Annotated in this window: 53 protein-coding genes and 1 tRNA gene (1 of these 54 running past the window's edge); 32 read left to right on the plus strand and 22 right to left on the minus strand. The window is 65.6% G+C overall.

Features of this window, described 5'->3' with window-relative positions:
• Positions 1–397: aminotransferase class III-fold pyridoxal phosphate-dependent enzyme (locus tag DMX06_RS14085; RefSeq protein WP_146232207.1), on the plus strand; the 397-nt coding region annotated here is incomplete at its 5' end.
• A 3-nt stretch (positions 398–400) separates the two neighbouring features.
• Here DMX06_RS14085 and DMX06_RS14090 read toward each other — a convergent pair.
• Positions 401–703 carry a hypothetical protein gene (locus tag DMX06_RS14090; RefSeq protein ID WP_110738050.1) on the minus strand — a complete coding sequence of 101 codons (303 nt, stop codon included), beginning with the start codon at positions 701–703 and terminating at the stop codon, positions 401–403.
• Between the two features lie 199 nt (positions 704–902).
• On the opposite strand from DMX06_RS14090, the gene DMX06_RS14095 reads away from it, so the two are divergent.
• Both DMX06_RS14095 and fusA read left to right on the plus strand, forming a co-directional pair.
• Complete coding sequence (locus tag DMX06_RS14095; protein WP_110738051.1) at positions 903–1,331, plus strand: hypothetical protein; 429 nt, start codon at positions 903–905, stop codon at positions 1,329–1,331.
• A 68-nt stretch (positions 1,332–1,399) separates the two neighbouring features.
• Positions 1,400–3,514, plus strand: a complete 2,115-nt coding sequence (gene fusA, locus DMX06_RS14100; RefSeq protein WP_110738052.1) for an elongation factor G — start codon at positions 1,400–1,402, stop codon at positions 3,512–3,514.
• A 112-nt stretch (positions 3,515–3,626) separates the two neighbouring features.
• On the opposite strand, the gene DMX06_RS14105 is transcribed toward fusA, so the two are convergent.
• Positions 3,627–3,703: transfer RNA gene (locus DMX06_RS14105), tRNA-Val, on the minus strand.
• Positions 3,704–3,905: 202 nt separating this feature from the next.
• Here DMX06_RS14105 and DMX06_RS14110 point away from each other — a divergent pair.
• A complete protein-coding gene (locus DMX06_RS14110; RefSeq protein WP_110738053.1) occupies positions 3,906–5,189 on the plus strand; it encodes an NAD(P)/FAD-dependent oxidoreductase in 1,284 nt (427 codons plus the stop codon).
• Between the two features lie 63 nt (positions 5,190–5,252).
• Here the strand turns inward: DMX06_RS14110 and preA are convergent, their stop codons facing one another.
• From preA to hydA, 3 genes are all read right to left on the minus strand, one after another.
• The gene (gene preA, locus DMX06_RS14115; RefSeq protein WP_110738054.1) at positions 5,253–6,527 is read right to left on the minus strand and encodes an NAD-dependent dihydropyrimidine dehydrogenase subunit PreA; all 1,275 of its coding nucleotides are present in this window, start codon (positions 6,525–6,527) and stop codon (positions 5,253–5,255) included.
• Positions 6,528–7,895, minus strand: coding sequence for an NAD(P)-dependent oxidoreductase (locus DMX06_RS14120; protein ID WP_110738055.1), 1,368 nt, complete (start codon positions 7,893–7,895; stop codon positions 6,528–6,530).
• Positions 7,896–8,103: 208 nt separating this feature from the next.
• Positions 8,104–9,543, minus strand: coding sequence for a dihydropyrimidinase (hydA, locus tag DMX06_RS14125; protein ID WP_110738056.1), 1,440 nt, complete (start codon positions 9,541–9,543; stop codon positions 8,104–8,106).
• Between the two features lie 269 nt (positions 9,544–9,812).
• On the opposite strand from hydA, the gene DMX06_RS26315 reads away from it, so the two are divergent.
• From DMX06_RS26315 to DMX06_RS14150, 6 genes are all read left to right on the plus strand, one after another.
• Positions 9,813–9,983 (plus strand): hypothetical protein, encoded by a 171-nt coding sequence (locus DMX06_RS26315; RefSeq protein WP_181427830.1) that lies wholly within the window; start codon positions 9,813–9,815, stop codon positions 9,981–9,983.
• 177 nt (positions 9,984–10,160) lie between these two features.
• Complete coding sequence (locus tag DMX06_RS14130; protein WP_110738057.1) at positions 10,161–11,651, plus strand: NCS1 family nucleobase:cation symporter-1; 1,491 nt, start codon at positions 10,161–10,163, stop codon at positions 11,649–11,651.
• A 186-nt stretch (positions 11,652–11,837) separates the two neighbouring features.
• Positions 11,838–13,124 carry a Zn-dependent hydrolase gene (locus DMX06_RS14135; RefSeq protein ID WP_110738058.1) on the plus strand — a complete coding sequence of 429 codons (1,287 nt, stop codon included), beginning with the start codon at positions 11,838–11,840 and terminating at the stop codon, positions 13,122–13,124.
• A 220-nt stretch (positions 13,125–13,344) separates the two neighbouring features.
• Complete coding sequence (locus DMX06_RS14140) at positions 13,345–13,839, plus strand: cysteine hydrolase family protein (protein WP_110738059.1); 495 nt, start codon at positions 13,345–13,347, stop codon at positions 13,837–13,839.
• Positions 13,836–14,525: a response regulator transcription factor gene (locus DMX06_RS14145; RefSeq protein ID WP_110738060.1), complete on the plus strand. Its 690-nt coding sequence runs from the start codon at positions 13,836–13,838 to the stop codon at positions 14,523–14,525. The genes DMX06_RS14140 and DMX06_RS14145 overlap by 4 nt, the downstream gene beginning before the upstream one ends.
• Positions 14,526–14,530: 5 nt before the next feature.
• A complete protein-coding gene (locus tag DMX06_RS14150) occupies positions 14,531–15,703 on the plus strand; it encodes an ATP-binding protein (protein WP_110738061.1) in 1,173 nt (390 codons plus the stop codon).
• A 169-nt stretch (positions 15,704–15,872) separates the two neighbouring features.
• On the opposite strand, the gene DMX06_RS26980 is transcribed toward DMX06_RS14150, so the two are convergent.
• From DMX06_RS26980 to DMX06_RS14165, 4 genes are all read right to left on the minus strand, one after another.
• Positions 15,873–16,010 (minus strand): PA0050 family protein, encoded by a 138-nt coding sequence (locus tag DMX06_RS26980; protein ID WP_258378858.1) that lies wholly within the window; start codon positions 16,008–16,010, stop codon positions 15,873–15,875.
• Between the two features lie 48 nt (positions 16,011–16,058).
• Positions 16,059–16,202, minus strand: coding sequence for a PA0050 family protein (locus DMX06_RS14155; protein ID WP_110738062.1), 144 nt, complete (start codon positions 16,200–16,202; stop codon positions 16,059–16,061).
• A 125-nt stretch (positions 16,203–16,327) separates the two neighbouring features.
• Complete coding sequence (locus tag DMX06_RS14160; protein WP_110738063.1) at positions 16,328–16,969, minus strand: DUF1109 domain-containing protein; 642 nt, start codon at positions 16,967–16,969, stop codon at positions 16,328–16,330.
• The gene (locus DMX06_RS14165; protein ID WP_110738064.1) at positions 16,956–17,543 is read right to left on the minus strand and encodes a sigma-70 family RNA polymerase sigma factor; all 588 of its coding nucleotides are present in this window, start codon (positions 17,541–17,543) and stop codon (positions 16,956–16,958) included. The genes DMX06_RS14160 and DMX06_RS14165 overlap by 14 nt, the downstream gene beginning before the upstream one ends.
• Positions 17,544–17,757: 214 nt before the next feature.
• Between DMX06_RS14165 and DMX06_RS14170 the strand changes: the two genes are divergently transcribed.
• The 4 genes from DMX06_RS14170 to DMX06_RS14185 are packed head-to-tail and all read left to right on the plus strand — an operon-like array spanning position 17,758 to position 20,113.
• Positions 17,758–18,033: a BufA1 family periplasmic bufferin-type metallophore gene (locus tag DMX06_RS14170; protein WP_050706384.1), complete on the plus strand. Its 276-nt coding sequence runs from the start codon at positions 17,758–17,760 to the stop codon at positions 18,031–18,033.
• 16 nt (positions 18,034–18,049) lie between these two features.
• Positions 18,050–18,883 (plus strand): MNIO family bufferin maturase, encoded by an 834-nt coding sequence (bufB, locus tag DMX06_RS14175; protein WP_110738065.1) that lies wholly within the window; start codon positions 18,050–18,052, stop codon positions 18,881–18,883.
• Positions 18,880–19,635 (plus strand): HvfC/BufC N-terminal domain-containing protein, encoded by a 756-nt coding sequence (locus DMX06_RS14180; RefSeq protein ID WP_110738066.1) that lies wholly within the window; start codon positions 18,880–18,882, stop codon positions 19,633–19,635. Before bufB ends, DMX06_RS14180 begins: the two co-directional genes overlap by 4 nt.
• Before the next feature lie 10 nt (positions 19,636–19,645).
• Positions 19,646–20,113 (plus strand): DoxX family protein, encoded by a 468-nt coding sequence (locus DMX06_RS14185; protein WP_110738067.1) that lies wholly within the window; start codon positions 19,646–19,648, stop codon positions 20,111–20,113.
• Between the two features lie 234 nt (positions 20,114–20,347).
• Here DMX06_RS14185 and DMX06_RS14190 read toward each other — a convergent pair whose 3' ends face one another.
• Positions 20,348–22,540 carry an OsmC domain/YcaO domain-containing protein gene (locus DMX06_RS14190; protein WP_110738068.1) on the minus strand — a complete coding sequence of 731 codons (2,193 nt, stop codon included), beginning with the start codon at positions 22,538–22,540 and terminating at the stop codon, positions 20,348–20,350.
• Positions 22,541–22,701: 161 nt separating this feature from the next.
• Between DMX06_RS14190 and DMX06_RS14195 the strand changes: the two genes are divergently transcribed.
• On the plus strand, positions 22,702–23,382 hold the full coding sequence (locus DMX06_RS14195; RefSeq protein WP_110738069.1) for a phytanoyl-CoA dioxygenase family protein: 681 nt from the start codon (positions 22,702–22,704) through the stop codon (positions 23,380–23,382).
• Between the two features lie 156 nt (positions 23,383–23,538).
• On the opposite strand, the gene DMX06_RS14200 is transcribed toward DMX06_RS14195, so the two are convergent.
• Entirely contained in the window at positions 23,539–23,826 is a 288-nt protein-coding gene (locus DMX06_RS14200) for a HigA family addiction module antitoxin (protein WP_110738070.1), read from the minus strand.
• Positions 23,827–24,512: 686 nt separating this feature from the next.
• Positions 24,513–24,710, minus strand: coding sequence for a DUF1737 domain-containing protein (locus tag DMX06_RS14210; protein WP_110738072.1), 198 nt, complete (start codon positions 24,708–24,710; stop codon positions 24,513–24,515).
• Positions 24,711–25,083: 373 nt separating this feature from the next.
• On the opposite strand from DMX06_RS14210, the gene DMX06_RS26135 reads away from it, so the two are divergent.
• Both DMX06_RS26135 and DMX06_RS14215 read left to right on the plus strand, forming a co-directional pair.
• Positions 25,084–25,464: a hypothetical protein gene (locus DMX06_RS26135; RefSeq protein ID WP_146232208.1), complete on the plus strand. Its 381-nt coding sequence runs from the start codon at positions 25,084–25,086 to the stop codon at positions 25,462–25,464.
• 2 nt (positions 25,465–25,466) lie between these two features.
• Positions 25,467–26,600: a hypothetical protein gene (locus DMX06_RS14215; protein ID WP_110738073.1), complete on the plus strand. Its 1,134-nt coding sequence runs from the start codon at positions 25,467–25,469 to the stop codon at positions 26,598–26,600.
• Positions 26,601–26,955: 355 nt separating this feature from the next.
• Here DMX06_RS14215 and DMX06_RS14220 read toward each other — a convergent pair whose 3' ends face one another.
• Together DMX06_RS14220 and DMX06_RS14225 are read right to left on the minus strand one after the other, a co-directional pair.
• The gene (locus tag DMX06_RS14220) at positions 26,956–27,210 is read right to left on the minus strand and encodes a hypothetical protein (protein ID WP_110738074.1); all 255 of its coding nucleotides are present in this window, start codon (positions 27,208–27,210) and stop codon (positions 26,956–26,958) included.
• 359 nt (positions 27,211–27,569) lie between these two features.
• Positions 27,570–29,369, minus strand: coding sequence for a glycoside hydrolase family 15 protein (locus DMX06_RS14225; RefSeq protein WP_110738075.1), 1,800 nt, complete (start codon positions 29,367–29,369; stop codon positions 27,570–27,572).
• 737 nt (positions 29,370–30,106) lie between these two features.
• Between DMX06_RS14225 and DMX06_RS14235 the strand changes: the two genes are divergently transcribed.
• The gene (locus DMX06_RS14235) at positions 30,107–31,156 is read left to right on the plus strand and encodes a 3-oxoacyl-[acyl-carrier-protein] synthase III C-terminal domain-containing protein (RefSeq protein WP_110738076.1); all 1,050 of its coding nucleotides are present in this window, start codon (positions 30,107–30,109) and stop codon (positions 31,154–31,156) included.
• A gap of 60 nt (positions 31,157–31,216) precedes the next feature.
• On the opposite strand, the gene zwf is transcribed toward DMX06_RS14235, so the two are convergent.
• Together zwf and gnd are read right to left on the minus strand one after the other, a co-directional pair.
• The gene (gene zwf / locus DMX06_RS14240) at positions 31,217–32,710 is read right to left on the minus strand and encodes a glucose-6-phosphate dehydrogenase (RefSeq protein ID WP_110738077.1); all 1,494 of its coding nucleotides are present in this window, start codon (positions 32,708–32,710) and stop codon (positions 31,217–31,219) included.
• Positions 32,711–33,730, minus strand: a complete 1,020-nt coding sequence (gene gnd, locus DMX06_RS14245; RefSeq protein WP_258378862.1) for a phosphogluconate dehydrogenase (NAD(+)-dependent, decarboxylating) — start codon at positions 33,728–33,730, stop codon at positions 32,711–32,713.
• A 160-nt stretch (positions 33,731–33,890) separates the two neighbouring features.
• Between gnd and DMX06_RS26320 the strand changes: the two genes are divergently transcribed.
• From DMX06_RS26320 to DMX06_RS14290, 9 genes are all read left to right on the plus strand, one after another.
• Positions 33,891–34,058 carry a DUF6026 family protein gene (locus tag DMX06_RS26320; protein ID WP_220037411.1) on the plus strand — a complete coding sequence of 56 codons (168 nt, stop codon included), beginning with the start codon at positions 33,891–33,893 and terminating at the stop codon, positions 34,056–34,058.
• Between the two features lie 493 nt (positions 34,059–34,551).
• Entirely contained in the window at positions 34,552–36,111 is a 1,560-nt protein-coding gene (gene glgA, locus DMX06_RS14250; RefSeq protein ID WP_110738079.1) for a glycogen synthase GlgA, read from the plus strand.
• Positions 36,112–36,125: 14 nt separating this feature from the next.
• Entirely contained in the window at positions 36,126–37,868 is a 1,743-nt protein-coding gene (gene treZ / locus DMX06_RS14255) for a malto-oligosyltrehalose trehalohydrolase (protein ID WP_110738080.1), read from the plus strand.
• A complete protein-coding gene (malQ, locus tag DMX06_RS14260) occupies positions 37,865–39,934 on the plus strand; it encodes a 4-alpha-glucanotransferase (RefSeq protein WP_110738081.1) in 2,070 nt (689 codons plus the stop codon). Before treZ ends, malQ begins: the two co-directional genes overlap by 4 nt.
• Entirely contained in the window at positions 39,931–42,705 is a 2,775-nt protein-coding gene (locus tag DMX06_RS14265; RefSeq protein WP_110738082.1) for a malto-oligosyltrehalose synthase, read from the plus strand. The genes malQ and DMX06_RS14265 overlap by 4 nt, the downstream gene beginning before the upstream one ends.
• 20 nt (positions 42,706–42,725) lie before the next feature.
• Positions 42,726–42,968, plus strand: a complete 243-nt coding sequence (locus DMX06_RS14270; RefSeq protein ID WP_110738083.1) for a DUF2934 domain-containing protein — start codon at positions 42,726–42,728, stop codon at positions 42,966–42,968.
• 129 nt (positions 42,969–43,097) lie between these two features.
• A complete protein-coding gene (glgX, locus tag DMX06_RS14280; RefSeq protein ID WP_110738084.1) occupies positions 43,098–45,251 on the plus strand; it encodes a glycogen debranching protein GlgX in 2,154 nt (717 codons plus the stop codon).
• A 169-nt stretch (positions 45,252–45,420) separates the two neighbouring features.
• The gene (locus DMX06_RS14285; RefSeq protein ID WP_110738085.1) at positions 45,421–46,215 is read left to right on the plus strand and encodes an endonuclease/exonuclease/phosphatase family protein; all 795 of its coding nucleotides are present in this window, start codon (positions 45,421–45,423) and stop codon (positions 46,213–46,215) included.
• 321 nt (positions 46,216–46,536) lie between these two features.
• Positions 46,537–47,613, plus strand: a complete 1,077-nt coding sequence (locus DMX06_RS14290) for an autotransporter outer membrane beta-barrel domain-containing protein (protein WP_110738086.1) — start codon at positions 46,537–46,539, stop codon at positions 47,611–47,613.
• A gap of 57 nt (positions 47,614–47,670) precedes the next feature.
• Here the strand turns inward: DMX06_RS14290 and speB are convergent, their stop codons facing one another.
• Both speB and DMX06_RS14300 read right to left on the minus strand, forming a co-directional pair.
• Positions 47,671–48,633, minus strand: coding sequence for an agmatinase (gene speB / locus DMX06_RS14295; protein ID WP_110738087.1), 963 nt, complete (start codon positions 48,631–48,633; stop codon positions 47,671–47,673).
• Positions 48,634–48,656: 23 nt separating this feature from the next.
• A complete protein-coding gene (locus DMX06_RS14300; protein WP_110738088.1) occupies positions 48,657–49,736 on the minus strand; it encodes an extracellular solute-binding protein in 1,080 nt (359 codons plus the stop codon).
• A 102-nt stretch (positions 49,737–49,838) separates the two neighbouring features.
• On the opposite strand from DMX06_RS14300, the gene DMX06_RS14305 reads away from it, so the two are divergent.
• Positions 49,839–50,744 carry a LysR family transcriptional regulator gene (locus DMX06_RS14305; protein ID WP_110738089.1) on the plus strand — a complete coding sequence of 302 codons (906 nt, stop codon included), beginning with the start codon at positions 49,839–49,841 and terminating at the stop codon, positions 50,742–50,744.
• A 70-nt stretch (positions 50,745–50,814) separates the two neighbouring features.
• On the plus strand, positions 50,815–51,285 hold the full coding sequence (locus tag DMX06_RS14310) for an LEA type 2 family protein (RefSeq protein WP_110738090.1): 471 nt from the start codon (positions 50,815–50,817) through the stop codon (positions 51,283–51,285).
• 24 nt (positions 51,286–51,309) lie between these two features.
• Here the strand turns inward: DMX06_RS14310 and DMX06_RS14315 are convergent, their stop codons facing one another.
• Positions 51,310–52,251, minus strand: coding sequence for a carbon-nitrogen hydrolase family protein (locus DMX06_RS14315; protein WP_110738091.1), 942 nt, complete (start codon positions 52,249–52,251; stop codon positions 51,310–51,312).
• Between the two features lie 66 nt (positions 52,252–52,317).
• Positions 52,318–52,581, minus strand: coding sequence for a hypothetical protein (locus DMX06_RS14320; RefSeq protein WP_110738092.1), 264 nt, complete (start codon positions 52,579–52,581; stop codon positions 52,318–52,320).
• A 132-nt stretch (positions 52,582–52,713) separates the two neighbouring features.
• On the opposite strand from DMX06_RS14320, the gene DMX06_RS14325 reads away from it, so the two are divergent.
• A complete protein-coding gene (locus tag DMX06_RS14325; RefSeq protein WP_031315252.1) occupies positions 52,714–53,034 on the plus strand; it encodes a DUF883 family protein in 321 nt (106 codons plus the stop codon).
• A 1-nt stretch (position 53,035) separates the two neighbouring features.
• Here the strand turns inward: DMX06_RS14325 and miaE are convergent, their stop codons facing one another.
• Entirely contained in the window at positions 53,036–53,653 is a 618-nt protein-coding gene (gene miaE, locus DMX06_RS14330; protein ID WP_110738093.1) for a tRNA-(ms[2]io[6]A)-hydroxylase, read from the minus strand.
• 156 nt (positions 53,654–53,809) lie between these two features.
• On the opposite strand from miaE, the gene DMX06_RS14335 reads away from it, so the two are divergent.
• Both DMX06_RS14335 and DMX06_RS14340 read left to right on the plus strand, forming a co-directional pair.
• Positions 53,810–54,673, plus strand: a complete 864-nt coding sequence (locus DMX06_RS14335; protein ID WP_110738094.1) for a universal stress protein — start codon at positions 53,810–53,812, stop codon at positions 54,671–54,673.
• Between the two features lie 137 nt (positions 54,674–54,810).
• A complete protein-coding gene (locus DMX06_RS14340; RefSeq protein ID WP_110738095.1) occupies positions 54,811–55,677 on the plus strand; it encodes a LysR family transcriptional regulator in 867 nt (288 codons plus the stop codon).
• Here the strand turns inward: DMX06_RS14340 and DMX06_RS14345 are convergent.
• Positions 55,651–56,471, minus strand: partial view of an HPP family protein gene (locus DMX06_RS14345; RefSeq protein WP_110738096.1) — the 3' portion only. 337 nt of this gene lie beyond the right edge of the window; the window shows 821 of its 1,158 coding nt (coding positions 338–1,158); the start codon falls outside the window, past its right edge — the gene reads right to left on this strand; its stop codon occupies positions 55,651–55,653. The two genes, DMX06_RS14340 and DMX06_RS14345, sit on opposite strands and share 27 nt — an antisense overlap.

Consider the following 56,471-nt stretch of genomic DNA (forward strand, 5'->3'; position numbering starts at 1 on the left):
GGGCGGGACCTATTCGGGCAATCCGATTGCCTGCGCGGCGGCGCTGGCGAGCCTGGCGCAGATGACCGACGCCAGTATCGCCACCTGGGGCGAACGGCAGGAACAGGCCATCGTGGCGCGCCATGCGCGCTGGAAAGCGTCGGGAATGTGCGCAGCACTCGGCCGCCTGACCGGCACCGGGGCCATGCGCGGGCTGGAATTCGTCAAACCGGACGGCAGCCCGGCACCGGCGCAACTGGCCAAGCTGCTGGAGGCGGCGCGCAGCAGAGGCTTGTTGCTGATGCCCAGCGGCAAGGCGCGGCACATCATCCGCCTGCTGGCACCGCTGACCATCGAGCCCGAGGTGCTCGAGGAAGGGCTGGATATCCTCGAGCAGTGCCTGATGGAGCTGGACTGAGGGTTACAGGCCCAGTTCTTCAGGAGTGGGCATGTCGCATTCGAAGGCGATCCAGCCGCCTTCGAGCTCGGCGTGGCCGTTGACGATCAGGCCGTAGTAGGTCAGGCCATTCTCCAGGGTGACGCAGATGTGCGTGGCGCCTTTTTCGGGGGCCGCGAGCGTGCCGACGAAATGCACCTTCTTCAGCACCTCGGTCACCGCCTCAAGGCCCACGCGCATGTTGGTGTTCTCCGAGGCCTCGGTATCGCCCCCACGGTCTTCGGCGCTGATGGTCACGGTGGCGGTGTACGGGTACTTGGTGCTCAAGCGGGGTTACCTCAACAGGTGTATTAGGCGTATGGGCGCGTAGAGTACGGCAGGCGTTCCCGGTTGTCTCTACCGGCCTCATCGCGGGGCAAGCCCGCTCCCACGCCAGCATCCTGCAGTGGGGCATCGAGCATGGCCTCCCCGGGCCCGATCTGTTAGGGTGCCCGCCGATGCACGCCATACCACGCGAGGATACCGAGTGAGCGCCGAACAACCCCTGATCGCCGACCTGTTCGAGGTCGACAAACGCCTGACCCTCAAGCCCGTCGTGGACTTCAACGCCTACCTGCGCAACGCTTTCGGCGACGGCCCCTGCCGCTGCCACCGCTGCGTCGAGGCCAATGGCGACGAGAACGGCTACGAGCACCGTCACAGCTTCGAGCTGGAAGGCCGCACCCTGCACCGGCGCTTCGCCAGCACCGCCGGCAGCGACGTGCTGATGGTGCTGAAGAAGGCCTGGCTGTCCTACACCAAGGCCGAACTGATCACCGTCGGTAGCCTGGACATGGCCACCCTCAAGTCCTTCACCGAAGCCGCCCTGCACGAACGCCTGCTGGCCCTGCTGCCGGCCAGCGGCCTGGCCCGCGAAAGCGAAGGCCAGTGGCAACTGCAGGTGCTCGCCGACTGACGGTCGCCCCGGCAGGATTCTCCCGCTCTGCTACCTTGGGAGAATCCTCACCCACAGGTGATCCGACCATGGCCCGCACGACCCCCATCGAGCTGTACCGCAACATCGGTATCGTTGCCCACGTGGATGCCGGCAAGACCACTACCACCGAGCGGATCCTGTTCTACACCGGGGTCAACCACAAGATGGGCGAGGTGCACGACGGCGCCGCGACCATGGACTGGATGGCCCAGGAGCAGGAGCGCGGCATCACCATCACCTCGGCGGCCACCACGGCCTTCTGGCAAGGCTCGACCAAGCAGTTCGAGCACAAGTACCGCTTCAATATCATCGACACCCCCGGCCACGTCGACTTCACCATCGAGGTGGAGCGCTCGTTGCGCGTGCTCGATGGCGCTGTGGTGGTGTTCAGCGGCGCCGACGGCGTCGAGCCGCAGTCCGAGACGGTGTGGCGCCAGGCCAACAAGTACCATGTGCCGCGCCTGGCCTACATCAACAAGATGGACCGCCAGGGCGCGGACTTCCTGAGGGTGGTGAAGCAGATCGACCAGCGTCTGGGCCACCATCCGGTGCCGATCCAGCTGGCCATTGGCAGCGAAGAGCACTTCATCGGCCAGATCGACCTGGTGAAGATGAAAGCCATCTACTGGAACGACGCCGACCAGGGCACCAGCTACCGCGAAGAAACGATCCCCGCCGAGCTACAGGCACTGGCCGACGAATGGCGTGCCCATATGATCGAGGCTGCGGCCGATGCCAGCGAAGAGCTGACCCTGAAGTTCCTCGAAGGCGAGGAGTTCACCATCGAAGAAATCAAGGCTGCCCTGCGCCAGCGCACCATTGCCAACGAGATCGTGCCGACCATCCTCGGCTCATCGTTCAAGAACAAGGGCGTGCCGCTGATGCTCGACGCGGTGATCGACTACCTGCCCGCCCCCAGCGAGATCCCGGCGATCAAGGGCACCGACCCGGACGACGAAGACAAGCACCTGGAACGCCACGCCGACGACAAGGAACCGTTCTCGGCGCTGGCGTTCAAGATCGCCACCGACCCGTTCGTCGGCACCCTGACCTTCGCCCGGGTGTATTCCGGCGTGCTCAGCTCCGGCAATGCCGTGCTCAACTCGGTCAAGGGCAAGAAGGAACGCATCGGCCGCATGGTGCAGATGCACGCCAACCAGCGCGCCGAGATCAAGGACGTGTGCGCCGGCGACATCGCCGCGCTGATCGGCATGAAGGACGTCACCACCGGCGACACCCTGTGCGACATGGACAAGCCGATCATCCTCGAGCGTATGGACTTCCCCGACCCGGTGATCTCGGTGGCGGTGGAACCCAAGACCAAGGGCGACCAGGAGAAGATGGGCATCGCCCTGGGCAAGCTGGCCCAGGAGGACCCGTCATTCCGAGTCAAGACCGACGAGGAGACCGGCCAGACCATCATCTCCGGCATGGGCGAGCTGCACCTGGATATCATCGTCGACCGCATGCGCCGCGAGTTCAACGTCGAGGCCAACATCGGCAAGCCGCAGGTGGCCTACCGCGAGAAGATCCGCAACACCTGCGAGATCGAAGGCCGCTTCGTCCGCCAGTCCGGCGGCCGTGGCCAGTACGGGCATTGCTGGATCCGCTTCGCCCCGGGCGATGAAGGCAAGGAAGGGCTGGAGTTCATCAACGAGATCGTCGGTGGCGTGGTCCCCCGCGAATACATCCCGGCCATCCAGAAAGGCATCGAGGAGCAGATGAAGAACGGCGTGCTCGCCGGTTATCCGCTGATCAACCTCAAGGCGGCGGTGTTCGACGGCTCGTACCACGACGTCGACTCCAACGAGATGGCCTACAAGATCGCCGCGTCCATGGCCACCAAGCAGCTGTCGCAGAAAGGTGGCGCGGTGCTGCTGGAGCCGGTGATGAAGGTCGAGGTGGTGACGCCCGAAGATTTTCTCGGGGACATCATGGGGGACCTGAATCGCCGCCGAGGGATGATTCAGGGCACTGAAGATGTTTCAGCAGGAAAGGCAATCCGTGCTGAGGTGCCTTTGGGTGAGATGTTCGGCTACGCCACCTCGATGCGCTCGATGACACAAGGCCGAGCCAGCTATTCGATGGAGTTTCTGAAATATGACGATGCCCCAGCGAGCATTGCCGATGCCATCGTGAAGAAGAATCCCAGGGAAACCTGAGCGGCTCTTGCGCGACATCGGGTCGCCTGCGGGAATTGCGCAGGGCCTGAAGCTTGGCGGTGGAGCCACACGCAAAAAGGGGCGATCCTTGCGGATCGCCCCTTTTCTGATTTGGTAGGCACAATTGGACTCGAACCAACGACCCCCACCATGTCAAGGTGGTGCTCTAACCAACTGAGCTATGTGCCTGTCGTGTGGGGCGCATTCTACGCGATCCGAATGGCCTGTCAACCGTTTTTTTCACGCTAAGCTGCTGAATCTTAAAATAATAATAGAAAGGCCGGGTTCCAGGGCGGCGTAAAGGATTTTCACCGGACGACTAGCGGGTGTTTATTATTATTGATAGCATCGGTACATTCGTTAAAAATATAAAACACGAGGTTTCTCGAGCATGGCCAACACCCCCTACCCCCAGTCCTACTACGCCGCCTCGGCCAACCCGGTGCCGCCACGTCCGGCGCTGCAGGGTGAGGTGGAAACCGATGTGTGCATCATCGGTGCCGGCTACACCGGCCTGTCCAGCGCCCTGTTCCTGCTGGAGAACGGCTTCAAGGTGAGCATCGTCGAGGCCGCCAAGGTCGGCTTCGGCGCTTCGGGCCGCAACGGCGGCCAGATCGTCAACAGCTACAGCCGCGACATCGACGTCATCGAACGCACCGTCGGCCCCAAGCAGGCACAACTGCTGGGCCAGATGGCCTTCGAAGGCGGGCGCATCATCCGTGAACGCGTGGCCAAGTACGACATCCAGTGCGACCTGAAGGACGGCGGTGTATTCGCCGCCCTTACCGCTAAGCAAATGGGCCACCTGGAATCGCAGAAACGTCTGTGGGAGCGCTTCGGCCACACCCAGCTGGAGCTGATGGACCAGAAGCGCATCCGTGAAGTGGTGGCTTGCGACAGCTATATCGGTGGCATGCTCGACATGAGCGGCGGCCACATCCACCCGCTGAACCTGGCCCTGGGCGAAGCCGCCGCGGTCGAGTCGCTGGGCGGGATCATCTATGAACAGACCCCGGCCGTACGCATCGAGCGCGGCGCCAACCCGGTCGTGCACACCCCGCAGGGCAAGGTCCGCGCCAAGTTCATCATCGTCGCCGGCAATGCCTACCTGGGCAACCTGGTGCCGGAACTGGCCGCCAAGTCGATGCCGTGCGGCACCCAGGTCATCACCACCGAGCCGCTGGGCGAGGAACTGGCGCGCACCCTGCTGCCGCAGGACTACTGCGTCGAGGACTGCAACTACCTGCTCGACTACTACCGCTTGACCAGCGACAAGCGCCTGATCTTCGGTGGCGGCGTGGTATACGGCGCGCGCGACCCGGCGAACATCGAGGCGATCATCCGTCCGAAGATGCTCAAGGCCTTCCCGCAGCTCAAAGACGTCAAGATCGACTATGCCTGGACCGGCAACTTCCTGCTGACCCTGTCGCGCCTGCCGCAGGTCGGCCGTATCGGCGACAACATCTACTATTCCCAGGGCTGCTCGGGCCACGGCGTGACCTACACCCACCTGGCGGGCAAGGTGCTGGCCGAGGCCCTGCGCGGCCAGGCCGAGCGTTTCGACGCCTTCGCCGGCCTGCCGCACTACCCGTTCCCGGGTGGCCAGATGCTGCGTGTGCCGTTCAGCGCCATCGGCGCCTGGTACTACAGCCTGCGCGACCGCCTGGGCTTCTGATCCAGCGCCATCCGGCAAGCCCGCTCCCCTGAGCGGGCTTTTTCGTTTCCCCACGGCATGCTCTCAACCCGCTTCACGGTAGGGATTGCGCGGGTCCTGGGTCCAGTTCATGTACGGCTTGCCGGTCCCCTGCGCCTGCATGTCGATGCAGCCCTCCACCGGGCAGGTGATCTGGCACAGGTTGCAGCCGACGCACTCGGCCTCGATCACGCTGTAGGCGTGGGTGCCGTCGGCCTTCAGGGTGCTGGCGATGGCCTGGTGCGAGGTGTCCTCGCAGGCGATGTGACAGCGCCCGCAGCCGATGCAGGCGTCCTGGTCGATATGGGCTACCGACTGGTAGTTGATGTCCAGGTACTTCCAGTCGGTGGTGTGCCCCACGGCCTGGCCGCGAAACGCCTCGAGGTTGCGGTGGCCGTGCTGGTCCATCCAGCGCGCCAGGCCGTCCTTCATGTCGTCGACGATGCGAAAGCCGTGCAGCATCGCCGCCGTGCACACCTGCACCGCGCCACTGCCCAGGGCGATGAACTCGGCGGCGTCGCGCCAGGTGCCGATGCCGCCGATGCCGCAGATCGGCAGGCCACGGGTCTCGGGATCACGGGCGATTTCCGCGACCATGTTCAGGGCGATCGGCTTGACCGCCGAACCGCAATAGCCGCCATGGGTGCTCTGATCACCGACGATGGGGTGGGCGACCATGCGGTCGAGGTCGACGCTGGTGATCGAGTTGATGGTGTTGATCAAAGACACCGCATCCGCCCCGCCCCGGTGCGCGGCCCGCGCCGACTGGCGGATGTCGGTGATGTTGGGGGTGAGCTTGACGATCACCGGCAGTGCGCAGTGGGTCTTGCACCAACGGGTGACCATCTCCACGTATTCCGGCACCTGGCCGACGGCGGCGCCCATGCCGCGCTCGGGCATGCCGTGGGGGCAGCCGAAGTTGAGCTCGATGCCGTCGGCGCCGGTGGCCTCCACCAGGGGCAGGATGAACTTCCAGGATTCTTCGATACACGGCACCATCAGCGACACGATCAGCGCGCGGTCGGGCCAGTCCTTCTTCACCTGGGTGATCTCACGCAGGTTGATCTCCAGCGAGCGGTCGGTGATCAGCTCGATGTTGTTGATGCCCTGCACCTGGCGGTTGGGGCCGAAGTGCGCCGAGTAGCGCGACGACACGTTGACCGCCGCCGGGTCCTCGCCCAGGGTCTTCCACACCACCCCGCCCCACCCGGCCTCGAAGGCGCGGACCACGTTGTAGGCCTTGTCGGTGGGTGGCGCGGAGGCCAGCCAGAACGGGTTGGGTGCCTTGATGCCGGCGAATTCGATGGACAGGTCGGCCATTTACGCAGCCTCCACGTTGAGCATGAGTTGGGCATGGATGGCTTCGGCGGCCAGCTTGCCATGTTGCACGGCCTGGACGGTGAGGTCCTGGCCCAGCGCGATGCAGTCGCCGCCGGCGTAGATGCCGGGAACTGAGGTCTGCAGGTGCGCATCCACTTGGATGCGCTCGCCGTCACGGGCCAATTGCGCCGCCAGCGGATCAGCCAGGCTTGTGTCGTCGAAGCGTTGGCCGATGGCCTTGAAGATCGCGTCGGCGGCCAGCTCGAAAGTCTCGCCGGTATCGCCCAGGCGTCCGTCGACCAGCTGGGTGCGCGCGAAACGCATGCCGCGTACACGCCCAACATCATCCAGCAGCACGGCATCGGGCCGTGCCCAGGTGTGCAGACGCACCTGGTTGTGCTTGGCGATCTCCTGCTCATGATCAGTGGCGCCCATGTCGGACAGGCCACGGCGGTACACCAGGTTGACGTCGCGGGCGCCCAGGCAACTCATCTGCACGGCCATGTCGATGGCAGTGTTGCCGGCGCCGAGCACCAGGCAGCGGTCGGCCAGCGGCAGCTGGGTGAGGTCGTCGGCCTGGCGCAGCTCGCGGATGTACTCGGTGGCGGCGAGCAGGCCTGGCGCGTCTTCGTCCGTCAGGCCCAGCTGGCGCACGGCAGCCAGGCCCAGGCCGAGGAACACCGCGTCGTACTGGGCCTGCAGCTCGCCCAGCGACAGGTTGGCTCCCAGGCGCTGGCCATGGCGGATCTCGATACCGCCGATACCCAGCAGGAATTCCACTTCGCGCTGGGCGTAGTCGTCCACCAGCTTGTAGCGGGCGATGCCGTATTCGTTGAGGCCACCGGCTTTCTCCCGCGCCTCGAAGATCACCACGTCATGGCCGTGCATGGCCAGGCGGTGTGCGCAGGACAGCCCGGCGGGGCCGGCGCCGACCACGGCGATACGCTTGCCGCTGGCCGGCGAGCGCTGGAACGGATGCTCGGTGAAGCCGGCGTGGTCCAGGGCGTAGCGCTGCAGCTGGCCGATCAGCACCGGCGCGCATTCCTGGGCGTTGTTGCGCACGCAGGCCTGCTGGCAGAGGATCTCGGTCGGGCACACTCGGGCGCAACTGCCGCCTAGGATGTTGGCCGAGAGAATGCGTTCGGCGGCGCCCTGCAGGTTCTCGTCGCTGATGCGATGGATGAACGAGGGGATGTCGATCTCGCTGGGGCACGCATTGACGCAGGGCGCGTCGTAGCAGTACAGGCAGCGCGCGCTCTCGACGGCGGCCTGACGGGCGGTGAGCGGGGGCGCGAGGTCGCTGAAGGCCTCGGCCAGCTGGTCGGCGCCGGCCCGGGGGCGCGGCAAGTGGTTCAGGGCATCGATCACGGTTGTAGCCTCTCTCATTTTTATTGGACACGGCGCCGGTCAGGTACCGGTCTGTTCTAGGGGATGGCAGTCAACAGGAGCATGTGTGTTGTTATCAGGGAGCGCTTTGCGCCCCTTTCGCGACACAAGGCCGCTCCCACAGCCAAAGCACCGATCCCTGTGGGAGCGGCCTTGCGTCGCGATGGGCTGCGAAGCGGCCCCAATGGCCTCAGCGCTGAACCGGTGTCGGCCGCTGGTGCTCGGCCCGGCGCTCCAGCACCTCGTACACCGACGGATACGCCGGCCGCTCCACATAACGCCCCGCGCCCGGCTCGGCACGCAGGTCGCCATCGGCCCAGAGCACCTTGCCCTGGCTGATGGTGTGGCTGGGGATGCCGCGTACGGTGCGGCCTTCGAAGATGTTGAAGTCAACCCGCTGATGATGGGTCTGGGCGCTGATCGTGCGCGTGCCCTGCGGGTCCCACAGCACCAGGTCGGCGTCGGCGCCGACGCGGATGGCGCCCTTGCGCGGGAACAGGTTGAAGATCTTCGCGGTGTTGGTGGAGGTCAGCGCGACGAACTCGTGGATCGACAGGCGCCCGCTGTTCACCCCGGCGTCCCACAGCACCGCCATGCGGTCCTCGATCCCGGCGGTACCGTTGGGAATGCGGCTGAAGTCGTCGCGGCCCATGGCCTTCTGTTCGGCGCAGAAGCAGCAGTGGTCGGTGGCGGTGGTGTGCAGGTTGCCCGACTGCAGGCCCCCCCACAGTGCGTCCTGGTGCTCGCGCGGGCGGAACGGCGGGCTCATCACGTAGCCGGCGGCGGTGGCCCAGTCCGGGTCGCGGTAGACGCTGTCGTCCAGCAGCAGGTGGCCCGGCAGCACCTCGCCATACACCGGCTGCCCCTTGGCCCGGGCATAGCTGATCTCGTCCAGCGCCTCGCGGCTGGAGACATGCACCAGGTACAGCGGCGTGCCGAGGGTCTCGGCGATGCGGATGGCGCGGCTGGCGGCCTCGCCCTCGACCTGCGACGGGCGCGACAGCGGATGCGCCTCGGGCCCGGTCAGGCCCTGGGCGAGCAGTTTCTTCTGCAGGTGATAGACCAGCTCGCCATTCTCGGCGTGTACCGTCGGCACCGCCCCCAGTTGCAGGCAGCGCTCGAAGCTGGCCACCAGGGTGTCGTCGGCGGCCATGATCGCGTTCTTGTAGGCCATGAAATGCTTGAAACTGTTCACCCCATGCTTGGCCACCAGCTCGCCCATTTCCTCGGCGACCTGTTCGCTCCACCAGGTGATGGCGACATGAAAACCGTAGTCGCTGGCGCTTTTCTGCGCCCAGCCACGCCAGGTGTGGAAGGCCTCGAGCAGCGACTGCTGCGGATTGGGGATGACGAAGTCGATGATCGAGGTGGTGCCCCCGGCCAGGCCCGCGGCTGTGCCGCTGAAGAAGTCCTCGCTGGCCACCGTGCCCATGAACGGCAACTGCATGTGGGTGTGCGGGTCGATGCCGCCGGGCATCAGGTACCGGCCAGTGCCGTCGAGGACTTCGCATTCGGTGGGGGTTTCGAGGTTGCTGCCGATGGCGCGGATCAGGCCATCGACACACAGGACATCTGCACGGTAGCTCTCTTCATGGGTAACCACGGTGGCGCCACGGATCAACAGGGACATGCCGTTTTCCTCGCAGGCTGACCGGTCTTCTGGCCGGTTCTTGGAATTGTTTCGGGCCGGGCGCTGGAGGCAGTTTTTCTCAATCCTGTCAGGCCTGACAAGAATCGAGGCTAGTATCTGATCGGATATTGATCAAGAAAAAATATATGCAAATATCTTATTTCGTATCTTATTGATTATTAATAATAATTTTATTAAATCACCATAATGTGACACCCCCTCACCATTTTGACGCACTTGACAGGAAGCCAAATTGGTCAAGATTTCCTATGCAAAATCAGCTGTTTGTTTCCTGGCTGGATGGCGCAGGCCGCACCGGTGGTTTTGCAGGTTGCACCCGTTTGAACCACGCGATTGATGGACCGGCCAGACAGACGGCGCACCAGGGTGCCCACCCCGCCCTCGTCGTCGCACTGAAAAATGCCTTTGCAAGACAGTAAGTTACCTCCGGTTGGCGGCGGCCGCCGGGAAGGCGCGGGCTTTCCCGGCACGTTTGTTGAAAACGCAGGCCACAACCGCCTGGCCGGGCCGCAGGTGCAGTACTGCTGGTGTGTGTACTCCGGCCATCGCGTCAGCCCGATGAGCGACAACTACAAGAAAAAGACCTGGAGAACCCCATGCAACAGAGCAGATCGCAAGTGGTCGAGCAGCATGGCCTGTTCGAGCTCGACGCCGGCAGCGACGTCCTCGACAGCCCCCGCTACAACCACGACATCGCCCCGACCAAGGTGCACCAGCGCACCTGGAACAAGTGGCACATCACCGCATTGTGGGTGGGCATGTCCATCTGCGTGCCCACCTACACCCTCGGCGGTGTGCTCACCGCCTACTTCGGCCTGAGCGTGGGCGAGGCGCTGCTGGCGATCCTGCTGGCCAACCTCATCGTGCTGATTCCGCTGACCCTCAACGCCTTCCCTGGCACCAAGTACGGCATCCCGTTCCCGGTGCTGCTGCGAGCCTCGTTCGGCATCTTCGGCTCCAATGTGCCGTGCCTGATCCGCGCCGTGGTGGCCTGCGGCTGGTTCGGTATCCAGACGATGTTCGGCGGGCTGGCCATCCACCTGTTCCTCGGCTCGCTGTTCCCCGAGTGGAAGGCACTGGGCGGCACCGGCGAGGTGATCGGCTTCATGCTGTTCTGGTCGCTGAACCTGTGGGTGGTGCTGCGCGGCGCCGAGTCGATCAAGTGGCTCGAGACGCTGTCGGCGCCCCTGCTGGTGGCGGTGGGTGTCGGCCTGCTGTTCTGGGCGCTGCCGCACATGTCGATGAGCGAGTTGCTGGCACAGCCGCCCAAGCGCCCCGAGGGCGCCAGCGTGGTCGGCTACTTCTGCGCCGGGCTTACCGCCATGGTCGGCTTCTGGGCCACGCTGTCGCTGAACATCCCCGATTTCAGCCGTTACGCCAAGAGCCAGAAGGACCAGATCCTCGGTCAGATCTTCGGCCTGCCGCTGACCATGTTCCTGTTCGCTTCGCTGGGCGTGATCATGACCGCGGCGTCCGCTTCACTGGTGGGCCAGACGGTGTCCGACCCGGTGAGCCTGATCGGCCATATCCAGAGCCCCGGCTGGGTGGCCCTGGCCATGGCGCTGATCATCATCGCCACGCTGTCGACCAACACCGCGGCCAACATCGTCTCGCCCACCAACGACTTCCAGAACATCGCCCCGCGCCTGATCGGACGCAGCCGCGCGGTGTGGCTGACCGGCTTCATCGGCCTGGCGCTGATGGGTCACGAGTTGCTCAAGAAGCTCGGCTGGATCGTCTCCGACCTGAGCCTTGAGAGCGTGTACTCCAACTGGCTGCTGGGCTACTCCAGCCTGCTCGGGCCGATCGCCGGGATCATGGTGGTGGACTACTTCCTGGTTCGCCACCAGCACCTGGACCTGGCCGGGCTGTACCGCGACGACGTCTACCCGGCCTGGAACTGGGCCGGGTTCGCCGCCTTCGGCGTGCCGGTGGCACTGACCGTGATGGCCATCGGCAACAGCAGCTTCAGCTGGTTCTACGACTATGGCTGGTTCACCGGCTCGCTGCTCGGCGGCGGGCTCTACTACGCCCTCGGCGGCCTGGCGGTGCGCGGGCCGGCGCGGTTGGCCAAGCCGTTGCCGTGATGCCCCCTGTGGGAGCGGCTTCAGCCGCGAAGCAAGCGACGCGGTGGATGGCACCGGCTTGGCCGGTGTTCGCGGCTAAAGCCGCTCCCACAGGCCCCTGCTAAATCGATAGGTGATGTGCAGTGCCATGAGAGCCGACTTGCCGGCGAACAGGGCCGAAGAATAAAACAACCTGAGGAGGCACCCATGACCACTCCCGCCAAGGAAGTCCTGCAGTCCACCGAACAGCATGTCAGCAGCGCCCGCCTGTGGCAGTCCCTGATGGACCTCGCCCGCCTCGGCGCCACGGCCAAGGGCGGCGTCTGCCGCCTGGCGCTGACCGACCTCGACCGTCAGGCCCGCGACCTGTTCGTGCAGTGGTGCGAGGCAGCCGGCTGCACGGTGAGCATCGACGCGGTCGGCAACATCTTCGCCCGCCGCCCAGGCCGCAATCCCAAGCTGCCGCCGGTGATGACCGGCAGCCATATCGACACCCAGCCCACCGGTGGCAAGTTCGACGGTTGCTTCGGTGTGATGGCCGGGCTGGAGGTGATCCGCACCCTCAACGACTTGGGCGTGGAGACCGAGGCACCGCTGGAGGTGGTGGTGTGGACCAACGAGGAAGGCTCGCGCTTCGCCCCGTGCATGATGGGCTCGGGGGTGTTCGCCAGCAAGTTCACCCTCGAACAGACCCTGGCCAAGCGCGACGCCCAGGGCGTGAGCGTCGGCGAGGCACTGAACGCCATCGGTTATGCCGGCAGCCGCGTCGTGACCGGCCACCCGGTGGGCGCCTACTTCGAGGCGCACATCGAACAGGGCCCGATCCTCGAGGACCAGCGCAAGACCATCGGCGTGGTGCTCGGCGCCCTCGGCCAGAAATGGTTCGACCTGACCCTGCGCGGCGTCGAGGCCCACGCCGGCCCCACCCCCATGCACCTGCGCAAGGACGCCCTGGTCGGCGCCGCCGCCGTGGTCGAGGCGGTCAACCGCACCGCCCTCGCCCACCAGCCCCATGCCTGCGGCACGGTCGGCTGCCTGCAAGCCTATCCTGGCTCGCGCAACGTGATCCCCGGCGAAGTGCGCATGACCCTGGACTTCCGTCATCTCGAAGGCCAGCAACTGGACGCGATGATCGCCGAAGTGCGCCAGGTGATCGAGGCCACCACCGCGAAACACGGGCTGAGCTACGAGCTGGTGCCCACCGCCGACTTCCCGGCCCTGTACTTCGACAAGGGCTGCGTCGAGGCGGTGCGCAACTCGGCGCGCAACCTGGGCCTGGCGCACATGGACATCGTCAGCGGCGCCGGGCACGACGCGATCTTCCTCGCCGAGCTGGGCCCGGCCGGGATGATCTTCGTGCCTTGCGAAGGCGGGATCAGCCACAACGAAATCGAGAACGCCGCCCCCGAGGATCTTGCGGCCGGCTGCGCGGTGTTGTTGAGGGCCATGCTGGCGGCCTCGGAGGCGATCGCCGACGGACGATTGGCGGCCTAGCAAGCGATAAAAGGACTGCGTGAGAGCGGGCTTGCGCCGCGATGCATGGCACCGGCGGCGCCGGTGTTCCGGGCGGTGCGGCGTTCCGACAAGCCCGCTCCCACGTTAAACATGCGCCCCCCTGTGAAGCATGGCTGAGGCGGGTACATGCCCCTTGGCGCAAATTTCCCGCGCGCGGCGGTATACTCGCCAACCTTCGAACCGCGCCCGGAAATCCGCCATGCAGCAAGTCCTGCTCATCGTCGATGTGCAATCCACCTTCAGCCCCTCCGAGAAACTGGTGGATGGCATCCGCGTGCTGTCGGCGCACATCCCCACCATCGCCTCGATCGAGCTGCACGACGAGCAGGCCACCCCGTTCCAGCGCCAGCTCGGCTGGCACCCGGCCGCTGAAGACGTGGCCCTGGTCGAGGCGGACAAGGTGTTCGTCAAGCATGGCTATGGCCAGACCGCCGAGACCCTCGACTACATCAAGCGCCTCGGCGTCGAGCGGGTGCTGGTCTGCGGGTTGCAGACCGAAACCTGCGTGCTGGCCGCAGGCTTCGCCCTGTTCGATGCGGGCCTGACACCGACCCTGGTCACCGACCTGACCATGGGTTCTTCGCTGGACCGCTCCGGGCAGCTGGGCATCGACCTGTGGAAACACCACTTCGGCCATGTCACCACCGCCGCCGAGGTGCTGGCCGGGCTGCGCGACCCACGAGACAACCCATGATCGCCAAGCGCGTATTGATCGTCGAGGACGACGCCGATGGGGCAAGCATCCTCGAAGCCTACCTGAAGCGCGACGGCTTCGAGGTGGACATCGCCGAGGACGGTGCCCGCGGGCTTGCCCTGTTCCGCCAGCGCACGCCGGCGATCGTGCTGCTGGACATGATGCTGCCAAAAATGTCCGGCCCGGAGCTGCTGACCGAGATCCGCCGCAGCGCCGATACCCCGGTGATCATGGTCACCGCCATCGGCGACGAGCCGGACAAGATCGGCGCCCTGCGCTACGGCGCCGACGACTACGTGGTCAAACCCTGCAACCCCAAGGAAGTGGTGGCTCGGGTACACGCGGTGCTGCGCCGCTACGGCGCGCCGGCCGACAGTCGCCAGCGCCTGGAGTGCCAGGGCGTCTGGGTCGATGCCGAGCGCTTCGTGGCCGGGGTGCGGGCCAGTGATGGCGAGGAGCAGGTGCTCGACCTGACCCGTTCGGAACTGCTCCTGCTCGCCGCGCTGCTGCGCACACCGACCAAGGCCTTCAACCGCGAGGAGCTGCTCGAGCTGTGCATGCCCGAAAGCGATGCCCTGGTGCGCATCATCGACACCCACGTGCACAACCTGCGGCGCAAGCTCGAGGCCCTGGGCGTCAGCGGCGTGCTGGTGACCGTGCGCTCCGTGGGCTATCGGTTCCGCTGACGGCCATGCGCAAACGTCCGCTGTGGCTGTGGGTCGGCCTGAGAATGACCCTGCTCGCCGTCGGCGCGGTGATCACCATCACCGTGTGCATGTACCTGTACTTCTGGATCAGCGACTTCCTGGTGCTGCAGTCGATGCGGCCCGAGGACCGCGCCGCGCTGCTGGCCGGCCTGGCCGACGTGCCGCGCAACGAATCCAGGCTGTGGCAACTGCTGCAGACCTACTACGACATCCACGACTTTCTTCCCGGCCCCGGCAACAGCATCGACTGGCTGGTGCTGTACGGCTTCGTCATTGTGGTCATCCCGTTCACCCTGATGGTCGGCCTGTACCTGTCCAGGCCGCTGTCCCGGCAGTTCCGCCAGATCGCCGAAGGGGCGCGGCGGGTGGCCGAGGGCGACCTCGGCGTACGGGTCAGCCAGCACCCGCGCCAGCCCAAGGAAATGCAGCGCCTGTGCACCGACTTCAACAAGCTGGTCGAACGCCTGGCGCTGTACGAAGGCGAAGTGGCCGAGTCGAGCTCCAACCTGGCCCATGAACTGCGCACCCCGCTCAATGCCGCCCTGGGCCGGGTACAGGGCATGCTCGATGAGGTGTTCCCGCTGTGCCCCGAGCAATTGCGCCTGGTGCAGAACCAGCTGTACAACCTCAATACCCTGGTCGGCGACCTGCACCTGCTGTCCCTGGCCCATGCCGGGCAGCTGCCCCTGCACGTCAGCCTGTTCTCCCCGGCCCGGCTGGTCGAGGAGCGCCTGGCCTGGTTCGCGCCGCAGTTCGAGGCCGCCGGGATGCAGTTGCACACAGTGCTGGCCGATGACGTGGTGATCGAGGCGGACCCGGCGCGGGTCGGCCAGCTGATCAACATCCTGATCGAGAATGCCCTCAAGTATGCCTCCGACGGCCGCGAGCTCAGCGTCTCCATGCGCCAGGGCAAAGGCTGCGTGGAACTGGAGTTCCTTGATCGGGGCCAGGCGGTCGAGCAAAAGGACCTGGGCAACATGTTCGTGCGCTTCTGGCGCGCCGAACAGTCGCGGGCGCGGGTCAGCGGCGGCGGCGGCCTGGGCCTGTCGATCGCCCAGGCGATCTGCGAGGCCCATGGCGGTCGCATTACCGCACAGCGCCGGGCCGAGGGTGGGCTGGCGCTGCGGGTGATAATGCCCCTGGTCACGACAGTCTGAAGGATCCACGCATTGCCCTGTAGGAGCGGCCTTGTGCCGCGAAAGGGGCGCGTAGCGGCCCCAGGATCTCTATTTCATGCAAAATCGCCGGGGCTGCTACGCAGCCCTTTCGCGACACAAGGCCGCTCCTACAAGGGGGTACAAACGCTGCCCCTGCCCTGACCGAGCTTCAGGGACACTGGCAGGTGGAAGGGCCGAACACCGGCCCGGCACACGGATCCTTACCCGGACCGAACACTGGGCACGACGCCTGGGCCGTGGCGACGAGCCCCCACGACAGCAGCACAGCCAACATGGCTTTCTTCATGGATAACCTCCTGGTCAATGATTGATTCTTCCTTGCGCCCTCAGGCGATCAGGGCTCGCACACGCAGGTCGTGGGGCCCAGCACTGGACCTGCACACGGATCCTCCCCTGGCCCCAGTACCGCGCAGTCGGCCTGTGCCGTCAGCGAGAACATCCACAGCAGCATCGCGGCTGCCAGCCATTTTCCATTCATGATGACCTCCCTGTCCGAAACATCGATTGCGCCCCTACGCTCGAACGTCGGGCAGGCAACAGAAAAGACCAGCCCCCGCAAATGCGCCAATAGACCAATGTCTAGTGCGGCAAAACCGCACCCGATCACCAACGCAGCAGGCGAGGCCCTGCCAACGCCCCGACGACGGTCGGCAGCAACATCCCCAACAGGTACCACACCCCCCAGAACGGCACCGTCATTTCCGGGCAGTGCAGGCAGTACACGAGGGTCGCGGTGGATCCGGCGAGCAACCCGCCGGCGCCACCGGCCTGGCGCAGCCTGGTCGGCGCCAGGCCGCGCAGGGCCCAGAACACCGCGGCGAACACCGGCGTCGACAGCAGGGCGATGTTCAACGCGCAGGTGCGCCAGGTACGGCCGAAGATCAGGTCGGCGCGGGCCTCCACCGGCGCGCCGGCCAGGCTGACGGCTGCCCCCAGCCACACCAGCAGCAGCGGCAGGCCGAGCAATCCCCACAGCGCGCCGCCGCGCACACCTGGCCTGGCCAGGCGCTGGGTCAGCCACAGGGCCAGCAGGCCCAGGCTGGTGGGCAAGGCCAGCTTGGCCCAGAACAACGGCGTGCGTGCCACCTCGGCCAGATCGCTGCGCACGCCGTAGATGGCCACGGTCATCAACAACGCGCCCAGCAGGCCCACCAGCAGCGCCAGCAGCAGGCGTCGCACCAGCGCATGACGATCCACCGGCTCTGCGGCGGTCGCCAAAAGGCTGATCAACTCATCGGTCTTCATGGTCGTCTTTACCTCGAATCAACCTTCCCAGGGCCTTGAGCCCCCGGTGTATGCCCACCTTCACCGCCGAACTGGACAACCCGGTGATACGCGCGGTTTCCTCCACCGACAGCCCTTCGAGCTTGACGTGGACGATGGGCAGGCGCTGGCGGTCGGGCAACTGCCCAAGCAGCTTGTTCAGGTCCCGGCTGGCCTGGGCCGGCTCTTCTTCGCCACAGGCGAACAGCTCGCTGTCATCCTCCAGCGGCTCGTGGCGCGCCTCGCGCCGGGCCTGACCGCGCCAGTGGTCGGCCAGCTTGTAGCGGGCAATCGCCTGCACCCAGGCGGTCAACGGTTGCTGCGCCTGGTAGGTGTGGCGGGCATTGTGCACCGCCAGCAGCACCTCCTGCAGCAAGTCTTCGACCTCGGCCGGTCGTTGCGCCAGGCGCCGCCGCAGAAAGCCGCGCAGGTGCACCGCCAGCGCCGCAAGAAATTCGCGATAGGCCCCGGCGTCACCGGCCAGCCCAAGCAACAGCAGGGCCTGCAACTGTGACTCGCGTGCGCTGAGCACATCCTGTGGGTTAGTTCGTTGCATCGGCCGCCGGGGTTACACCGTCTGTGGGTTTCTTTTTTATCCAACCATCGCCGCAACGCCCTGCGCAAGCACTGACGCCGCTTCCTTACCTTAGGTGGCCGGCGCAGGTGGCGAAAAATATTTTGCAGGCGCTGTAACCGCCTCGCCCACCGCCACGAACTACACCATGAGCCGCCGGTACATCGCCACGGCCCCACCTTCTGGAGACGACACCATGAAAACCCTCGCCCTCGCCACCGCCGCCCTTGCCCTCGCCTCGCTGGCAGGCGCAGCCCTGGCCGACGACACCACCAAGGCGGCCACCATGGAGAAATGCTACGGCGTGGCCATGGCCGGCAAGAACGACTGCAAGGCCGGCGCCGGCACCACCTGCGCCGGCAGCGCGAAAAAGGACTACGACGGCATGCACTGGAAAAACGTGCCGACGGGTACCTGCACCTCGATCAAGACCCCCAACGGCATGGGTTCGCTGACCCCGATCAAATCCTGAGCACAGGCCATCGACCATGAACGGAAATACGCCGATGGGCGCAGGGCTCGGCCTGAAGGCCGAGCACTATGACCAGGCCTGGGCCTGCCACGCCGAGGGGTTGTGGTTCGAAGTCCATCCGGAAAACTACATGGTCGGCGGCCCTCGCCTGGCCTGGCTGGCGCGGATGGCCGAGCGCCATCCGCTGTCGCTGCACGGCGTGGCACTGTCACTGGCGGCGGATGCTGAACCTGACGCCACGCACCTGCGGCGCCTGCGTACCCTGATCGACCAGGTACACCCGGCCCTGGTGTCGGAACACCTGGCCTGGTCGACCTGGCGCGGCCAGTATCATCCGGACCTGCTGCCCTTTCCACGCAGCGACGAGGCCCTGATCCGCATCGCCGACAACATCCAGCGCACCCAGGATGCCCTGGGGTGCCGCATCTCCATCGAGAACCCCAGCCACTACCTGTACCTGCAGGGCCATGACCGGGACGAGATCGACTTCCTCGCCGAACTGGTGCGACGCACCGGCTGCGGCTTGTTGCTGGACGTCAACAATGTGTATGTCAGTGCCCACAATCTCGGCTTCGACGCCGCCGACTACCTCGCCCGTTTCCCGGCCCAGGCCATCACCGAGATCCACTTGGCCGGACACCGTCACGACGACCAGGGCGCACTGCTGGTCGATTCCCACGATGCCGCCATCGCCGCGCCGGTGTGGTCGCTGTACCAGCAGTTGATCGCCCGCATCGGTCCGCGTCCGACCCTGATTGAACGCGACGGCAACATCCCCGCGTTTGCCGAACTGCTCGCCGAACGCGCCCTCGCCCAGGCCACCCTCGACCTGGCAGGAGCCTTGCCATGAACCTGCGCCTCGGACAGTTCCAGAATGCCTTCATCGACGCCGTCTATCAGCGCCCCGCGCCTGAGCTGACGGCACTGACAGCACAGCCCGCGTTCACGGTGTACCGCAACACGGTGCTGGCCGGTTGCGTCGAGGCCCTGCGCGCCAACTTTCCCAGCGTCGAAACCCTGGTCGGGCAGCAATGGATGCACGACGCCGCCGCGGAATATGCCCGGCAATCGCCGCCCTGTGATGTGCGACTGATCCGCTATGGCGCGGCGTTTCCGGCATTTCTCGAGGCGTTGCAGCCCGTCCATGGGCTTTGCTACCTGGCGGACGTCGCACGGCTGGACTTCGCCTGGTGCGAAGCGTTCGGCGCCGACGACGAGCCCTGGCTGACAGTGGCCGACCTGGCCGGCATGACCGCCTCGGACCTCGAACACAGCCACTTGAGCCCGCGCTCCAGCGCACGCTGGCACTGGTTCGACCAGCATCCTGCCTACAGCCTATGGCACCACAGCCGCGACGGCAGGGCCTGGCCCGAGGATCAGCCCTGGGTGGCCGAGGGCGCCCTGCTCGGCGGCGCCCGCGAAGGCGTCGTCCACCAGCCGTTGAGCCTGGGGGGATGCACCTTCCTCGATGCCTGTGCCGCCGGCTACACATTGGACAAGGCCTCACAGCTTGCCCTGCACGCCCAACCCGACCTGGACTTCAGTGACCTGCTTGGCGGGCTGCTGAATGCCCGGGCCTTGCGCCCGCTCGCCTTCACCTGAGGAAAACGCCATGGACATCAGCCACGCCAGCCCATCGCCCCACGGCCTGCGCTTTTACTGGAACCGACTCGCCGAACAGCTGCAGCGCCTGCTCGGCGACAGCATCCTGTGCCTGGTCGCCCGCCTGGGCATCGCCTCGATCTTCTTTCTGTCTGGTCGGACCAAGGTCGAAGGCCTGCTGAGCATCACCCCCGGCACCTACGAGCTGTTCCAGAGCGAGTACGCCTTGCCACTGGTGTCACCCTGGCTGGCGGCGCACCTGGCGACCTATGCCGAGCACCTGTTCCCGCTGTTGCTGGTGCTCGGCCTGTTCACCCGGCTGTCGGCCCTGGCCCTGCTGGGCATGACCCTGGTGATCGAGATCTTCGTCTACCCGGACGCCTGGCCCACCCACCTTTCCTGGGCCGGCCTGCTCCTGCTGCTGATCGCCCGGGGCGGCGGGGCACTGTCCCTGGACCGGATGCTGCGGTTGCGCTAAAGAAAAAGGGTTGCCAGGCTAATGCCTGTGGGATTGCGCTTCATCGCACTTATTGGGGCTGCCTTGCAGCCCTTCGCGGGTAAACCCGCTCCCACAGGATCGCGCAAACGCCGAACCGAGCGCTGTACTTGTGGGAGCGGGTTTACCCGCGAAGGATCGCGCAGCGACCCAATGGTCTTAACTAACTGGCATTAGTCGCCAGGCGACCCTTTTCACTCATTCGAGCGACTCGGCTCAGAGCCCTGCCGCGCGCGCCCGCGCCGCGTGCAGTTTCTTGTAGCTCTCCACCAGGCGCAGGTGGCGGTCCAGCCCTTCGAGCTGCAGGTTGGTCGGCGTCAGCCCATGGAAACGCACGCTGCCATCCACCGAGCCCAGCACCGCGTCCATCCGCTCATTGCCGAACATGCGCCGCAAGTTGTGCTCGTAGTCGGCCATCTCCAGCTCATCGTCCAGCACCACCTCCAGCACCACGTTCAGCGCCTGGTAGAACAACCCGCGCTCGACGGTGTTGTCGTTGAACTGCAGGAACATCTCGACCAGCTCCTTGGCGTCCTCGAAACGCTGCAGCACCAGGTGGATCAGCAGCTTCAGCTCGAGGATGGTCAGTTGGCCCCACACCGTGTTGTCGTCGAATTCGACGCCGATCAGCGTGGTGATGGTGGTGTAGTCATCCACCTCGGCGTTGTCCAGGCGCTTGAGCAGCAGCTTCAGCGAACGGTTGTCCAGCTTGTGCAGGTTGAGGATGTCGGCCCGGAAACCCAGGGCGCGGTTAGTGTTGTCCCAAATCAGGTCCTCGACCGGGTAGATCTCGGAATAGCCCGGCACCAGGATGCGGCAGGCAGTGGCCCCAAGGTCGTCGTACACGGCCATGTACACCTCCTTGCCCAGGTCCTCGAGGATGCCGAACAGGGTCTGCGCCTCCTGCTGGTTGGAGTCCTCGCCGTGGCCCGAGAAGTCCCACTCGACGAACTCGAAGTCGGCCTTGGCGCCGAAGAAACGCCACGACACCACGCCGCTGGAATCGATGAAGTGCTCGACGAAGTTGTTCGGCTCGGTCAGCGCGAGGCTGTCGAAGGTCGGCTGCGGCAGGTCGTTCAGGCCCTCGAAGCTGCGGCCCTGGAGCAGTTCGGTAAGGCTGCGCTCCAGCGCCACCTCGAAGCTCGGGTGGGCGCCGAACGAGGCGAACACGCCGCCGGTGCGCGGGTTCATCAGGGTCACGCACATCACCGGGAACTCGCCGCCCAGCGACGCGTCCTTGACCAGCACCGGGAAGCCCTGCTCCTCCAGCCCCTGGATGCCGGCGACGATGCCCGGGTACTTGGCCAACACCTCCTGCGGCACGTCCGGCAGGCACAGCTCGCCTTCGAGGATCTCGCGCTTGACCGCCCGCTCGAAGATCTCCGACAGGCACTGCACCTGCGCCTCGGCCAGGGTGTTGCCGGCGCTCATGCCGTTGCTCAGGTACAGGTTCTCGATCAGGTTGGACGGGAAGTACACCGTCTCGCCGTCCGACTGGCGCACGAACGGCAGCGAGCAGATGCCACGCTCCTTGTTGCCCGAGTTGGTGTCGTACAGGTGCGAGCCGCGCAACTCGCCGTCCGGGTTGAAGATCTCCAGGCAGTGCTCGTCGAGGATCTCGGCCGGCAGCGCGTCTTTCGGCCCTGGCTTGAACCACTGCTCGTTCGGGTAGTGCACGAACGCCGCGTTGGCGATGTCCTCGCCCCAGAACTGATCGTTGTAGAAGAAGTTGCAGTTCAGCCGCTCGATGAACTCGCCCAGCGCCGAGGCCAGCGCCGCTTCCTTGGTCGCGCCCTTGCCGTTGGTGAAGCACATCGGCGATTGCGCATCGCGCACGTGCAGCGACCAGACGTTGGGCACGATGTTGCGCCACGAGGCGATCTCGATCTTCATCCCCAGGCCTGCGAGGATCGCCGACATGTTGGCGATGGTCTGCTCCAGCGGCAGGTCCTTGCCTGGGATGTAGGTACTGGTATCCGACACCGGCATCAGCAGCGCCTGGGCGTCGGCGTCGAGATTGTCGACTTCCTCGATGATGAACTCGGGGCCGGTCTGCACCACCTTCTTCACGGTGCAGCGGTCGATGGAGCGCAGGATGCCCTGGCGGTCCTTCTCGGAGATGTCCTCGGGCAGCTCGACCTGGATCTTGAAGATCTGGTTGTAGCGGTTCTCGGGGTCGACGATGTTGTTCTGCGACAGGCGGATGTTCTCGGTCGGAATATCGCGGGTCTGGCAGTACAGCTTGACGAAGTACGCCGCGCACAGCGCCGACGATGCCAGGAAGTAGTCGAACGGCCCCGGGGCCGAGCCGTCGCCCTTGTAGCGGATCGGCTGGTCGGCGATCACCGTGAAGTCGTCGAACTTGGCTTCGAGACGAAGGTTGTCGAGAAAATTGACCTTGATTTCCATGCGCAGGGGTACCAAAAGCGGGCGGGAACGGATAAATGACGGGCATTATCCGGGATTTTTGCCGGGAAGTGTTGCCCTGCGACGAGCAGGGGATTCCAGCCCCTCGCAAAAGCCAACTGTGCTTAGTACGCTTGGTCATCGACAGGGAGAGCGAGACGACAATGCCCCACCACGCGACACTTCAGCAGGCCGGTTATGTCCTGCTTCGCCAGGTCGTCCCCCATGGATGGCTGGAGGAATTGCGCCACGTGTTCGAGGTCGGGGTGAAACCCCCGCAGCAGTGGCCAGTGCCACGCGCCAGCGACTGGCGCCACTCGCAACTGGACTGCGCCAAGCGGGTCCAGGAGGTCTGCCGCCTGCCGCGGTTGCTGGCAGCGGTAGGCGTGCTGATCGGTGAACGGTTCTTTCTCTACCAGGTGGAGGGCCGTGCTCCCGTGGCGGGTGGCGGCCACCAGGCGCTGCATCGCGACCTGTCGATGCAACGGCCGGGCGACCTGGCGGGTGTCATGGTCTACCTGGACGACTACGGCCCGCAGAACGGCGCCACCCGGATTGTCCCTGGCAGCCACCGGCCCGAACCGGGCGAGACGCCCTTCGACTACAGCGACGAATCCCGGAGCCTTGGCCTGTCGGGGTGCGCGGGGGATGCCCTGGTATTCGATGTAGACCTGATGCATGCCGCCAGCCTGAATACCAGCGGCGCACCGCGCCGCGCCCTGCTCATCGGCTATGCCGCCGAACCGCTCCAGGCAGCACTTCAGCAAACCGAGCACCTGCGCAATGTACATATGAACACGCAGGAATGCTTCGAGCCCTCGGACTACGTGTTCACGGCACCATGACCGGGAGCCCGCCATTTACCCGGCTGAAGCCTCCAGGCACGCGGCGTCGATATCGAAGCCATCCCAGGCGATGCTGTTCAGCACTTTTGAAGTAGCCATGAGTCTTGTAGTCGCTCAAGTCGACCCAACATCACCGGGCGCAATACTGTGGCGGCTTCAGGCTGCCTGGTGAAGCCGCTTGATCACTGGTTGCTGGCGCTGGCGGGCCTGCCAGATGTCGTAGTCAACCTGAATCGTCAGCCACAGCCGCGCCGTGCTGATGCCGGCCATTTCCAGGCGCACCGCCAGATCCGGAGAAACCGCCGCCCGGCCATGAAGAACCCGGGACAGCGCCTCCCGGGAAAAGCCCAGGTGCTCGGCGAGTGCCTTCACCGTCAGGCCCAGGGTGGGCAGGACATCTTCACGCAGGGTTTCACCGGGGTGAGGCGGGTTGTGCATAGCCATGTTCCAGCCCTCGCAATTCAGAGCGGGAGAGTGTTACCCGGTACATCAGGTGCGCACCAGCAGCTAACTGTGACGCAATGCTTCACACATGGTGCGGCATCATCCGCAGGAGCTATCCTTTCGAGGTCTTTGGGTGGTAGGACTAATGACCGGGTGAGGGCCACCAGGTGCCCGCCGCAAGCCTGCAGCGCCTCTGAGATCGAGCGCCGCCCGCGCGGCGCATCGCGGCGCAAGGCCGCTCCCACATCTGTTTCGGGCCAGTCAATCCTGTGCCATTACCTGGTCCGCCTTGTTGGCCCGACGCAGTTTCAGCATGGGCGCCACTGCCGTCCCACCGGTCTCAAGACATGCACCAAGGCTGGCAACCATGGCCTGACAGGTTCGGCACGTTGCAACAAATGTAGGAGCGGGCTTGTCCCGCGATGCGCCGCGCGGGCGGCGCTCAATCTCATAGGCGCTGCAAGGCTTGCGGCGTCCACCTTGCGGCCCTCACTCGGTCAATAGCCATCGCGCCCAAAGACCTTAAAGGGCCTGCCCCTCACTTGCCGATAGTCATCAAACATCGGCGCAGGTGCCCGACCGACCCTCACGATGTAGGGGCTGTAGGCCTCTGCAACCAGGACGGCAACTTCATCGGCGTCGTCGAGTATGGCCCGGCGCAGGCAGATTGCGGCATCCATCCTGCCTCAGTCCCTGGCTACCGACCACAGCACTGCCTGGGCAGCCACTACATATCCCTTGCTGCTATCGAAGGTCACGCTGGGTGAACCATAAAGCTGATAGCCCAACGCCAAGCTCTCGGAAATACGCTGGCAAAAACTGGCGTCGTCCTTACCGGTGATCAGGCGATAGACCGGCAGGCCATTGGGTGGGGTCGAGGGCATCTGAGTATTCCTTTCATGGCAGGCGTCTATCGCGTGCGGGGCCGGGCATCATGCCATAGCTGCCACTTCATTCGCCTAGGTGAGTCCTGCGCAATCCACTGTTGGGTATCGGAACCATGCAGCGTCATTGCGGGATAACGATAGCGTCAGCAGCGACACGGAAATGCCCTACAACGAAGACAGAGATTCAGACACTTAGATCAGCCCCAGTCTCGTCCATTTGCATCTACAGTCATGTGCGATGCAGCAGGCATGTGAACACATTTCGGCAAAATCGTTGTTCGTTGACAGTACATTGCCGACCGCCGAGTCATACCACATGGACGCACCACGACCATGGACCTAGAATGCCAGACACGATAAGGACGTACTGATGACCTTCCCCGACGGGCTGCCTGATAACTGCCCACTGCCAGCCGCCGTGAGCTGCTCCGGTATGATCTATATGGTTTCACTCAACAACCCTGTACACGAACTGGATTGCCTCTCACAGGCGGAGCGTGGCCGGGCCGTTGATGCAGCCGGTGAAAACTCCTGCATTCGCCATGGTTTATCCGTGTTCCCCGATTTTGCCAGTTGCAGCCACCAACGCTCGCTGTTCCCTCGGCTTGGACGATATATCGTTGTCGCCAGACTCGACCCAAGCCATGGAAAAATTCTGCAGACTCCTGCAAAGCGCAATCCTCTCCATATGACCTGGTGGCCTTGCAAGGACGTCGAGCGCTACCGTCTGTTTTCGATGGCGGAGGTTTGAGCATGCTGTGGCCCATTGCCTCGAACACGATCAGCCCCCATCTCTTTGAGGGGCAGCACATCGCGGAAGTCCTCTACGACTTCGACGGTCCCAAGATATTCACCACCTTGGGCAGCGATACCCTCCAGCGTTTCTGGTATGAAAGCGAGGAAGACCGGGAAGCGAAGTTGATTCGCTATCTGGTTGCCCCTACCAGCCCCTCGCTGATCCAACAGTTGAAAGCTGGGCACAAGTCTGTCCATGACCTGCTCAAACAGAGCTGGCTCTGGGTAGTCGATATGCATTACGACATGTCTCCCTCCATGGCCTGGAGCCTGGAAAGCCTGGATGACGTACCCACGCAGTTCAAGCCAGAACCCCATGCCACCCTTTGCCCAGAGCATATGCCGCTACTGTCCTATCGCCTCATCGGACCAGGCCTGAGGGAAGGCGCAGTACCCGCCAGCGTGATTGCACGAGCGGTCAACAGCCCGGCAAGCGCGCTCAAGAAAATCCTTGAAGTCGTCACGCAAAGCGTCTCGCAAGGCAGGCCGGAAGAGAGTTTCAGGAAATCATACGATCTTCCGGCCACGCGCTTTGCCTACAACAGTTTCGAAGTTTCGTTCAGCATCCCCAAACCCGATCAACTGGAACTGCAGACCTCCCCCATGGACGCCTATGCCCAGAGTGCATGCGTACTCGAGTCGGGGTTGAGCTGGCTTGTCGAGCGCACAGGCAACGAGCCTGAGATCTCCATACTGGAAGCACTGAGGGACCTGACTCCACCGACTCACGGCCAGGTGGAGTCTGCCGAGATTCGCGGGCAGTTAATCAAGAACAATCAAGTCATCCGCCTGAACCGCCACCACCGAAAATTCATCAGTGAAACGCTGGCCCGGTACCTTTCCCAAAAGCACCAACTCGTGCAGACCAGCGGTCAAATCCGAGAACTGGACAAGGACAACCTGACCTTCATCCTCCGTGGCCGCCCCAACGGCGAGGCCGAACTCAAATGTGCTTTCAACGACAGCATCTACGATGACGTCGTCGAGCACTTCGCCAGCGAAGTGAACATCAGCGTCACCGGCAGGCTCCGGCAAACCAAGGCAGTGCTGGAGATCAGCGATATTGAAGCCATACCGGATGATGCTGTTTAGCACTATTGCAGTATCTATGCGTCCCAAAGTCGCTTAAGTCACCAGAGCATCACCTAGGCGAGGATCTACGCCTCGCCCATGCCTTCCAGACAAGTGCCACCCATGTCACGCCGCTGCCGTACGACAGTCCGTATCCATCCAACCTCGTTGCAATACCACTGTAAAAGATCTCCCAGCCCATCGAGCTGAACTACCGCCTAGGGAGCACAGTGGCAGGCATCACCAACGCGGGAGCGGCGGTGCGCCGATGCGACTTGCCCCGCGATAGCACCAACGCGGTTACCCACGTAGCCAACGTCAATCATCGCCAGACATGCCCACTTCAACCACTGCATCCCACGCAGGATGCGCAAACTCAATGGCGTGTCTGCACCTGTGCTGGCGCCTGCACCTGCACCAACGCAGAGTCCAGCAGCGCGCGTACGGTTTCCATCTCGTGCACCGCTGTCAGCGCGAGCGTTGCACCAAGCGAATGCGGATGTGAGGCCAGCACCGACTGATGCGCCACGATCAGGGCGCAGCGCACATATTCCGCTGCCTGGATCAGGGTGTCTTCAAGATGATGAGGGGAAGGATTGGATGGCGGTGGGTCAGGGACGATCTTCAACATTTCGACTTCTCCTGCGGCAAGGATACGCCGCCGTCCTTCCTTTGCAGTGGAGGGGTGGCGGCTACGTACAGGCTGCAAAAACCGGGGCAGAAGAAGGTAACCCGGCAGGTCCGAAGACCTCCCGCACGCAGCCACCATGAAACAAGCCTCCAGGTGCCTTGATGCACCTGAGGCCTGGCAACGGCGTCCTTCTTCTTTGGCTCGGGTTTGCAGACCCGGTCGCTGAATTGGCAACGACCGTGGGAGCCTAGGTTGCAGGGAGAGCCGTAGCAATGGCTGAAAGGCGGCAAAAGGATGATTCGGAAATGGACTACACGCAATGAGGAAAAACTGATAGCCCAGCGTCAGAAGTCGCAGGCTTAGTCGCCGCACTTCGCCCGATCCCGCACCGGACACTTCGCCCGGTGCAGGTTCAACGCCGTATTGATGATCCCGATATGGCTGAACGCCTGCGGGAAATTCCCCAGCATGCGCTTCCCCGCCGGGTCGTACTGTTCGGCCAGCAGCCCCACGTCATTGCACAAGCCCGTCAGTCGCTCATACAGCACCTGCGCCTCGTCCTGCCGCCCCAGCAGCACATACACATCCGCCAGCCAGAACGAACACACCAGGAACGTCCCCTCCCCCGGCGTCAGACCGTCGCTGCAATTGTCGCTGTCGTAGCGCAGCAGCAGGCCGTTGCGCAGCAGGCGCCTTTCGATCTGTTCCAGGGTGCGCAGAAAACGTGGATCGTCGGCTGGCAGAAAGCCGGTCAGGGCGATCTGCAGCAGGCTCGCGTCCAGCTCCGCCGAGCCGTAGGCCTGGACGAAGTGCCGACCGCTGGCGTCCAGCCCGCGCCGGCAGACCTCGTCACGGATCTCGTCCGCCACCTGGCGGTAATGCCGGCTTCGCTCACGCCCTTCCTCGGTGGTGTCGGCCAGGCCCGCCGCCCGGTCGAAGGCGACCCAGGCCATGACCTTGGAGTGCACGAAGTGCTGGCGACCGCCCCGTACCTCCCACAGGCCCTCGTCCGGCTCGCGCCAGATGCCTTCCAGGTACGGCAGGATCGCACGGGCGATGGCCGCGCCGCGCGGGTGGCGCGGTAGGCCGCCCTTGATGGCCTGGGTCATGGCGTCGGCCAGTTCGCCGTAGATGTCCAGCTGCAACTGGCCGGCGGCGGCATTGCCGACCCGCACCGGCTGCGAGCCCTCGTAACCCGGTAGCCAGGGCAAGGTGAATTCGGGCAGGTCACGTTCCCCCGCCAGGCCGTACATGATCTGCATCTGCTCGGGATTGCCGGCCACCGAGCGCAGCAGCCATTCACGCCAGGCCTGGGCCTCGTCGAAGTAGCCCAGGTTCATCAGCGCCAGCAGGGTCATGGTGGCATCGCGCAGCCAGCAGTAGCGGTAGTCCCAGTTGCGCTCGCCGCCGACACGCTCGGGCAGCGACGTGGTGACGGCGGCGACCATGCCGCCGGTAGGCGCGTAGGTCATGGCCTTGAGGGTCAGCAGCGAACGACGCACCCGGTCGGTGTAGGGACCGACGTCGGGGCAGCGGGCAGCGAAGGCCCGCCACTGCTCGAGGGTCTGCTCGAGGTCGTGGTCGATATCGCAATCAGGCTCCACGGGCAGGTGCGAGGCCTGGTGGCAGAGGCTGAACACCTGGCGCTGCCCCGCGCACACGCGAAAACGGGCGACGCTGTGGTGGTCGCGGCCATGGGTTTCGGTGCTGCTGTGCAAGATCAGCCGATCAGGGCCGGCGACGGCGCTCAGGGTCAGCGGATCGATCTTTTCCACCCAGGGCACGCTGCGACCGTAGTCGAAGCGCAGCACCAGGTCCATCTCGAAGGCCGTCTCGCCGGCCAGGCCCTCGACGATGCGCAGCACGGCGTTGCGCTCGCCCAGGGGCATGCAGTCGAGCACCCGGGCGCGGCCACTGGCGGTGGTCCAGGTGGTTTCCAGTACCAGGGTGTCGTCGAGGTAGCGGCGAGTGCTGTGCTCGACGGGGTCGCTGGGGGCGATGCGCCAGCGGCCGTTTTCCTCGTTGCCCAGCAAGGCGGCGAACACCGCGGGGGCGTCGAAGCGCGGCAGGCACAGCCAGTCGAGGGCACCGTCGCGGTTGACCAGGGCGGCGCTGCGGCAGTTGCCGATGAGGGCGTAGTCTTCGATCGGGGCAGGCATCGGGGATCCTCTGGCGGGTTGGCCTGGGTTTGGATGCTTCGCTGCGGCTGGTCGTTCCACTGAACGTTGGGGTAAAGCCCTGCGCTGCGAAAAATCCTACATGAAATCAAGACCTTTCCTGCTGATAGGTCTCCGCCCGCTTCACCCTAGAATAAGAACGCCGACGCCTAATGCCAGTCAGTTAGCGCTTCATCGCACTTGTTGGGGCTGCTTTGCAGCCCTTCGCGGGTAAACCCGCTCCCACAGGATCGCGCAAACGCTGAATCGAGCGCTGGACTTGTGGGAGCGGCTTTAGCCGCGAACACCGGCATAGCCGGTGCCAGGCACCGCAGCGCCTGCTTCGCGGGCAAGCCTGCTCCCACAGAGATAACAGTTCCCTACGCGATCTCCTATGGAACAACACGTAACTCAGCACTTGAGTTGTGCCGCTGGCGACACGCAGGAACATTGATCCACGGCATTGGTTCGCGAATACCCTGTGCTAGAAATATGCCAGTCAGTAGGCGTCACCGGGGCTGCTACGCAGCCCATCGCCGGCAAGCCGGCTCCCACGGATACAGCGCAGGCTCAGGGAATGCACGCGCCCTGTGGGAGCCGGCTTGCCGGCGAAAGGCCGCAGAGCGGCCCCCTTTCGCTTGACTGGCAGGCATCAGGCCAATGGCTGCTTACAAGGATGAGCACGCCTCCACTCATGCGCACATACCGCGCAGGATCAATCCCCTCAACAAGGACGTTATATGAAGATCGTCGGACTTTCCGCAATACTGCCGTCACGCCAAGTCACCAACCAGGACGTCATCAACCTGGTCGAACAATACTCCAGGGACACCTTCCAGGAGGACTTGCCGAAAACCTTGAAGACCATCGGCAAGTTGCTGGATAAAAGCGGCAGTGACACCCGCCATTGGCTGGCGGCTGACGAGACGCCAATGGCACTGATGGAAGCGGCATTCGACGCGGCGCTGGCCCAGGCCAATATCAGCAAGGCCGACCTGGACCTGCTGATCTACCCCAACGTCACCCGCGGCTTCATCGAGCCGGCCAACAGCACCTTCATCGCCAAGGCCCTGGGCTTGAACTGCCGCAATTACGACGTGGTCGATGCCTGCAACGGCTGGGTGACGGCCATGGACGTCATCAACAGCAAGATGCAAGCGGGCGAGATCCGCTACGCCGCCATCGTCAACATGGAGTTCGGCATGTCGGAAGGCGGGCCGGTGATGCCCAAGAACTTCTCGTTGCAGTCACCGGCCGAGCTGGCCTACAAGTTCCCGAGCTTTACCATTGGCGAGGCCGCCGTCGTCACCATCCTGAGTAACGAGGCACCGGGGAACTTCAAGTTCTCCTATATCAACCGACCTGACCTGAGTGATTTGTCGACGATCTCCTTGCCGGACTGGAAACTGTTCTGCAACGAGGAAGATATCGCCAAGATCGAACCGACCGGTGGCCAGTACCAGTTCAACTCCTATGCCGCCGCCCTGCACGAAGACGGTCGCAACGAAGCGATAAAAGTCTTCAACCTGCAGAAACTCACCGCGGACGACGTGCACAAAGTGTTCATCCATACCGGCTCGCCGAAGATGTGGGAACACATTGGCCAGATGATCGGCGTCGATCACAAGTTGCATCACGTCGGGCACAAGACCGGCAACATCATTACCGCGTCGATCCCCTTCGGTATCTTTGATGCCATGAGCCGGGGTGAGGCCGAGCCAGGCCAGTTCTGCATGGGCTGGGCGGGCAGTGGCGGGATGGTGTTCTCGGCGCTGTCGTTTACCTTGTAGGGCTGCTCTGAAAACCTGCCGCCGTGCTGCAACGGCGGCAGGTCGTTGTCCCCGCTGGCGTCACCCCAGCGTATGCCACTCGCGCTTGTCCCGCGCCAGTAGCTCGTCGCCGGCCTCGGGGCCATCCTCCCCGGCCGCATACCCATGCACCTCGCCGCCCTCGGCCGCCCAGGCATCGAGGAACGGTTGCACCGCACGCCAGCCGTTCTCGATGTTATCGGCACGCTGGAACAGGGTCTGGTCACCGGTGAGGCAGTCGTAGATCAGCGTCTCGTAACCGGTCGCCGGGGTCATCTTGAAGAAGTCCTTGTAGGCGAAGCCCATCTCGACATTCTCCATCACCAGCTCCGGCCCCGGGCGCTTGGCCTGCAGGTCGAACCACATGCCCTCGTTGGGCTGGATCTGGATCTTCAGGTAGTTGGGCTTGGGCCGCTCCAGCTCGCTTTCGCGAAACTGCGCGTAGGGCGCCGGCTTGAAGCAGATAGCGATCTCGGTGTCGCGCACGCTCATGCGCTTGCCAGTGCGCAGGTAGAAAGGCACGCCGGCCCAGCGCCAGTTGTCGATCATCACCTTGAGGGCGACGTAGGTCTCGGTCTGGCTGTGCGGGGCGACGTTGGCCTCCTCGCGGTAGCCGGGAAGCTGCTTGCGGCCCTGCTTGCCGGCGCTGTACTGGCCACGCACGGAATTGCGCAGGGCCATCTTCTGCGACCAGGGGCGGATGGCGCCGATCACCTTGGCCTTTTCACCGCGCACGGCGTCGGCGCCGAAGGCCGCCGGTGGCTCCATGGCGACCATGGCCAGCAACTGGAAAAGGTGGTTGGGCACCATGTCGCGCAGGGCGCCGGTGTTGTCGTAGAACGCCCCGCGCGTCTCGACGCCGACGGTTTCGGCGGCGGTGATCTGCACGTGGTCGATGTAATGATTGTTCCAGAACGATTCGAACAGGCCGTTGGAGAAACGGCTGACCAGGATGTTCTGGACGGTTTCCTTGCCCAGGTAATGGTCGATGCGAAAGATTTGCCGCTCGTTCATCACCTTGAGCAGGCGGGCGTTGAGCGCCTCGGCGCTGGCCAGGTCAGTGCCGAAGGGCTTTTCCACCACCACCCGGCGAAAGCCCCCGCCCGACTCGTCGAGCAGGCCGGCATCGCCCAGGCGCTGGGCCACCTCGGGGAAAAAGCGTGGCGAGGTAGCCAGGTAGAAGATGGCGTTGCCGTGGCGCGTCTTGTCGATGCGCCGGGCCAGGGCCTGGTAGGTCTGCGGATCGAGAAAATCGCCGGTCTGGTAGTCCAGGCGCTTGGCCAGGCGTGCCCACAATTTCTCGTCCAGGCACTTGCCGGATTCGCGCTCGGCCATGAAGGCATGCAGGCGCTCGGCGAACTCGGCAGCCGTGGCGGCGTTATGGTCGACCCCGACGATGCGCAGGTTGCGATCGAGCAGGCCGTCACGGCTGAGGTTGTACAGCGCCGGCATCAGCAGGCGCTTGACCAGGTCGCCGTTGGCGCCGAACAGGAACAGGGTGCACGGCGGCGCAGCGGGGATGGTCGATTTGCTCATTCAGTCCTTCTTCTTCTCGACGTGGCCGCCAAAGCCCAGGCGCATGGCGGAAAGGATCTTGTCACCGTAGGTGCCCTGCTGCTGGCGCGAACGGAAGCGGGCGAACAGCGCGCTGGACAGCACCGGCACCGGCACCGCCTGCTCGACGGCGGCGTCGATGGTCCAGCGGCCTTCGCCACTGTCGGACACCGAGCCGCTGAATTCGCTCAGTTGCGGGTCGGCGACCAGCGCGTCGGCGGTCAGGTCCAGCAGCCAGGAGGTGACCACGCTGCCGCGGCGCCACACTTCGGCGATCTCGGCGACGTTGAGGTCGAAGCGCTGGTCTTCCGGCAATTCCGGGCCGCCCTTGCTGCGCAGCAGGTCGAAGCCTTCGGCGTAGGCCTGCATCAGGCCGTACTCGATGCCGTTGTGCACCATCTTCACGTAGTGGCCAGCACCGGGCGGGCCGGCGTGGATGTAGCCGTGCTCGGCACGCTCGTGCTCGCCGCTGCGGCCCTGTGTACGCGGAATATCGCCGACGCCAGGTGCGAGGGCCTTGAACAGCGGCTCCAGGCGCTCGAACACCGCCTTCTCGCCGCCGATCATCATGCAGTAACCACGGTCCAGGCCCCACACGCCGCCGGAGGTGCCGACGTCGAGGTAGTGCAGGCCACGCTTGCCCAGTTCGGCGGCGCGGCGCACGTCATCCTTGTAGAACGTGTTGCCGCCATCGATGATGGCGTCACCCGGCTCGAGCAGGTCGGCCAGTTGCGCGATGGCCTGCTCGGTGATTTCGCCCGCCGGCAGCATGACCCACACCGCCCGCGGCGCCTTGAGTTTCTGCACCAGCGCACCCAGGTCGTGGGCGCCCACGGCACCTTCGCCTTCCAGGGTGGTGATGGCTTCGCGGTTGCGATCGTGGACCACAGTGCTGTGACCTGCGCGCATCAGGCGCCTTGCGATATTGCCGCCCATGCGGCCAAGCCCGATGATTCCCAGTTGCATGTGACGACGCTCCCGTTGGTTTTGCTTTACAACAATTGACGATTTCAGATTAGTCCAGCGTTCTGGCGTAGGGTTCACCGACGAACGGGGCGACAACGATAAACAAAAAAGTTCCCAAGGGCCTGCGAAGAATTCAGAATGCGCGCCGCGCGAAGCGACTACGCTTCAAATTGTCACCAGCCATGCGAGGTGTGCCATGGGTACCCTGATGCCAGCCACTCCCACCCAGACCCTCTATGTCACCGTGCGCCGCGACGAGCTGCGCCAGTTGAAGGACGAACGTGACCAGCTGCGCCAGCAGGTCGCCCAGCTCAACCTGCTGCTGGAGCAGGCCCGCGTGCAAGGCAAGGCCGCCGGTCTTTGATTCACCCTTCCAGTGTGGGAGCGTTTTGTCTCCCACCCTCTCGCTGACACCCTTTCCTGTTGCCGTATCGCGCCCGTCGCGGGTCGAACCCGTTGCGTTGCGCTGCGACCCTCATATTTTGCAACAACTCGCCAACGTTTGCGCGGGCAAACGCCCTCGAGAAAAATGACCAATGGGTCACTTTTCTCGCATTTCGTCTCCTACACTCCAGTTTCGGCCCGCGTTTTGCTCATAAAAAAGTGACGTAAAAAAGTCGAACTTTGCAGAACACGGGCAGGTCAGGACTTAAGTGGGCCGACGCAAAAGGACTTCCTCTCGTCAGGCCCGCCCACCCCAACCAGTCCATACGTCTTTCGGCCGGAATGCCGAACGTGCCGTGCCTGCGCGCACGAATCTGGGGCAAGGACCGCACTACGAAGATGCAACAACGATCAGAGAGCACACCCACGAGCCAACGTTAAGCACACACCAGAACAAAGGGACGGAGAGAAGTATGATCAGTGCCGCTGTCGAACCTCACGTAGAGTCATTCAATTCGGATAACCGCGAGCCGTTGCCATCGGCGCTCGCCCCGACAGTCAAGGCACCGGGCGCCCAGCGCCAGCACAATCCGAACAAGCGCAAAATCCTGTTCGTCACCTCGGAGATCGCCGACCTGGTCAAGACCGGCGGCCTGGGAGACGTCTCCTCCGCCCTGCCCCGCGCCCTGGCGCACCTGCACGACGTGCGGGTACTGATCCCCGGTTACCGCCAGGTGATGGAAAGCGACAACCCCATCCATATCGTCGGCGAACTGGGCGGCCACGCGGCCCTGCCACCGTGCAAGATCGGGCGCATGGACCTGGCCGACGGCCTGGTGATCTACGTGCTGATCTGCCCCGAGCTGTACCAGCGCGACGGCACGCCCTACGGCGCCAACAATGGCCGCGACTGGCCCGACAACCATATCCGCTTCGCCCGCCTGGGCCTGGCTGCGGCGGAAATTGCCGCTGGCGAAGGCATGGCCCACTGGCGCCCTGACCTGGTGCACGCCCACGACTGGCCGGCCGGGCTGGCCCCGGCCTACATGCACTGGCGCGGCCTGAGCACGCCGACCCTGTTCACCATCCACAACCTGGCCTACCAGGGCGTGTACAGCCGTGGCTGCAGCCCGGAGCTGGCGATTCCCGACCACGCCATGCAGCAGGAAGGCATGGAGTTCTACGGCAAGCTGTCGTTCCTCAAGGCCGGGCTGGCCTACTCCAGCCACATCACCACGGTCAGCGCCACCTACGCCCGGGAGATCACCACCCCCGAGTTCGGCTGCGGCCTGGACGGTTTCCTTGCCAGCAAGGCCCAGCACGGCCTGCTCGGCGGCATCCCCAATGGCATCGACGAAAGCTGGGACGCGGCCACCGACCCGCACCTGCAGCACAACTTCAGCCTCAACGACTGGGCCGGCAAGGCACGCAACACCCAGCAGGTGCGCGAGCTGTTCGAGCTGGAACCGTCGGACGGACCGCTGTTCGCCGTGGTGTCGCGGCTGGTCTACCAGAAAGGCCTGGACCTGACCCTGGGGGTGGCCGACTACATCGTCCAGCAGGGCGGCCAGATCGCCATCATCGGCCGCGGCGAGCCCGAGGAGGAACAGGCCATGCGCGAACTGGCCCTGCGTCACCCTGGACGCATCGGCGTGCGCATCGGCTTCAACGAAACCGACGCCCGGCGCATGTTCGCAGGCAGCGACTTCCTGCTGATGCCGTCGCGCTACGAGCCCTGCGGGCTGAGCCAGATGTACGCCCAGCGCTTCGGCTCGCTGCCGGTGGCGCGCAACACCGGCGGGCTGGCCGATACCATCGAAAACGGCGTCACCGGCTTTCTGTTCGACGACTCGACTGTCAATAGCTACCGCGAGGCGCTTGCCCGCGCCTTCTACGTATACGGCAAGAAGGACCTGCTCAACGCCATGCGCTGCCTGTCGATGACCCAGCCATTCAACTGGTGCCAGGCGGTGGAGCCCTATGCCCGGCTGTACGAAGACCTGGTCAGGCAGGCGCAGCACGCCCACTACTGAGCGGAGAGCCGGCGATGCACAAGCATGGCGCACAGTTGCTGGACGCCACGTCGGCGCGCTTCGCTCTCTGGGCGCCGGGTGCGCGCAGCGTGAGCGTGGCGATCGAGCGGCAGCCGCCGGTGGCGCTGCTGCGCGACGACGATGGCTGGTACACCGGCGTCGCCCCCTGTCAGGCGGGCGAGCGCTACCACTATTGCATCGACGATGAGCTGCAGGTGCCCGACCCGGCGTCGCGCTACCAGCCCGAAGGCGTGCACGGCCCCAGCGCGCTGGTGGATGTCGGCGCTTACCCGTGGCGGCACCCGTGGCAAGGCCGGCCCTGGCACGAGGCGGTGATCCAGGAGCTGCACGTGGGCCTGCTCGGTGGCTACGACGGCGTGGCCGAGGTATTGCCGCGCCTGGCCGAGCTGGGCATCAGCGCCATCGAACTGATGCCCCTGGGGCAGTTCCCCGGCGCGCGCAACTGGGGCTACGACGGCGTGCTGCCGTTCGCCCCTCAGCACAGCTACGGCACGCCGCAGGCGCTGTGCGGTCTGGTCGACCAGGCCCACGGCCACGGCCTGATGGTGCTGGTGGACGTGGTCTACAACCACTTCGGCCCCGACGGCAATTACCTGCACCGCTACGCCAGCCCGTTTTTCCGCGAGGACCGGCAGACGCCCTGGGGCGCGGCCATCGATTTTCGCCGCGCCGAGGTGCGCGAGTATTTCATCCAGAACGCGCTGATGTGGCTGTGCGACTACCGCTGTGACGGCCTGCGCCTGGATGCCGTGCATGCCATCGACCAACCGGATTTTCTCGTCGAGCTGGCACGCCGGGTTCGCGCCGCCGTCGAGCCCGGGCGGCAGGTGTGGCTGGTGCTGGAAAACGAGCACAACCAGGCCGCGCTGCTGCAACAGGGCTTCGACGCGCAGTGGAACGACGACGGCCACAACGCCCTGCATGTGCTGCTGACCGGCGAGACCGAAGGCTACTACGCCGACTACAAGGACCGGCCGATCGACCAGCTGGCCCGCTGCCTGGCCGAAGGCTTCGTGTTCCAGGGCCAGCCCGACCGCCACGGTTCGCCCCGGGGCGAGCCCAGCGGCCACTTGCCACCGAGCGCCTTCGTGCTGTTTTTGCAGAACCACGACCAGGTCGGCAACCGCGCCCTGGGCGAACGCCTTACCCGCCTTTGCCCGCCGCCGGCCCTGCGCGCCGCCACCGCGTTGTTGCTGCTGGCGCCGATGATCCCGCTGCTGTTCATGGGCGACGACGACGGCAGCCGCGAGCCGTTCCTGTTCTTCACCGACTTCCACGACGAGCTGGCCGATGCCGTGCGTGAGGGGCGGCGTGGCGAGTTCGCCCACTTCGACGCCTTCGCCGACCCGCAAAAGCGCGAGCAGATTCCCGACCCCAATGCCGAGGCGACCTTCGCCTGCTCCAGGCCCCGGCAACAGGGCGTGCTGGCCGGCTGGCACGGCCTGTACCAGCATTTGCTCGACCTGCGCCGGCGCCATGTCATCGCGCACCTGCCCGGCACCCGCGCCCTGGGCGCCGAGGTGTGCGGCGACCAGGCGCTGACCGCCCGCTGGCGCCTGGGTAACGGCTGCGAGCTGCGCATCGACCTCAACCTCGCCGCCCAGCCCCGGCCGGTCGCGCTGCCCGCCCTGCAACGGCGCCTGTACGACAGCAGCGACAACGCCCACCCCGACTCGACCCTCGCCGCGTACAGCTGCGTGGTCAGCCTGCTGCCCCCCGACCAGGAGACGCCATGAGCGAACAACCCCTCCACCGCCTGGCCGCCCGGGTGGGCCTGGCCCGCGACTGGATCGATGCCAACAACCGCCCGCAGCAGGTCAGCGACGAGGTATTGCGCCGTGTGCTCGCCGGTCTCGGCCACCCGGCCGGCGACGCCGCCGCCGTCGCCGCCAGCCTGCGCGCCGTCGAGCAGGCCGGGGACAGCGAGCACCTGCCGCCGCTGCTGACCGCCGATGCCGGCGAGCCCCTCGACCTGCAACGCTACTTCAGTGCCAACAGCCAGGCGCATTGCACGCTTGAAGACGGCAGCCGATGCAGCCTGGCCCTGGACGCCCAGGCGCGCCTGCCGGGCGAGCTGCCGGTGGGTTACCACCGCCTCGACATCGATGGCCGCAACTTCACCGTGGCCGTGGCGCCGCCGCGCTGCCATGCCCTGGAGGACCGTGTCGAGCACCAACCGCCGCGCTGCTGGGGTATCGCGGCGCAGCTGTACAGCCTGCGCCGCCCCGGCGATGGCGGCTACGGCGATTGCCTGGCCCTGGAGCAACTGGCGCGCAACGCTGCCGAGCGCGGCGCCGATGCCCTGGCGATCAGCCCGATCCACACCCTGTCGGCGTTCGACCAGCGCCACTTCAGCCCCTACTCGCCGTCCAGCCGGCTGCTGCGCAACGTGCTCTACGCCAGCCCCGGCGTGGTGTTCGGCGAGCGCGAGGTGCGCATGGCCATCGACGCCTGCGGCCTGCAGGAAACCCTCGAAACGCTGGAGCAGCAGGCCCTGGTGGACTGGCCACGGGCCGCCGACGCCCGCCTGCGCCTGCTCGAGACGCTCTACCGGCAGTTCAGCCAGGGCGAGCATCCGCAGCGCCTGGACTTCGACAGCTTCCGCGCCAATGCAGGCGAGCAGCTCGAACACCATTGTCGCTTCGAGGCGCTGCAGGCCGAGGCGGTCAGCACCGGCCTTGGCGCCGACTGGCGCCGTTGGCCCAAGGCCTGGCACGACCCCTATCACCCCGAGGTCGAGGCCTTCGCCAACACCTACCCGGCGCGGGTCGAGTTCCACGCCTTCTGCCAGTGGCTGGCCGAACGCAGCCTGCAACGGGCCCAGGATGCGGCACGCGGCAACGGCATGGCAGTGGGCCTGATCGCCGACCTGGCGGTAGGGGCCGATGGCGCCGGCAGCCAGGCCTGGAGCCGCCAGGACGAGTTGCTGGCCGAGCTCAAGGTCGGCGCACCGCCGGACATCCTCAACCGCTCCGGCCAGGACTGGGGCATCTGCGCCTTCTCCCCTGAAGGCCTCAAGCGCAACGGCTACCGCGCCTTCATCGAGATGCTGCGGGCCAACCTGGCCCATGCCGGCGGCCTGCGCATCGACCATGTGATGGGCCTGCGCCGGCTGTGGCTGATCCCCCGTGGCGCCAAGCCGAGCGAAGGCGCCTACCTGGACTATCCGCTGGACGACCTGCTGCGCTTGCTGGCGCTGGAATCGACGCGGCACCAGGCGATCATCCTAGGCGAAGACCTGGGCACCGTGCCCGAAGGACTGCGCGAGCGCCTGGCCGACAAGGCCGTGCTGGGCATGCGCGTGCTGCCCTTCGAGCAGACCTCGCCCGGGCTGTTCAAGCCGATCCTCGACTGGCCGGACAACGCCCTGGCCACCACCGGCACCCATGACCTGGCGCCCCTGGCCGGCTGGCTGGCGAGCCGCGACATCGACTGGAGCCATCGCCTGCAACTGATCGACGCCGCCACCGAGCTGCACTGGCGCCACACCCGGGCCCTGGAGCGCGACGGCCTGCGCCGCACACTGGAGCAGAACTACGGACCACTGCGCAGCGACGACGCGCTGATCGACGCGGCGATCCGCTTCATCGGCCATACCCGCGCGCCGCTGGTGCTGGTGCCGCTGGAGGACCTGCTGGGCTGCGACGAGCAACCCAACCTGCCCGGTACCACCGAAGGCCACCCCAACTGGCGCCGGCGCTTCAAGGCGCCGGTAGGCGACCTGCTCGACGACGAAGACGCCGCCCGCCGCCTGGAACTGCTGGCCCAGGCCCGCGAACAGGCCTGGGAGCGTGACCGATGAAACCGTTGACCGCGACCCTGCGCCTGCAACTGCACAGCGACTTCACCCTGGATGACGCGGTGCCGCTGGTGCCCTACTTCGCCCGACTGGGTATCAGCCACCTGTACGCTTCGCCGATCCTCACCGCCCGCGCCGGCTCCCGGCATGGCTACGATGTGGTCGACCCGACCCGGGTCAACCCCGAGCTTGGCGGCGAGGCGGCGCTCGAACGCCTGGTGGCCGCCCTGCGCCAGCACGGCATGGGGCTGATCCTCGATACCGTGTCCAACCACATGGCCGTCGGCGGCGCCGACAATCCCTGGTGGCAGAGCCTGCTGGCCTGGGGCCGGCGCAGCCCCTATGCAGAATTCTTCGATATCCAGTGGCACTCCAGCGACCCCTTGCTGGCCGGGCAGCTGTTGCTGCCGTTCCTTGGCAGCGACTACGGCGCGGCCCTGCAGAACGGCGAGATCCCGTTGACCTTCGACACCCAGCACGGGCGTTTCGAGGTCGCCCACCACGAACATCGCTTCCCGATCTGCCCGCTGGACTACGGGCGCATCCTCGGTCAGGCCGAGGATCCGCACCTGCAGGCACTGGCCGCGCACTTCAGTGCCCTCGGCGAGACCGACGACCCGCTGGCCGAGGCCCTGCCCCTGCACCACGAGCTGGCGCGCCTGGCCGCCACCGGCGCGGACCTGCAATCAGCCCTCGGCGCCTTCGACAGCCGCGTCGAGGCCGGCTTCAAGCGCCTGCACCTGCTGCTGGAACGTCAGACCTACCGCCTGGCCAGCTGGCGTACCGCCGCCGACGACATCAATTGGCGACGCTTCTTCGACATCAACGAACTCGGCGGCCTGCGCGTGGAGCGCGCCGTGGTGTTCGAGGCCACTCATGCCAAGCTGTTCGAGCTGATCGAGCGCGGCCTGGTGGACGGCCTGCGCATCGACCATATCGACGGCCTGGCCGAGCCACGCCGCTACTGCCGCAACCTGCGCCGCCGGGTCGACCGGTTGCTGGCGCGACGGCCACTGGATGCCGCGCTGGCACACTTTCCGATCTATGTGGAGAAGATCCTCGGCACCGACGAACACCTGCATCGCGACTGGCTCACCGACGGCACCACCGGCTACGAGTTCATGAACCAGGTGTCGCTGCTGCAGCACGACCCCGCCGGCGAGGAGCCGCTGGGCGAGCTGTGGAGCGGCGTCAGCGAGCGTCCCGAATTCGCCGAAGAGGTGCGCAGCGCCCGCCACCTGGTGCTCAACGCCAGCCTGGCCGGCGACTGCGAGTCGGTGGCCCAGGCCCTGCTGCAGGTGGCCCGCGACGACCTGATGACCCGCGATCTCACCCTCGGCGCCATTCGCCGGGCGCTGCAGGCGCTGGTCGAGCACTACCCGGTGTATCGCACCTATATCAACGCCTGTGGCCGCCCCGCCGAGGACGAGGCGTTTTTCCAGCAGGCGCTGGCCGGGGCACGACAGTCGCTGGGCGAAGCCGACTGGCCGCTGCTCGAGCAGCTCGAGCGCTGGCTCGGCGGCCAGCCGTGGCGCCGCTTGCCGCCGGGACGGCCACGCAAGCACCTGCGCCATGCCTGCGTGCGCTTCCAGCAACTGACCGCGCCCAGCGCCGCCAAGGCCGTGGAAGATACCGCGTTCTATCGCAGCGCCGTCCTGCTGTCACGCAACGACGTGGGCTTCGACGCCGAGCGTTTCAGCGCCGAGGCCGCCTGGTTCCACAACGAGGCCCAGCGCCGCCTGCGCGATTTTCCCGACAACCTGCTGGCCACCGCCACCCACGATCACAAGCGCGGCGAAGACTGCCGGGCACGGTTGGCCGTGCTCAGCGAACACGGCCCCTGGCTGGCCAGCCGTGTCGAGCACTGGCGCGAGTTGGCCGCGCCGCTGCGCGAGGCACTGGACGATGGCGAGGCCCCCAGCCCCGGCGACGAACTGCTGCTGTTGCAGACCCTGCTCGGCAGCTGGCCGCTGACCCTGAACCTGCAGGATCCGGCGGCCCTGCACGCCTATGCCGAACGCATCCGCCAATGGCAGCGCAAGGCCCTGCGCGAAGCCAAGCTGCGCAGCAGCTGGGCTGCGCCGAACGAACGCTACGAGCAAGCCTGCGCAGCCTATGTCGACGGCCTGCTGCTGGACGACGAAAACCAGCAGCTGCGCCAGTCCCTGCACGAGGCGGCGCGCCGCCTGGCCTGCCCCGGCGCCCTGAACGGCCTGGTACAGTGCCTGCTGCGTATGACCACGCCCGGCGTGCCAGACCTGTACCAGGGCAACGAGTATTGGGACTTGTCGCTGGTCGACCCGGACAACCGCCGCCCGGTGGACTACCCTGCAAGACGGACCAGCCTGGACGACGCGACGCCGCTGGCCGAGCTACTCGCCCACTGGCGCGACGGCCGCCTCAAGCAGGCCCTGGTCGCCCGGGTGCTGGACGCCCGCCAGGCCCACCCCGAACTGTTCCAGCGTGGCGCCTACCTGCCGCTTGCCGTGCGCGGGCGCCATGCCGACAAGGTACTGGCCTTCGCCCGCCTGGGCGAGGACGCACGCGCCATCATCGTCGTACCGCGGCTGGCCAGCACGCTGCTGGGCCCGGCCACCACCCCGTTGATCCCGGCACAAAACTGGGACGACACCCGGCTTGTCCTGCCGTTTGCCTTGTCGCCTGCCAACTGCTCGGGACTTTTCGGCGGCGGTGCTGTCACCCCTTCAAGGGAGCTGATGTTGAGCGCCGTGCTGATGGAGTTTCCGGTCAACCTGTTGATTGAACATGCCTAACTGCATTCAGGAGCGTCGAGATGAGTGTCGAAGAAAAGCGTATTCGCGAGTTCGCCTATCAGATCTGGGAGTCGGAGGGTAAGCCGGCGGGCCAGGAGGACCGTCATTGGCAGATGGCGCGCAAGCTGGCCGAAGCCGAGGCATTGGCGCCCAAGGCTGCGCCGCGCAAGAAGGCGGCGGCCAAGCCGAAGGTAGCGGCGCCGGTGGAGAAACCGGTGGCAACCAAGAAACCGCGGGCGGTGAAGAAGCCCGCTGCCGGCTGATTGCTCCACTGGCCTCTTCGCGGGTAAACCCGCTCCCACAGGTGCATGCAACGCCCCTGTGGGAGCGGGTTTACCCGCGAAGAGGCCCGCATCGACACCCATGCAACGCCCCGGACCATGAGGACCGCCATGAGCCCCCGCACCCCGAAGAAGACCCGCTCCGTCGCCCCATCGCGCATCCGCGAAGGCCTGCCCTTTCCGCTCGGCGCCACCTGGGACGGCCTGGGGGTCAACTTCGCCCTGTTCTCGGCCAACGCCACCAAGGTCGAACTGTGCCTGTTCGACGCCAGCGGCGAGGAGGAAATCGAGCGCATCGAACTGCCCGAGTACACCGACGAGATCTACCACGGCTACCTGCCCGACGCCCATCCGGGCCTGGTCTACGGCTACCGTGTGCACGGCCCGTACGAGCCCGAGAATGGCCACCGCTTCAACCCCAACAAACTGCTGATCGATCCCTATGCCAAGCAACTGGTCGGCTCACTGAAATGGTCGGAGGCGCTGTTCGGCTACACCATCGGCCACCCCGACGCCGACCTGTCGTTCGACGAGCGCGACAGTGCCCCCTTCGTGCCCAAGTGCAAGGTCATCGACCCGGCCTTCACCTGGGGCCGCGACCAGCGCGTGTCGATCCCATGGGAGCGCACGATCATCTACGAAGCCCACACCCGCGGCATCAGCATGCGCCACCCGGCGGTGCCCGAGCACCTGCGCGGCACCTTCGCCGGGCTTGCCAACGACGAGTTGCTGGCGCATATCAAGGAACTCGGTGTGTCGAGCATCGAGCTGCTGCCGATCCACGCCTTCGTCAACGACCAGCACCTGCTGGACAAGGGCCTGAACAACTACTGGGGCTACAACAGCATCGCCTTCTTCGCGCCGCACCCGCGCTACCTGGCCAGCGGCAAGATCGCCGAGTTCAAGGAGATGGTCGCGCACCTGCACGACGCCGGGCTCGAGGTAATCCTCGACGTGGTCTACAACCACACCGCCGAGGGCAACGAGCGCGGCCCGACCCTGTCGATGCGCGGCATCGACAACGCCTCGTACTACCGCCTGATGCCCGACGACCGGCGTTTCTACATCAACGATTCGGGCACCGGCAATACCCTCGACCTGAGCCACCCCCGGGTGCTGCAACTGGTCACCGACTCGCTGCGCTACTGGGCCGGCGAGATGCACGTGGATGGCTTTCGTTTCGACCTGGCAACCATCCTCGGCCGCTATCACGACGGCTACAGCGAGCGCCACGGTTTCCTCGTCGCCTGCCGCCAGGACCCGATGCTCAGCCAGACCAAGCTGATCGCCGAACCCTGGGACTGCGGCCCGGGCGGGTACCAGGTGGGCAACTTCGCGCCTGGATGGGCGGAATGGAACGATCGCTTCCGCGATACCGTGCGCAGCTTCTGGAAGGGCGACGAAGGCATGCTCGCCGACTTTGCCGCGCGCATCACCGCCTCGGGCGACCTGTTCAACAACCGTGGCCGGCGCCCCTACGCCTCGGTCAACTTCGTCACCGCCCACGACGGCTTCACCCTGCGCGACCTGGTGTCGTACAACGACAAGCACAACGAAGACAACGACGAGAACAACCAGGACGGCACCAACAACAACCTGTCGTGGAACTGCGGCGTCGAAGGCCCCACCGACGACCCGGCGATCAACGCCCTGCGCATGCGCCAGATGCGCAACTATTTCGCCACCTTGCTGCTGGCCCAGGGCACGCCGATGATCGTTGCCGGCGACGAGTTCAGCCGCACCCAGCACGGCAACAACAACGCCTACTGCCAGGACAGCGAGATCGGCTGGGTGAACTGGGACCTGGATGAGGACGGCAAGGCGCTGATGGCCTTCGTCAGGCGCCTGACCCGCCTGCGCCTGGCCTACCCGATCCTGCGCCGCTCGCGCTTTCTGGTCGGCGACTACAACGAGGCGATCGGGGTCAAGGACGTCACCTGGCTGGCCCCGGACGCCAGCGAGATGACCGTCGAGCAATGGGAAGACCCGCACGGGCGGTGCCTGGGCATGCTGATGGACGGCCGCGCCCAGGTCAGCGGCATCGCCCGGCCCGGCGCCGAGGCGACCATGCTGCTGATCGTCAACGCCTACCACGACGTGGTGCCGTTCACCCTGCCGGCGGTGCCGGAGGGCGACTACTGGAGCTGCCTGGTGGACACCGACCGGCCCGAGCTGCGCAAGCCGCAGCACCTGGCGTTCGACATGGTGTTCGAGGTGAAGGGGCGATCGTTGCTGTTGCTGGTGCTGCAGCGGGAGGAGGACTGAACCCCAAAGGGGAAGGCCTGTCCTAGACTGTGTTGAGTCAGTAATAACCTGGGGCTGCTGCGCAGCCCATCGCGACACAAGGCCGCTCCCACAGAGGCCGCGATCTCCTGTGGGAGCGGCCTTGTGTCGCGATGGGCCGCAAAGCGGCCCCCTTCCCCCAGGAGCACCCGTGAACCTCGAAGCCGGCAGTCCAGGTTTCGCCAACGTCAACCAGGCCCCGGCCGTGCACCGGGTAAAGGTACTGACGGTCAACACCCACAAGGGCTTCACCGCCTTCAACCGGCGCTTCATCCTGCCGGAGCTGCGCGAGGCGGTGCGCAGCACCGGGGCCGACATCGTGTTCCTCCAGGAAGTGCTCGGCAGCCACGACCGTCACGCCGCACGCTACCCCGGCTGGCCACGGACCTCGCAGTACGAATTCCTCGCCGACAGCATGTGGAGCGACTTCGCCTACGGCCGCAACGCGGTCTACCCCGACGGCCACCACGGCAACGCGCTGCTGTCCAAGTACCCGATCATCGAACACCGCAACCTCGACGTATCGATCACCGGCCCCGAGCGCCGTGGCCTGCTGCACTGCGTGTTGGACGTGCCCGGGCAGCGCCAGGTACATGCCATCTGCGTGCACCTGTCTCTGCTCGAGCGCCATCGCCAGCAACAGCTGCACCTGTTGCGCCGGCTGCTCGACGCCCTGCCGGCCGATGCCCCGGTGATCATCGCCGGCGACTTCAACGACTGGCAGCTGCGCGGCAACCACACCCTGGGGCTGCAGCACGGCCTGCACGAGGCCTTCGAGCGCCACCACGGTCTGCTGGCCCGCACCTACCCGGCCCGCCTGCCGCTGCTGCGCCTGGACCGCATCTACCTGCGCAACGCCGATAGCCACGCACCGAGAATCCTTGGCAACAAGCCCTGGACCCACCTTTCCGACCATCTGCCGCTGGCGGTGGAAGTGCGGTTGTAGCAACGATTCGGCATAGCCGCGGGGCGGCAAATCACCATTATTGATATACACCGTTCAAATTTGCGCAAATTCAATAAGTTGAACAGTCAAACAGGCATTTCGCGATCCCTTCACGCTTTCTTGACGCAAGCGCCGTCCTCTCCTTAGCTGAACAGTAATCACCAGACGTAAAAACCCGTGCCGGGCCTCTAGCGCGCGCCCTCGTGCGCTCTGCAGAAGGCCGGTGCGCTGGTACCTGTCGCCCCCTGTTCTTGTCGTACAGCTCGTGACATCAGGCCAGGTCTTGGGCTGTTCACTTCATACATCAACAGGAGATCCGCCATGAAAAGCACCTCGAATCCCTCGCGCTTCGACGCTTTTTTCTGTGCGGTTTCCACGTCGCTGCTCTTGGCAACCCCGGTGGAAACCTTCGCCTTCGAAACCCAGGAGGGCGAACCCTTCGCCCCCGTCCTGGCGCAGCCCGAGGTGCCGCGATTGTCGCTCGATCCGGTCAGCGTCAGCGGCCTCAACCAGGGCCTGCTCAGCGCCTTCTCCGAGCGCATGGGTGAGCGTCACAGCCAGCCCGACACCGACCATATCGCCAGCCAGTGGGCGCAGTTCTTCCCCGGCACGCCACGTCCGGGCGCCCAGCCGCCGGCGCAGGTGGAGGCGCCCAGCCAGCAGATGATGATCGGCCCGGACCTGTTCGTGCGTGAAACCAATGGCGGCAACGTGCACCGCGCGGGGATCTTCGTCGGCCACAACAACCTGCAGAGCAGCTTCAACGGCATGCGCCCACTGCTGGGCGACAAGCAGCGTGACGCCGTCAACCTCAGCGGCGAGAGCCTGGGCGTGTACTGGAGCATGACCCACGAACAGGGCTGGCATGTGGACGCCGTGGCCATGGGCACGCGCATCGACGTCAACGGCCGCTCCCAGGCTGGCCAGCGGCTCGACGACAGCGGTCACGCGATGACCTTCTCGGTGGAGGGCGGCTACCCCATCGGCCTGGGCGCCGGCTGGGTGATCGAGCCCCAGGCGCAATTGATCAACCAGCAGTTCTTCCCGGGTAGCCAGGTGCAGGAGGAAACGCTGCAGGCCTTTGACAGCCAGCCCAGCTGGAGCGGCCGGGTCGGTGCCAAGCTGTCGGCGCGCTACGAAGTACGTGGCATGCCCATCGAACCCTATGTGCGCACCAACGTCTGGTACGACTTCAGCAACGCCGACCCGGTGAAGCTGGACCAGGTCGACAAGATCTCCAGCTCGCGCAGCGCCGCCACGGTGGAACTGGGGCTGGGCCTGGTGGCGCGGGTGACGCCGAACGTGGCGCTGTTCGTCAGTGCCGACTACAGCTCCGACGTGGATGACAATGACCTCAACGGCTTGATCGGCAGCCTTGGGGTGAGGATGCGCTGGTAGGCCTGTACGGCCTCATCGCCGGCTTGCCGGCAATGAGGCCGTAAGTCGCGCTGTCGATCAGGCCTGGTCCACCTTGTGCCGCGCCGCGTACAGGCACAACATCTCCATCGCCAGGGTCGCCCCGGCCAGCGCGGTGATATCGGCATGGTCATAGGCCGGCGCCACCTCCACCAGGTCCATCCCCACCAGGTTGACTCCGCGCAAGCCGCCGAGAATCTCCAGCGCCTGCACCGTGCTCAACCCGCCGCACACTGGCGTGCCAGTGCCAGGCGCAAAGGCTGGGTCCAGGCAGTCGATATCGAAGGTCAGGTACACCGGCCTGCCCCCCACCCGCTGGCGGATCGCGGCGATGATCGCCTCGGTGCCCCGGCGATGCACCTGGCGGGCATCGAGGATGGCGAAGCCCTGGCTGTCGTCATTGGTGGTGCGCAGGCCGATTTGCACAGAGTGCGCCGGGTCCACCAGGCCTTCGCGCGCCGCGTGCCAGAACATGGTGCCGTGGTCGATGCGCTTGCCCTCCTCGTCCGGCCAGGTGTCGCTGTGGGCGTCGAAGTGGATCAGCGCCAGCGGGCCATGCCGGCGGGCATGGGCCTTGAGCAGCGGATAGCTGATGAAGTGGTCGCCGCCCAGGGTGAGCATGGCGCAGCCGGCCTCGAGGATGTGCTCGGCATGTGCCTCGATGCTGTCCGGCACCGACGCCGGCGTGCCGCTGTCGAACGCGCAGTCGCCGTAGTCGATCACCGCCAGGTGGTCGAACGGGTCGAACGTCCAGGGCCAGTGCCGGGCCCAGGCCTGCTGCACCGAGGCGGCGCGGATCGCCCGCGGGCCGAAGCGCGCGCCGGGGCGGTTGCTGGTGGCGGTGTCGAACGGCACCCCGCTGACCACCACGTCGACACCGCGCAGGTCGCGGCTGTAGCGGCGCCGGGAAAAACTGGTGATACCGGCGTAGGTGCTCTCGGCGGCGGTGCCGTAGAGGCTGTCACGGGTCATGGCCTGGTCGTTGTCCTGGGCGAGGTCCACGGTCTGTCTCCTGTCGTTGTTGTTCACTGGCGGCTGCGGAAGGCAGTCCACAGGCGGTTGCGCTGGCGCAGGTCGGACAACGCCATGCTGCGGTCGGCGAACAGGCGCTGGCGCACGGCTGCTGATGGGTAGATGTCCGGATCGTTGCGGATCGCCGCATCCACCAGCGGCGTCGCGGCCTGGTTGGCGTTGGCGAAGAACAGCGTGTTGGTCAGGGCCGCCACCGATTCGGGGCGCAGCATGAAGGCGATGAAGGCACGGGCCGCCTCGGGATGTGGCGCGTCCTTGGGGATCACCAGGTTGTCCTGCCAGACCAGCGTGCCCTCGCGGGGGATGCGGTAGATCAGCTCGAACGGCTTGCCGGCGCGACGGGCCTGGTCGGCGGCCATGGCGGCGTCGCCGTTGTAGGTCAGCGCCAGGCACACGCTGCCGTTGGCCAGGTCGTTGATCTGGCGGCCGTTGGCCACGTAGCTGATCGACGGCTGCAACTGCTGCAACAACGCCTGGGCGGCATCCAGGTCGGCCTTGCTCTGGCTGTACGGGTCCTTGCCCAGGTAGTTGAGGGTCAGGCCGATCACCTCCTGGGGCGAGTCCGGCATGGCGATCCCGCAGTCCTTCAGGCGGCTGGCGTATTCGGGCTTGAACAGCAGGTCGAGGCTGTCCAGCGGCACGTCGCCCAGACGCTGGCGCACGGCCTCGACATTAACCCCCAGCCCCAGCGTGCCCCAGGTGTAAGGCACGGCATGGTGGTTGCCGGGGTCGGCCTCGGCCAGCTTGGCCAGCAGGTCCGGGTCGAGGTTGGCGTAGCCGGGCATCGCCTGCGCCTCGAGCGGCTGCAGGGCGCCAGCCTTGAGCGCCCGGGCCAGTACCGTGGCCGATGGCACCACCACGTCGTAGCCGCTGCCGCCGGTGAGCAGCTTGGTCTCCAGCACCTCGGTGGTGTCGAAGGTGTCGTAGCGGACCTTGTAGCCGGTCTCCTGCTCGAACCGCGCCAGGGTTTGCGGGGCGACATAATCGGCCCAGCTGTACAGGTTGACGACCTTCTCCTCGGCCTGCAGCGGCAGGGCGATCAGCAATGAAAGCAGGCACAACGTTCGACGCATGGCGGGCACCTCGGCTTGGGGGTGGATGCCGCCAGCATGCCTGCCGGGTTACATTGTAAAAATGACAACTTTGCCAAGCTGACATTCACTAGGACCAATGTAATGCTCGGACAATTGCACGACCCGGACCTGCACCTGCTGCGGCTGTTCGTCACTGTAGTCGAGGCCGGCGGCTTCAGCGCCGCCCAGGGCGTGCTGGGGCTCAGCCAACCGAGCATCAGCCAGCAGATGGCAAAGCTGGAGACCCGCCTGGGCTATCGCCTGTGCAGTCGAGGCAAAAGCGGCTTCAGGCTGACCGAGAAAGGCGAGCTGCTGCTCCAGGCGACCCGTGGCCTGCTGCTGCAGATCGAGCAGTTCCGCCAGCAGGCCAACGGCGTGGCCGGGCGCTTGCTGGGCACGCTGCGTATCGGCCTGGCCGAAAACCAGGACCACGAGGTCACCTTGTGCCTGGCCCGGGCCATCGCCCAATTCCGTCAACGCGACGAGCAGGTGCGCCTTGAACTCACCAGTGCGCCACCCGCCGAGCTCGAGCGGCTGTTGCTGGAGCAGCGCCTGGACTGCGCCATCAGCTACTTCTCCGGCAACCAGGCGGCATTCGATTACCTGCCATTGTTCGAGGAGCTCCAGCGACTCTACTGTGGCCAGGGGCATGAGCTGTTCGACCAGGCCCAGGTCAGTCGCGAGCAATTGCTGGAGGCCGACCAGGTCTGCCATCCCTATCGTTTTCTCAAGCGGGGCGAGCCCTTCCAGAGCCGACGCAGCCTGGCGGTGGCGGAGCAGATCGACAGCGCGCTGACCCTGATCCTGTCAGGCCAGCATATCGGCTACCTGCCCTGCCACTGCGCCGCGCCCTGGGAAGCCCTGGGACTGTTGCGGGCACTGGACCCGACACAGGATTTCATGGTGCCGTTCACCTTGGCGCGGCACCGTGGGCAGGAGCCCGGTGAAGCGCAGCAGGCGTTCATGGAGGATCTGCGCAGTGTGTTTGTCGAACAGGGAACACATTGAGCCCCGCTTTCCTCGCCGCCACGCATTTGCCACACTGCGGACTCGCCCGTGCTCCGAGGTCCCGATCACCATGCATGCCCGCATCTGCCTGATCCTGCTGCTGACCCTTGGCCTGAGTGCCTGCGCCCTGTTCCAGGCGCGTGATCCGCTGAACATCAGCGTGATCGGTATCGATCCTCTGCCCGGCCAGGATCTGGAGCTGCGCATGGCGGTGAAGATCCGCGTGCAGAACCCCAACGAAACCCCCGTTGACTTCAACGGCATCGCCCTCAACCTGGAAGTCAACGACCAGCCCCTGGCCGCCGGGGTGAGCGACCAGCGCGGGCATATCGGCCGCTACGACGAAGCAGTAATCGTGGTGCCGGTGAGCATCACCGCCTTCGCCTTTCTGCGCCAGGCCTATGGCCTGAGCCGGGTCGAGTCCCTGCAGGGCCTGCCCTATGTATTGCGCGGCAAATTGGCGAGCGGCCCGCTGGGTACCGTACGCTTCACCGACAAAGGCAAACTGGACCTGCCCGCAGCCACAAGCGCAGGATGGTAAACCTGTTTTGGGGCAAACGAACGATCATTCACCGCCAGTGGCTGGACCGACAAAGCGCACGCCGGGACGCGGACGCTCGTCCACGCTGAGCTCGAACACATCCGGCCGTGCATAGTGGCCGACCACATCGAAGTCGTAGCGCGCCCCCACCAGCTCGTCGGTGTCGACCTCGGCGCAGAGCAGCCCGCGCTCGCCCACCAGCGGCCCGGCCAGCACGTCACCGAGCGGGCCGACAATCATGCTGCCGCCATTGATCAACGGACGCTCGGCCGGCCAGTTGGCCACCTCCTGGCTCAGTGCCGCCGGTGAGTCCTGCACCTGGCAGGCACTGATGACAAAACAGCGCCCTTCGGCGGCGATATGGCGCATGCTGACCTGCCACAACTCGCGCTCATCCACCGTCGGCGCGCACCACAGCTGCACGCCCTTGGCATACATCGCGGTGCGCAGCAATGGCATGTAGTTCTCCCAACAGACCGCCGCGCCGATGCGCCCGGCACGGCCCTCCACCACCGGCAGCGTAGAGCCGTCGCCCTTGCCCCAGATCAGCCGTTCGGTGCCGGTGGGCATCAGCTTGCGGTGCTTGGCCACCAGGCCGCCCTCGGGCTCGAAGAACAGCACGGTGCAGTACAGGGTATTGCCGCTGCGCTCGATCACCCCGAGCACCAGGCTTGCTCCGGTGCGCGCCGACAGCCCTGCCAGCACCTCGGTCTCGGCACCCGGCACATCGATGGCGTTGGCGAAATAGCGGGCGAAGGCTTCGCGCCCTTCAGGCAGGCGATAGCCGAGCTGGGTGCCGAACCCCTCGCCTTTCGGATAGCCGCCGAGCAATGCCTCGGGCATCACCACCAGGCTGGCGCCGGCCTCGCGGATGGCCTGCTCGTAGTCGAGGATCTGTGCCAGGGTCGCGGCCTTGCCCTCGGGCAACGAACCGATCTGCAGGGCGGCAACAATGGATCTGGGCATCGCGCAAACTCCAGTCAGAAGAAAGCCGGAAGGTTCGCGCCACCGTACCGCAATGCTTCGCCTGAGTCAGCGATTGGCGCTGGCAGCCGCCATCATCTTGTTCACTTCACTGCGTACCAGCTGGTTGAATTCCGCTGGCGAAATACCTTCGAGCTCCGCACGCACCCACTCGGCCCACTTGCCCTTGCGTCGCGGTTTCTCCGCGATCAGCCGTGCGGCCTCACCCTTGGCCTTGCCCAGGTTGTTCTGCCAGTACTCGAACAAACGGGCCTTCTCTGCCTCGATCTGCGCCCGTTCCTGGAAGCTCATGTTGGCCAGATTGAAACTCATGGGGGTATTACCTGCCGCTGGAAAATGGGCGCTATCTTACACTGTAGCGACGCGCCATCGGTACGCCGCTGCAACTTTCCCGGCGCCGTGGCATCCACTGTTCAACGCCCAACCCTTCACGAGGATGTGTACATGGCCAGGAAAACCGCCGCGCAAGGCAATAACGACCAGATCAAGGATCAGGTGTTCAGCGAGCTGCAGGCATTGATCGAGGAGTCCGAGAAACTGCTCAGCGACAGCGCGTCGCTGGTGGGTGAGGAAGCCGAAGGCATGCGCGCGCAACTGGGGCTGAAGCTGCGCCAGGCGCGCGACGCCACCAGCCGGCTGGGCCAGAAGGCACAGCCGGTGGTGGAGGCGACACAGGAGTACATTGGCGGCCACCCCTGGCAGACGGTGGCGATTTCCGCAGGCTTCGGCCTGGTGGTCGGCTTGTTGCTCGGGCGCCGCCAGTAGCTCAGGCGGCTTGCGCCAGCGGAATTCCACTGTGGAAGCGCAGTTCCTGGTCGGGTGAAGTAATCAGCCCGGCCTCGGCCTCGCGCACCTGCTCCACCATCTGGGCGATATCCGCTTCGTCACCATACTGGTGGGCCAGCTTCAGGTAGCCCTGGTAATGCCGTGCCTCGCTCTTGAGCAGGCCGTGGTAGAAGGTGCCGAGTTCTTCGTCCAGGTGCGGCACCAGGGCGGCGAAGCGCTCGCAGCTGCGGGCCTCGATGAAGGCGCCCACCACCAGGGTATCCACCAGCTTGACCGGCTCATGGGCCCGCACCAGCCGCCGCAGGCCCGAGGCATAACGCCCGGCCGAGACAGGGCGCAGCGGCACGCCACGGCGTTTCATCAGGCGCAGCACCTGCTCATGGTGCACCAGCTCCTCGCGGGCCAGGCGCGACATCATGTTGATCAGGTCAAGGTGGGTATTGTACTTGGCGATCAGGCTCAAGGCGGTACTGGCGGCCTTGAACTCACAGTTCTTGTGATCGATCAGCAGTGTCTCCTGGTCGGCCAGCGCCGCCTCGATCCAGGCATCAGGGGTACGGCAACCGAGGAAGGCGTCGATTTCGGGAATCAGGGACATGGCACTCACAATCACACAGGACATCGGCAGGACCGGCGATTATACCGGCGACTGCGTCGAGCACCAGTGACTATGCTTGATACATATCAAGCGGCGGCGGCAGCGGCGCCGTCTATAGTCAGGCATTGGCCGCCATCCTGAAGGGAGTTCACGCCCATGCAAGCCGTACGCAGCATCCTTGTCGTCCTCGACCCCGAGCACGCCCACAGCCGTGCCTTGACCCGGGCCAAGCTGATCGCCGGGGTGACCGGCGCGCGCCTGCACCTGCTGATGTGCGACAAGAAGCAGGATCATGACGCACTGCTCAGCCTGCTCAGCAGCCAATTGCATGACGACGGTTACGACAGTGTCACCCACGAGCAGCACTGGAAGGACAACCTGCACAAGTCGATCATCCATGTGCAGCAGGCCGAAGGCTGCGAACTGGTGATCAAGGAGCACCGTCCGGACAATCCCCTGCGCAAGGCCTTGCTCACCCCCAGCGACTGGAAACTGCTGCGCGAATGCCCGTGCGCGGTGCTGATGGTCAAGAGCGAGCGGCCATGGACAGGTGGCAAGATCCTGGCGGCCGTGGATGTCGGCAACCAGGATGAAGCTCATCGCCTGCTGCATGCCAGCATCATCGACCATGGCTATGACATTGCCAGCCTGGCCAAAGGGGAACTGCATGTGATCAGTGCCCACCCCTCGCCCATGCTGTCGGCGGCGGACCCGGTGTACCAACTGACGGAGACCATCGAAAAGCGCTATCGCGAGGCGTGCAGGGCGTTCCAGGCAGAGTACGGTATCAGCGATGAACGCTTGCATGTCGCTGAAGGGCCAGCCGATGTGCTCATTCCCTATACCGAAAAGCAGTGCGATGCGGTCGTGACGATCATCGGCACCGTGGCCCGAACCGGGATTTCAGGGGCACTGATCGGCAATACCGCAGAGGTCGTGCTGGACTCGCTGGAAAGCGATGTGCTGGTGCTCAAGAGCGAAGAAGCAAAGATGCATCTGGCCGAGCTGGCGCGGGGCTGAAGAAGTCGCCGCACGGCCTCGCGGGCATCCCCGTGCGGTGGCCAATGCCTGGCATGCGCAGTCATCCAGGCATTGGCCGCCCCATATCGGTGCAAAGCCACTAGAATGGGCGGCCTCTCCAGCCACAGAACATTCCCATGGACATCGATCAGGCCCGAACCTTCCTGGAAATCGTCCGCTGCGGCAGCCTGGTCGCCGCCGCCGAACGCCTGTTCGTGTCGCAGACCGCAATCAGCGCCCGGGTCCAGCGCCTGGAGCAGCAACTGGGCTGCCAGCTGTTCGTGCGCAGCCGCAATGGCGCCAGCCTCACCAGCGACGGCGAGGCGTTCGTCACCTATGCCAACCAGCTGGTGCAGACCTGGGAAGCGGCGCGCCGCGACCTGCCACTGCCCCAGGGCTGCCAGCAGGTGCTGCACGTGGGCGCCGAGGTGAGCCTGGGCAACCCCATGCTGCTAGATTGGGTCAGCGCCCTGCACCGGGAGTTGCCCAGCCACGCCATCCGCAGCGAGGTCAGCGACGGCGAGTCGCTGCTGCGCAAGGTGCAGATGGGCCTGCTCGACGCCGCGCTGGTCTACCAGCCGACCTATGGCCCGGGCCTGCAGGTCGAGCAACTGATGGAAGAGAAGCTGATTCGCGTGCGCCGGGCCGATTCGCCCGATCCCTATGTCTACATCGACTGGGGCGAGGCTTTCCGTCGCCAGCACGATGCCGCCCTGCCCGAGCTGTCACGCCCCGCCCTGAGCTTCAACCTCGGGCCGCTGGCCCTGCAGTTCATCCTCGACCGTGGCGGCAGCGGCTATTTCCGCACGCGAGTGGTGCAGGCCTACCTGCAGAGCGGCGTGTTCGAGCGTGTGCCCCAGGCGCCGGAATTCACCTACCCGACCTTCCTGGTGCATGCCCGCGAACGCGACAGCGAGGCGTTGCAGCAGGCCTTCAGCGTGTTGCGCCGGCTGGTGGCCGCTGGCGAAAGCGACTGGTCACAGCGCTGGGACCCGGTGATCTGAGCCCGGCGCGGCGGCGCTGAGCAGGTGTCGCTTGAGACCGGCGATCAGGTCGGTCTGGGTAATCACCCCCACCAGGCGCTCGCCATCAAGCACCGGCAGGCAGTGCAAGCCTTGCTCGCTGAGCAACGGCAACAAGCGCTCCAGCGGCTGCTCGCCATCGACACTGACCACCCGGCGACTCATCACCTGGTCCAGGCGCACGGTATGGCGACGGAACAGGCCGCGCCAGCTGAAACGCCCACGGGCCATGGCCGGGCCGACCAGGTCGCTGAGGCTGACGATACCCACCAGGCGGCCATCGTCCAGGACCGGCAAGGTTTTCAGGTGGTGCTCGGCGAGCATCCGCCAGGCCTGCTCCAGGGTGGTGGCCGGGGTGGCGGCCTGCACGTCGCGGGACATCACCGAGCTGGCGGTGATGCCGCCCAGGCTGCGGTGCAGGGCGTGCTGCTCGGTGGCCAGGATGATCCGCTCCAACTCGTCACGGGTGACATCGACGAACTCGCCGATCTCCTCCAGGGCCTGGTCCAGGTCCCCGGAGCTGATGCCGACCCGCTCACCCGGCAGCGGGTCGTGCGTGTGGTGCAGGTCGCGGCGCGGCGTCGCACCCTTGGGGTAGCGCACGCCGGTCAGGCGGTTGTAGAGCACGGCCACGCCGACCAGGATCAGTGCATTGAGCAATACCGGCTCGAGCAGGTGGTCACCCATGGCCACCAGCCCCGGGTCGGCCAACACCGCGCTGGCCGCCACGCCGCCACCGGGCGGGTGCAGGCAGCGCAGCAGGCACATTGCCAGGA

The organism is Pseudomonas mosselii (assembly GCF_003205295.1).
Classification (GTDB): Bacteria; Pseudomonadota; Gammaproteobacteria; order Pseudomonadales; family Pseudomonadaceae; genus Aquipseudomonas; species Aquipseudomonas mosselii_B.

Excerpts from the sequence above, each read along its gene's own strand:
- fusA (WP_110738052.1), top strand. The coding sequence starts at position 1,400 with ATGGCCCGCACGACCCCCATCGAGCTGTACCGCAACATCGGTATCGTT.
- DMX06_RS26320 (WP_220037411.1), top strand. The coding sequence starts at position 33,891 with ATGGGTACCCTGATGCCAGCCACTCCCACCCAGACCCTCTATGTCACC.
- DMX06_RS14325 (WP_031315252.1), top strand. The coding sequence starts at position 52,714 with ATGGCCAGGAAAACCGCCGCGCAAGGCAATAACGACCAGATCAAGGAT.
- DMX06_RS14225 (WP_110738075.1), bottom strand. The coding sequence starts at position 29,369 with ATGCCTGCCCCGATCGAAGACTACGCCCTCATCGGCAACTGCCGCAGC.
- DMX06_RS14310 (WP_110738090.1), top strand. The coding sequence starts at position 50,815 with ATGCATGCCCGCATCTGCCTGATCCTGCTGCTGACCCTTGGCCTGAGT.
- DMX06_RS14185 (WP_110738067.1), top strand. The coding sequence starts at position 19,646 with ATGGACATCAGCCACGCCAGCCCATCGCCCCACGGCCTGCGCTTTTAC.
- DMX06_RS14130 (WP_110738057.1), top strand. The coding sequence starts at position 10,161 with ATGCAACAGAGCAGATCGCAAGTGGTCGAGCAGCATGGCCTGTTCGAG.
- DMX06_RS14265 (WP_110738082.1), top strand. The coding sequence starts at position 39,931 with ATGAAACCGTTGACCGCGACCCTGCGCCTGCAACTGCACAGCGACTTC.
- DMX06_RS14160 (WP_110738063.1), bottom strand. The coding sequence starts at position 16,969 with ATGAAGACCGATGAGTTGATCAGCCTTTTGGCGACCGCCGCAGAGCCG.
- malQ (WP_110738081.1), top strand. The coding sequence starts at position 37,865 with ATGAGCGAACAACCCCTCCACCGCCTGGCCGCCCGGGTGGGCCTGGCC.
- DMX06_RS14145 (WP_110738060.1), top strand. The coding sequence starts at position 13,836 with ATGATCGCCAAGCGCGTATTGATCGTCGAGGACGACGCCGATGGGGCA.
- DMX06_RS14235 (WP_110738076.1), top strand. The coding sequence starts at position 30,107 with ATGAAGATCGTCGGACTTTCCGCAATACTGCCGTCACGCCAAGTCACC.
- miaE (WP_110738093.1), bottom strand. The coding sequence starts at position 53,653 with ATGTCCCTGATTCCCGAAATCGACGCCTTCCTCGGTTGCCGTACCCCT.
- DMX06_RS26135 (WP_146232208.1), top strand. The coding sequence starts at position 25,084 with ATGACCTTCCCCGACGGGCTGCCTGATAACTGCCCACTGCCAGCCGCC.
- zwf (WP_110738077.1), bottom strand. The coding sequence starts at position 32,710 with ATGAGCAAATCGACCATCCCCGCTGCGCCGCCGTGCACCCTGTTCCTG.
- preA (WP_110738054.1), bottom strand. The coding sequence starts at position 6,527 with ATGGCCGACCTGTCCATCGAATTCGCCGGCATCAAGGCACCCAACCCG.
- DMX06_RS14215 (WP_110738073.1), top strand. The coding sequence starts at position 25,467 with ATGCTGTGGCCCATTGCCTCGAACACGATCAGCCCCCATCTCTTTGAG.
- DMX06_RS14220 (WP_110738074.1), bottom strand. The coding sequence starts at position 27,210 with ATGTTGAAGATCGTCCCTGACCCACCGCCATCCAATCCTTCCCCTCAT.
- DMX06_RS14155 (WP_110738062.1), bottom strand. The coding sequence starts at position 16,202 with ATGAATGGAAAATGGCTGGCAGCCGCGATGCTGCTGTGGATGTTCTCG.
- treZ (WP_110738080.1), top strand. The coding sequence starts at position 36,126 with ATGCACAAGCATGGCGCACAGTTGCTGGACGCCACGTCGGCGCGCTTC.
- hydA (WP_110738056.1), bottom strand. The coding sequence starts at position 9,543 with ATGTCCCTGTTGATCCGTGGCGCCACCGTGGTTACCCATGAAGAGAGC.
- DMX06_RS14190 (WP_110738068.1), bottom strand. The coding sequence starts at position 22,540 with ATGGAAATCAAGGTCAATTTTCTCGACAACCTTCGTCTCGAAGCCAAG.
- DMX06_RS14315 (WP_110738091.1), bottom strand. The coding sequence starts at position 52,251 with ATGCCCAGATCCATTGTTGCCGCCCTGCAGATCGGTTCGTTGCCCGAG.
- DMX06_RS14200 (WP_110738070.1), bottom strand. The coding sequence starts at position 23,826 with ATGGCTATGCACAACCCGCCTCACCCCGGTGAAACCCTGCGTGAAGAT.
- DMX06_RS14270 (WP_110738083.1), top strand. The coding sequence starts at position 42,726 with ATGAGTGTCGAAGAAAAGCGTATTCGCGAGTTCGCCTATCAGATCTGG.
- DMX06_RS14195 (WP_110738069.1), top strand. The coding sequence starts at position 22,702 with ATGCCCCACCACGCGACACTTCAGCAGGCCGGTTATGTCCTGCTTCGC.
- DMX06_RS14300 (WP_110738088.1), bottom strand. The coding sequence starts at position 49,736 with ATGCGTCGAACGTTGTGCCTGCTTTCATTGCTGATCGCCCTGCCGCTG.
- DMX06_RS14340 (WP_110738095.1), top strand. The coding sequence starts at position 54,811 with ATGGACATCGATCAGGCCCGAACCTTCCTGGAAATCGTCCGCTGCGGC.
- DMX06_RS14150 (WP_110738061.1), top strand. The coding sequence starts at position 14,531 with ATGCGCAAACGTCCGCTGTGGCTGTGGGTCGGCCTGAGAATGACCCTG.
- DMX06_RS14170 (WP_050706384.1), top strand. The coding sequence starts at position 17,758 with ATGAAAACCCTCGCCCTCGCCACCGCCGCCCTTGCCCTCGCCTCGCTG.
- DMX06_RS14320 (WP_110738092.1), bottom strand. The coding sequence starts at position 52,581 with ATGAGTTTCAATCTGGCCAACATGAGCTTCCAGGAACGGGCGCAGATC.
- DMX06_RS14210 (WP_110738072.1), bottom strand. The coding sequence starts at position 24,710 with ATGCCCTCGACCCCACCCAATGGCCTGCCGGTCTATCGCCTGATCACC.
- DMX06_RS14135 (WP_110738058.1), top strand. The coding sequence starts at position 11,838 with ATGACCACTCCCGCCAAGGAAGTCCTGCAGTCCACCGAACAGCATGTC.
- glgX (WP_110738084.1), top strand. The coding sequence starts at position 43,098 with ATGAGCCCCCGCACCCCGAAGAAGACCCGCTCCGTCGCCCCATCGCGC.
- DMX06_RS14165 (WP_110738064.1), bottom strand. The coding sequence starts at position 17,543 with ATGCAACGAACTAACCCACAGGATGTGCTCAGCGCACGCGAGTCACAG.
- glgA (WP_110738079.1), top strand. The coding sequence starts at position 34,552 with ATGATCAGTGCCGCTGTCGAACCTCACGTAGAGTCATTCAATTCGGAT.
- DMX06_RS14290 (WP_110738086.1), top strand. The coding sequence starts at position 46,537 with ATGAAAAGCACCTCGAATCCCTCGCGCTTCGACGCTTTTTTCTGTGCG.
- DMX06_RS14305 (WP_110738089.1), top strand. The coding sequence starts at position 49,839 with ATGCTCGGACAATTGCACGACCCGGACCTGCACCTGCTGCGGCTGTTC.
- bufB (WP_110738065.1), top strand. The coding sequence starts at position 18,050 with ATGAACGGAAATACGCCGATGGGCGCAGGGCTCGGCCTGAAGGCCGAG.
- DMX06_RS14110 (WP_110738053.1), top strand. The coding sequence starts at position 3,906 with ATGGCCAACACCCCCTACCCCCAGTCCTACTACGCCGCCTCGGCCAAC.
- DMX06_RS26315 (WP_181427830.1), top strand. The coding sequence starts at position 9,813 with ATGCAAAATCAGCTGTTTGTTTCCTGGCTGGATGGCGCAGGCCGCACC.
- DMX06_RS14335 (WP_110738094.1), top strand. The coding sequence starts at position 53,810 with ATGCAAGCCGTACGCAGCATCCTTGTCGTCCTCGACCCCGAGCACGCC.
- DMX06_RS26980 (WP_258378858.1), bottom strand. The coding sequence starts at position 16,010 with ATGAAGAAAGCCATGTTGGCTGTGCTGCTGTCGTGGGGGCTCGTCGCC.
- DMX06_RS14140 (WP_110738059.1), top strand. The coding sequence starts at position 13,345 with ATGCAGCAAGTCCTGCTCATCGTCGATGTGCAATCCACCTTCAGCCCC.
- DMX06_RS14180 (WP_110738066.1), top strand. The coding sequence starts at position 18,880 with ATGAACCTGCGCCTCGGACAGTTCCAGAATGCCTTCATCGACGCCGTC.